Here is a 57092-nt window from a genome sequence, read left to right on the forward strand (position 1 = left end):
CCCCCCCCCCCCCCCCCCCCCCCCCCCCCCCCCCCCCCCCCCCCCCCCCCCCCCCCCCCCCCCGACGGTGAGCGTCCGCGCGCCTACCCCAGCGCCGCCGCGGCGGCCCGCCCGGCCGTGCGGCCCGAGAACAGGCAGCCGCCCAGAAAGGTGCCCTCCAGCGCCCGGTAGCCGTGCACCCCGCCGCCGCCGAACCCGGCGACCTCGCCCGCGGCGTACACCCCCGGCAGCGGCGTGCCGTCCGCGCGCAGCACCCGGGCGTCCAGGTCGGTGTGCAGGCCGCCCAGGGACTTGCGGGTGAGGACGTGCAGGCGCACCGCGATCAGCGGGCCCGCCTTGGGGTCCAGGATCTGGTGCGGGGACGCCACCCGGGCCAGGCGGTCGCCCCGGTAGTTGCGCGCCCCGTGGATCGCCGTCACCTGGAGGTCCTTGGTGAAGGTGTTGACCATCTCCCGGTCGCGGGCCACCACCTCGCGGGTGACGGTGTCGGCGTCGAGCACGTCGTCGCCCGCGATCGCCTTCATCTTGCGGATCAGCTCGGGCAGCCGGTCGGCCACGGCGAAGTCCGCGCCGTTGCGCTTGAAGGCCTCCACCGGCCCCGGCGCTCCCGGCAGTACCCGCTTGAGGACGAGCCCGACGTCCTTCCCGGTCAGGTCGGGGTTCTGCTCCGACCCCGACAGGGCGAACTCCTTCTCGATGATCCTCTGCGAGAGCACGAACCACGTGTACTCGTGGCCGCCGCGCATGATGTGCTCCAGGGTGCCCAGGGTGTCGAACCCCGGGAAGTAGGGCGCGGGCAGCCGCTTGCCGGTCGCGTCCAGCCACAGCGAGGAGGGCCCCGGCAGGATGCGGATGCCGTGCCGGGACCAGACGGGGTCCCAGTTCTGGATGCCCTCGGTGTAGTGCCACATGCGGTCGGGGTTGACGACCCGCCCGCCCGCCTCCTCGGTGATGGCCAGCATGCGCCCGTCCACGTGCTCGGGCACGCCCGAGAGCATGTGTCTCGGCGGGGTGCCCAGGCGCTCGGGCCAGTTGCGGCGCACCAGGTCGTGGTTGGCGCCGATCCCGCCGGAGGTGACGATCACCGCCTGGGCGGAGAGTTCGAAGTCGCCGACCGCCTCGCGTCCGCTGGCCTCGCCCCGCCTGACGTCGCTGGGGGCCAGGACCGCGCCGCGCACGCCGGTGACCGTCCCGCCCGTGACCACCAGCTCGTCCACCCGGTGGCGGAAGCGCAGCGAGACCAGGCCGCGCTCGGCCGCCGCGCGGACCCGCCGCTCGAAGGGCGCGACCACACCCGGGCCGGTGCCCCAGGTGATGTGGAACCGGGGCACGGAGTTGCCGTGGCCGTCGGCCAGGTAGCCGCCGCGCTCGGCCCAGCCCACGAGGGGGAAGAACCGTATCCCCTGCTGGTGGAGCCAGGAGCGCTTCTCCCCGGCGGCGAAGTCCACGTAGGCCTCGGCCCACCGGCGGGGCCAGGCGTCCTCGGGGCGGTCGAACCCGGCGGTGCCCGTCCAGTCCTGCATGGCCAGCTCCACGGAGTCCCTGACGCCCATGCGCCGCTGCTCGGGGGAGTCCACGAGGAACAGCCCGCCGAAGGACCAGAACGCCTGCCCGCCCAGGGACTGCTCGGGCTCCTGGTCCAGCAGGACCACGCGTTTGCCCGCGTCGGCCAGCTCCGCCGCCGCGGTCAGGCCCGCCAGCCCGGCGCCGACGACGATGACGTCGGCGCGGTCGTCTCCGCTACCACCCATGCTGTTCCCCTCAGGTCGGCCGTGCCCGGGGCACGGCGTGCGCGATGGTGACGACTGTGCCGCTGCCGGAGCGGCGCGGCAAGGGCAACGTGTGCCGTGCGCCACAGGATTTGTCAGCAGGTGACAAACCCTCCCGGCTCGGCCACAATCGTGCGACCCGCGCCCGCCGGACCCCCTCCGGCCCCGTTCGCGCTGGTCACAACGTGTCGATGACTGAGGACCCCACGTGTACTTCCATCCTCCGACCCTCGACCCCGGGCCGCTCGCCACCCTCATCGGGCTCGCGACCCTGCTCCTCCTCCTCGCCCAGCCCCTGCTCCTGTGGCCCCTGACCCGCCGCCTGGGAGAACCCGCCGTACCCGGCCGCCCTTCGCCCCTGACGCGCCTCCAGCTGTCCCAGGCGGCGCCCATGGAGGTCACCATGCTCGACGCCGACGGCGACCCCGTCCGGCGGCCCGGGCGCTGACCGGGACGGGCCACGCGCCACGGGCTCCGGCGGTACCGCGCCCGCGCGGCGCCGCCGGAGCCCGCCGCGTTCAGGCCCCGAAGCGCACCAGCGACCGGCCGCCCTGACCCCGGGCCATGCGCTCGAAGGCCTCGGGCACGCCTTCGAGCGGGATCTCGTCGGTGACCATCGCCGCCAGCCTCAGCTCCCCCGAGCGCACCCGCTCGGCGATGACCGGGATGTCGCGCGCCGGGTCGCTGGAGCCGTACACGCACCCGCGCAGCGTGCGCGCCTGGTGGAACAGCTCCAGAGCGTTGAAGGACACCTCGTCGTCCAGCCTGCCCACGCCCACCACCGTGACCGTGCCGCCGCGCCGGGACACGTCCCAGGCCGAGCGCACCACCTTCGCCGACCCCACCACCTCGAAGGCGTGGTCGGCGCCGCGCCCGCCCGTCAGCGCGCGCACGGCCCTGACCAGCGAGTCGTCGGCGAGCAGGAACTCGGTGGCGCCCAGCGAGCGGGCCAGCTCCTCCTTGGCGGGGGAGACGTCCACCGCGACCACCGGGTCGGCCCCGGCCAGGCGCGCGGCCTGGAGCACCGACAGGCCCACCCCGCCCAGGCCCAGCACCACGGCGGACTGGCCCTCGCGCACGCCCGCGGAGTTGTTGACCGCGCCCCAGCCGGTGAGCACCGCGCAGCCCAGCACGGCGGCCACCGCCGGGTCGATCCCGTCGGGCAGCGGCACGACGGCGGAGGCGGGCACCACGGTGGCCTCGGCGAAGGCGCCGCAGCCCAGGCCGGGGTAGACGGGCGTGCCGTCGGCGAGCTCGGCGTAGGGCCGCACGGTGCGGTCCAGCGCGTGCTCACACAGGTGGGGCTCGCCCTGGCGGCAGAACCAGCACTCGCGGCACGAGGGGGCCCAGTTCAGGATCACCTGCTGGCCGGGCACCACCTCGGTGACGTCCTCGCCGACGGCGTCGACGGTCCCGGCGCCCTCGTGGCCCAGCACGGCGGGCCACTTCTGGGCCAGGGTGCCGTTGGACAGGGACAGGTCGGAGTGGCACACCCCGGCCGCGGCCAGGCGCACCCGCACCTGGCCGCGGCCGGGGTCGGGCAGGACCAGGTCGCGAATCTGGGGAGGGGCGCCGCGCTCGGAGAAGACGGCGGCCCTGACGGTCGTACTCATGGGAGGACTCCAATCACGGATTGCCGCGACAGTAGCAATACCGACCGGTCGGTCAAGGGTCGGGGGCGTGCGGACCCGTGTTCTCCCGGATGGTCCCGTTCCTTCCCGCCTTGGGGGTCCTTTGCCGTTCTCGACCGACATTTTGCCTGGCAGCGGTAATGATGGGGGCAGAGGAGGGGGTCATGGTCAATCCGGTCTGGGTGGGAACCCTCATGTTCGGCAGGGTGCCCGTCGGCGTGCGCCTCTACAGCGCGCGCGAGCGCAGGGGACCCGTGCTGCACCAGTTCGAGCGGGGCACGGCCGACCGCATCCGCTACGTCCGCGTCAACGAGCGCACCGGTGAGGAGGTCGCCAGCGAGGACGTCGTGCGCGGGGCCCGCACGGGGGTCGAGGACGAGTACGTGGTCCTGGAACCGGAGGAGCTGGAGGAGATCCTCCCGCACGGCTCACGCACCATGGAGCTGACCGGCTTCCTGTCCCAGGGCGCCGTCGACGCGCTGTGGTACGCCGCCACCTACTACGTCGCCCCCAGGTCCGCGGCCGACGCCAGGGCCTACCAGCTGCTGTACACGGCCCTGGAGCAGACCCGCCGCACGGGCGTGGCCACCATCGTCCTGCGCGACCGCGAGTACCCCGTCCTGATCGAGCCGAACCGGGGCGTGCTGTCGGCCTCCACCCTGTGGTGGCCCGACGAGGTCCGCGAACCCGACGACGTGATGCCGCCCGTGGCCCACGCCGCGCTGGCCAAGAACGAGCTCGAACTGGCCCGGGAGCTGGTCAGGTCCCTGTCGACCGAGTGGGATCCCCAGGACTACGCCGACAGCTACGGCCAGCGACTGACCGAGCTGGTGCGCGCCAAGGCCGGGGGCAGGACGTTCACCCACCGGCCCGAGCGGGCCGCGCCCCCCGAGCACGCGGACGGCCTCGGGGAGGCCCTGCGCCAGAGCCTGCCGGCCCAGCGCACCCAGGGCACGCGTTCGCGCGGCCCTCGCGCGTCCACCGGGGCGGAGGGGACCAGGAGGGCGCGCGAGCCCCGGGGGGCCGGAGCGCGCGGTACCCGGGTCGAGCGGCGGGGCGAGGGCCGTGCCACCAAGCGGGAACTGCTCCAACGGGCCTCGGAGCTGGACGTGCCGGGCCGGTCGAAGATGAACCGGGAACAGCTGGAGGAGGCCGTGGGGTCGAGCGGTTCCGACGCCCGCCGCTGAGGACCGCTCCGGACCGGACCCCTCGTGTCACACCAGCGACGTCTCCGGCCGGTCCGTCGTCGGGTGCGCGTTGCACTCGTGCCGCAGAGGGGTATGTCCCCTTTCGTCCGTGCGGACCGCGGTGCCGTGAACCCACGCGCCACCGGGGCCGCCCAGTGTCCCGCGCGGTGTACGGGGGGTCCCATGGTTCGACCGGTCGGTCCGGCAGCGGTTCCGCGGCACTACCTCATGTGCCGTCCCACCTACTTCGCGGTCGAGTACGCGATCAACCCCTGGATGGACCCGGCGGCGGGCGTCGACCGCGCACGCGCCATCCGTCAGTGGGAGGGGCTGCGCGACCTCTACCTCTCCCTGGGCCACCGCGTCAGCGAGATCGCCCCCGTCGACGGCCTGCCCGACATGGTCTTCGCCGCCAACGGGGCCCTGGTCGTGGACGGCAGGGTCTACGGGGCGCGCTTCGCCAGCGCCGAGCGAACCCCCGAGGGCCCGGCCTACCTCGACTGGTTCCGCCAGGCGGGCTACACCGAGACCCGCGAGCCCAAGCACGTCAACGAGGGCGAGGGCGACTTCCTCACCCTGGACGAGGTGGTCCTGGCCGCCACGGGCTTCAGGACCGAGGCCGCCGCGCACCAGGAGGCCGAGCGCTTCCTGGGCCGCCCCGTCGTCACCCTCCAGCTGACCGACCCCCGCTTCTACCACCTGGACACCGCGCTGTTCACCCTCTCCGGGGACCGGATCGCCTACTACCCCGGGGCCTTCTCGGCCGGAAGCCAGCGGGTGCTGCGCTCGCTCTTCCCCGACGCGCTCCTGGCCACCGAGGAGGACGCCGCCGTGCTCGGCCTCAACGCCGTGTGCGACGGCCGCAACGTCGTCATCGCCGCCGAGGCCACCGCCCTGGCCGACCGCCTGCGAGCCCTGGGCTACGCCGTCCACCCCGTGGAGCTGGACGAGCTGCGCCGGGCCGGGGGAGGCGCCAAGTGCTGCACCCTGGTCCTGCGCGACGCCGCCTACTGAGGGCGCACCGGACCCGAAGCACGCGCGCCCGCCGCCGCCCGAACCCGCCGCCGTACGGCCGACGCGGAGCCGGACCGGTGTGGGAAATACCACCGGGGGACGGCCCCGACGGGCCGACGCCACAGGTCACGCACGCGCGCCCGCCGCGGACCGTGCGCGGGGGCTCGTACGGGGGACCACCGCCCCTGGCCGGACGCCCCCGCCGCCATAAAGTCTGGGTACTTGACTTCCTCCCTCTCCTCGAAGGAGGGGGATCCCGACCGAACCTAACAGCCTGGTGCCGCTCGCGCGGCGACCCTCACGGGCCCGGTTTCCTGTTTCGACGCCGACTGCGGAAGGGAGGACCCTTGCCGACTCACACCAGCTCCCCAGGCATCACCCGAGACTGCTTCCCGGGCTGCGACTCGACCAGCCGCAAGGACGTTCTTGGCCGCGTTGAGATCCCGATCATGCCGGGTGCGACAGGAAGGGCACGTCCACGACCGGGTGCCCAACGAAAGCCGATCCAGCAGGTACCCGCACGCAGAACAGGTCTTGGAGGAGGGAAACCACCGATCCACCACCACCAGCGTGCGGCCCGCACGCGCGGCCTTGTACTCCAGCTGACGGCGGAACTCTCCAAGGCCGGCGTCCAGAACCGACCGGTTCAGCCCGGCCTTTTGACGGACCCGCTGACCGGGTCGCTCGGCGGTGCCGCGTGCGGAGGCGGTCAGGCCCCGCACGTGCAGGTCCTCGATGGCGATCAGGTCGTGCTCGCGCACCAAACGCGTGGTGGTCTTGTGCAGGAAGTCAGCGCGGGCGTGGCGGACCTTGCGGTAGGCGGCCGCGACTTTGCGCTTGGCCTTGCGGCGGTTGGCCGAGCCGCGCTGGGTGCGGGCCATGCGCCGCTGGTAGCGCTTGAGGTTGCGGGCCTTGCGCTCCACGTGGCGGGGGTTGGCGATCTTCTCGCCCGTGGACAGGGTCGCGAAGTCCTTCACCCCCAGATCCACAGCCACCTCAGAACCGGTGTCCGGTGCCGGGTCAGGATCGTCGGTGTCCACGGCGAGAGTGGCGTACCAGCGCCCGTCCGCCTCACGCGAAACGATGACCGTGGTCGGGTCCAGCGACGCGAGGTCGACGTCGTTGAAGGACCACGCCACCTCAAGCGGTGCCTGCTGTTTAGCCAGGAACAGCTGTGCATCCTTGATGCGAGACGCCGACCGGGTGTAGTGCGCCGACTGTCGGCCCTGCCGGTTCTTGAACCGGGGGTACTTGGCCCGCCCGGCGAAGAAGTTCGCGAACGCGCTGTGCTGGTGGCGCAGGGTCTGCTGCAACGGCACCGAGGACACCTCGGACAGGAACGCCAGGTCTTCGGTCTTCTTCCACTGGGTCAGCGCCTGGTCGGTCTATTTGTAGGAGGTGTTCTCGCCGTGCTGGTGGTAGGCGGTGTGGCGGTCGGCGAGGGTCTTGTTCCATACCAGGCGCACGCATCCGAACGTGCGGGCCAGTTGGGCCTGCTGTTCGGGGTCCGGGTAGGCCCGGCACTTGTACGCCGTCCGCATACGGCAAAAATTACACCAAGGGAGATCATGGGTAAGGCAGAACGGAAATGTGGTGGTCGTGTGCCCTGGGCTCCTCCCCGCCCTGAAGGACGGGGCATCCTCCGGGAGACATGGTGAAGAGCACACAGCGCAGACTCCCGCGTCGGCTCAGGGAAGAGCAGATGATCGACGCCGCCGTCACCGCGTTCTCGCGCGGCGGCTACCACACCGTGAGCGTCGAGGACATCGCCGAGGCGGCCGGTACCTCCAAGCCCACCGTGTACCAGTACCTGGGCTCCAAGGAGAGGATCTTCACCGCCTGTGTGCGCCGCGAGACCGACCGGCTCATCGAGGCCGTGCGCGCCGCCGCGCACGATCCGCACGCCCCGGCGGAGGACGACCCCCTGCGCCGGGGCATGCAGGCCTTCTTCGTCTTCGTCACCGGCAACCGCGCGAGCTGGACCGTGCTGTACCGGCACGCGGACCTGCGGGGCGAGCCCTTCGCGGGGGAGTCCGTGCGGCTCAGGGACCGCGTCACGGCCGAGGTGGCCGACCTCATCACCGCGTGCACGCGCGAGGGCTACGGTGACCTCGCCCCCAAGGACGCCCAGCTGCTGGCGCGCATCGCGGTCAGCACCGCCGACGCCTTCGCCGACTGGTTCCTGGAGCACCCCGAGGAGAGCCCCGAGACCATGGCCCGGCACGTCACCGACCTGACCTGGGCCCACCTGCGCGCCCGCCGCGAGGGCGCCGGGGTCTGACCCCCGGTGCTCCGCGCGGCGGAGCGCCGGTCCGGTCGGCGCCACCGGCCGCGCGGTCGCCTCCGCCGCGGCGCGCGGGCTCAGCCCCTGTGGTTCAGCGCCAGGACGCTGACCAGGTCGTAGGCCACGTGCGAGGCGGCGGTCGCGGTGATCTGGGCGTGGTCGTAGGCCGGGGCGACCTCCACCACGTCGGCGCCCACCAGGTTGCAGGAGGCCAGCCCGCGCAGGATCTCCAGCAGTTCGCGGCTGGTTAGGCCGCCCGCCTCCGGGGTGCCGGTGCCGGGCGCGTGTGCCGGGTCGAGCACGTCGATGTCCACCGACACGTACAGCGGGCGGTCGCCGATGCGCTGGCGCAGCGCGTCGGCGACCTCGTCCACGCCCCTGCGCATGACGTCGGCGGAGGTGACGATGCCGAAGCCGAAGCGGCGGTCCTCCTCCAGGTCCTTCTTGCCGTACAGCGGGCCGCGGGTGCCCACGTGGCACAGGGCCTCGGTGTCCAGGATCCCCTCCTCCACGGCGCGGCGGAACGGGGTGCCGTGGGTGTAGGGCTCGCCGAAGTAGGTGTCCCAGGTGTCCAGGTGGGCGTCGAAGTGCAGCAGGGCGATCGGCCCGTGCTGGCGGTACAGCGAGCGCAGCAGCGGCAGCGCGATGGTGTGGTCGCCGCCCAGGGTGACCAGGCGGGTGCCCGCCCGCACGAACTCGGAGGCGCCCTGGTCCAGGGTCTCCACCGCGTCGCCGATCGAGAAGGGGTTGACCGCGATGTCGCCGCCGTCGACCACCTGCGCGGAGGCGAACGGGGACACGTCCAGGCCCGGGTTGTAGGGGCGCAGCAGACGGCTGGCCTCGCGGATGGCCGAGGGGCCGAAGCGCGCGCCGGGGCGGTAGGACACGCCGGTGTCGAAGGGGACGCCGACCACGGCGATGTCGGCGTGCTCGACCTGGTCGATGCGGGGCAGCCGGGCGAAGGTGGCCGGTCCGGCGAAGCGCGGTACGAGGCTGGAGTCGGTGGGGCCGATCGGTGCGTTCACGGGTGTCCTTCTCGTCGTCGGTGCGGTGTTCGGTCCTGCCGTGCGGCAGCCGCGCGGGTGCTCCCGGTGCGGGCGGAGGAGCGCAGGGGAACGAAAGCGACCATGTTTGGGCAGATCACACGAACCCCGGACAGGTTAGACAGCCGACGCGGCGTCCTCCAGTGGACGAACCATCCACAGACATGCGTTGTACTGGATGAGGTATCCAGAACATGCGGTCAGCGCACCCCCGTGCGGAGGCCCTCGGAGCGAGAGCGCCTTCCCCCCCTTCCGACCCGCCGGTCGGGGGACGCGGGCCGGGTCGCGGAGGGGGCAGGGATGGCGGAGCAGAGCCGGGCACAGGTCCACACGGTGCCGTTGAGCACCGTCGTGGGCCGCCGCGACCTGGGGCTGGTCACCCTCGTGGCCGCCGGGGACCCGGGGATCGGCTGGGCGGTGGCCAGCGAGCTGGCCGACCCGGCCGCCTACCTGCGCGGCGGCGAACTGCTGCTCACCGCGGGCGTCAACCTGCCCGCCACCCCCGCCGATCTGCGCGGCTACGTCGACTCCCTGGTCGGCGCGGGGGTCAGCGCCGTCGGCTTCGGCGTCACCCCGGTGCACGACACCGTCCCCGCCGGGCTCGTCGAGCAGTGCCGCGCGCGGGGGCTGCCCCTGGTGGAGGTGCCCCGTCCCACGCCCTTCGCCGCCGTCAGCCAGGCGGTGGGCGCCCAGCTCCAGGAACTGCACCTGCGCGACCTGCGCCGCCTGGGCGAGGCGCACCAGGCCCTGGCCCTGGCCGTCACCGCCGACGCCCCCGTGGACCGGGTCCTGCGCGTCCTGGCCGAGGCCCTCGGCGGCTGGGCGGTCCTGGTCCGCCCGTCGCCCGCCGTGCCGGGCGGCGCCCACCGCACCGCGGGCGCCCCGGCCGAGCTGCACCCCGAACTGCACGGGCTCGCGGACCGGCTCACCCGGCCCCGCGGCCCGCGCAGCGCCAAGGCCCGGGCACGGGGGGACGAGGTCTTCCTGCACACCGTCGGCACCCCGCCGCAGGAGCACGGCGTGGTCCTGGTCGGCCGCCCCGAGCCGCTGGGCGTCACCGACCGGGCCGTCCTGCGCACCGCCACCGCCCTGCTGGAGTTGCTCGCCCGCACCTCCCAGGGCGCCCCGCCCGCCCCGGGCCGCCTGATCACCGGCCTGCTCCTGGACGGCGGGCTCACCGACGCGGCCGTGCCGCTGCTGGCCGAGCTCACCGCTCCGACGGGCGCCTGCGCGGGGTCAGCGATACCCGCGGCCTCCGCGACGACCGGCGCACCGGAGACACCCGCCACTCCGACCGCACCGGCCACCCGCGCCGGATCAGCGGCGCCCGGCGCCTACCGGGTCCTGCGTGCCCGGCCCGCCGGACGGGGACGCCACACCGCCCCCGCCGCGCTGTCCCTGGGCACCCGGCTGCTGGACGCGGGTCCCGGCGAGGACCTGCGCGCCGTCCTCGCCGACCGTGGCGACACCGCGCACCGGACCCACCTGGACCTGCTGCGCGACCACGGCTGGATCGGAGCCCTGAGCGGGCCGGTGGACCCGGCGGAGCTGGCCGCGGCGGACCGCCGGGCCGCCGCCCTGCTCACCCGCGCCCGCGCGGTCGGCGGGCCGCTGCTGGAGGAGCCCGCCGACCCCTTCGACGTTCTCCTGGGGCCGGGGGGAGGCGACGACCTGGCCCGCCGCGTCCTGGGGCCGCTGGCCGAGGACACCGACTCCGCGCGGCTGCTGCGCCGCACCCTGCGCGTCTGGCTCACCCGGCACGGCAACTGGGACCGGGCCGCCGCCGACCTGGGCGCCCACCGCAACAGCGTCCGCTACCGGATCGGACGGGTCGAGCGCGACCTGGGCGTGGACCTGGCCGACGCCGAGCAGCGCATGCGGCTGTGGTTCGCGCTCACCCGCTGGCAGCACTGACCCGGGCTCCGCGGTCCCGGATCCCGGGCTCGGTACCACCCCGGCCGACACGCCCCGCGCGGGGCGCGGGAGCGTGCGCGTCCGGGTGTCGTGTGACGCGGGCATGTGTCCGGGAAAGTGTCGTTGCGGCATTACCGGCCGTTTTAGGAAATTCCGCTGTTCCGTTCGCTCCCGGACCCCTTTTCGAAGACGCGTCCACCGCCTTTCGGCGACCGCGGACGCGGGCGCCGCGCCGGATACGCGCGGAGCCCCAGGGGTTTCCGGCATCCGCCAGGCAACGGGATCCCCGTCCGCTGCGGGGGTCGCGATGGGGCATAATCCGGTGATGAAACGGAAGCGGAGGTGAGGGCGGCCTCCGAAACATGTGTGTATTTCCGTTCCCTCAACCCTGTCGAAGCCGAACCGGGAAAATTGATGAACGCCGTTGCGAACGCGAGCTCAGGGGACCGCATGTCTTTTTCGTCGCTGGACACGGCCCTGCCGGCCGGGGCCGACGCCCGCGAGCACGCCCGCCTGCTCCGGCGCGTGCACGAGGCCTCGCTCGCCGGGCGTCCGGCGCCCGCCTCCCTGCGACCGGTCATCGAGGACTCCTGGTCCCGCACCCGACGCTTCGGGATCGACCCCGACAGCGCCCCGCCGCCCCGCATGGTCCGCCTGGACGAACTCCAACGGCACCGGGACGCCTCCCCGATCGCCGAGGTCCTGCCGCTGATCCGCCGCTCCCTCGTCTCGGTCGCCGACGAGGCCGACCACATCATGCTGGTCACCGACGCCTCCGGGCAGATCCTGTGGCGCGACGGCTCCCACCGCATCCGCTCCCTCGGCGACCGCGTCGGACTCGTCGAGGGCGCCTTCTGGAACGAGGGCAGCACCGGCACCAACGCCATCGGCACCGCCCTGGTCGTGGGGCGGCCCGTGCAGGTCTACTCCGCCGAGCACTTCGTACGCAACTTGCACGCCCTCACCTGCGCCTGCGCCCCCATCCACGACCCCCGCGACGGCCGCCTGCTCGGCGCCGTCGACGTCACCGGCCCCGTCTCCACCATCCACCCCTCCACCCTCGCCCTGGTCAGCGCGGTGGCCCAGCTGGCCGAGGCCCATTTGCAGAGCATCCACCACACCCACCTGGAGCGGCTGCGCTCGGTGGCCGCGCCCCTGCTGGCCGGGATGAGCGAGCGCGCGCTGGTGGTGGACGAGGCCGGGTGGACCGCCGCCGCCGTCCACATGGAACCGGTCCGCAGGGTGCTGCTGCCCAAGCACCGCGAGAGCGGCACCGCCTGGCTGCCCGCCCTGGGGGAGTGCGCCCTGGAACCCCTGCCCGGCGGCTGGCTGCTGCGCCCCCGCCCCGCGGCGGAGACCGCGCCCTCCACGGTCACCCTGGACCTGACCCGGCCCTCGCCCAGGATGGTGGTCGCCGGGCCCAGCGGGGAGTGGGCGCACCGGCTCACCCCGCGCCACGCGGAGCTGCTGCTGCTGTTGGCCGTGCACCGGGGCGGGCGCACCGGCGCGCAGCTGTCCCAGGACGTGTTCGGCGCGGGCGGGCACGTGGTGACGGTGCGCGCCGAGCTCTCGCGCGTGCGCCGCCACCTGGGCGGCATCATCCAGAGCCGTCCCTACCGGTTCAGCGGAGAGGTGCGGGTCCGGGTGTCCCGGCCCGCCTCCCCGGTGGACCTGCTGCCCGGGTCGGTGGCACCCGGGGTGCGCGCACTGCGGGACGCGCTCCGCGACGGGGACTGCCCCATGGCTCTGCGCGACGAAACCGCAACCTAGTGCAACCGTTGCCGTGTCGTCCGGCGTGCGATGGACTGTGCGTGCGCGGCCCAGAGTCGGTGGCCGCCGCGGGGCAAGAGAGGGCCCGGCGGCGGACCGCGGACGAAACGCGTGGCGCGTCCACGGCCTTGGGACCTTGAGGGGGGTTCCGGGGGAGAGTAGCGGAGAGGCGCCACCGGGCTCGGATGGCCGACCACGGGGATTCGGGGGAACCCCCCGGGGCCATCGCGCCGACGGTACGCCCCACGCGGGAGCTCGGCTTCCCGGGGTGTGCCGATGCGAGGGGGCGGGTTCAGGGGGACCCGCCCCCTCGCCACGCCCGTCACCGTGAGCCCCCGCCCCGCCGGGCGGACGGGTTCCTTTCCCCCGGTGCCGTCCTCCGCGAGTCCCCGCGCCGCGCCGTGACCCGCGCCGCGAATCCCCATCCCGCTGGCATCCGGCTGATGGCCGGGGAAAGAGCGGCCCATGTTCTCGCCTCCCCCCGTGAACCCCGCGGCGCATGGGTAGTTCACCGAGGAGGACGGGGCGAGGGGAGCGGGTGTGACCGGTGTGGCGAACAGCACGTGGGGGACCCGTGCCGCGCCCGTGCCTCGACGCTGGGCTAGACTCGGTGCATTTACCGGGTCGTGTCCACTCACGACCCAGCCCATCCGACCACCCCACCCGCGACTCCGGGCACCGCGCCCGCTGACGGGGACGGGGTGTGAACCGCGGGGACGGCGAGGACGTCGAACCCGGGAGCGCCGAGAGTTCCCGGGCGGCCCCCGCCCTGCCCCACAGAACGTCCTTCCTTCGGAGGTGGACCGTGTCCGCTGACCACCGAGAGCAGCAGCCCAGCCAACAGGGTTCGCGTATCGACCCGCACGTCGGCCGCTACGCACGCCGAGCACAGGGCATGGTCGCATCGGAGGTCCGCGCACTCTTCGCCGTCGCTTCGCGTCCCGAGGTGGTCTCCCTCGCCGGGGGCATGCCCAACGTCGCGGCGCTGCCCCTGGAGCAGATCGGCGAACTGGTCAAGGACGTCGTCTCCGAGGAGGGCACGGCCGCCCTCCAGTACGGCTCCGCCCAGGGCGACCCCGTGCTGCGCGAACAGCTCTGCGACTACATGTCGCTGGAGGGCATCACCGCCAGCCCCGACGACGTCATCGTCACCGTCGGCTCCCAGCAGGCCCTGGACCTGATCACCCGCGTCTTCGTCGATCCGGGCGACATCGTGCTGACCGAGGCCCCCACCTACGTCACCGCGATCAACACCTTCGCCGCCTTCCAGGCCGACATCCGCCACGTGGGCATGGACGAGCAGGGCGTGATCCCCGAGGAGCTGGAGGAGGCGCTCGTCCGCGCCGAGCTGGACGGGCGGCCGGTGAAGTTCTTCTACACCGTCCCCAACTTCCAGAACCCCGCCGGGATCACCATGACGGCCGAGCGGCGCGTGCGGGTGACCGAGACCTGCGAGCGCCACGACGTGCTCATCGTCGAGGACAACCCCTACGGTCTGCTGCGCTACGACGGCGACCCCGAGCCCACCCTCTACTCCCAGAGCGAGGGCAACGTCGTCTACCTGGGGTCGCTGTCCAAGACCTTCTCGCCCGGCCTGCGCATCGGCTGGGCGCTGGCCCCCGCCGCGGTGCGCGCCAAGCTCGTCCTGGCCGCCGAGTCGGCGATGCTCAGCCACTCCACCTTCAACCAGCTGGTGGTACGCCGCTACCTCAACACCTTCCCCTGGCGCGAGCAGATCAAGTCGTTCAACACCATGTACGGCGAACGCCGCGACGCGATGCTCAACGCGCTGACCGCGATGATGCCCGCGGGCTGCACCTGGACCCGCCCCCAGGGCGGATTCTTCGTCTGGGCCACCCTGCCCGAGGGCATCGACTCCAAGGCCATGCTTCCCCGGGCCGTCACCGAACGGGTCGCCTACGTGCCCGGCACCGGCTTCTACGCCGACGGCCGCGGCCGGGCCAACATGCGCCTGAGCTTCTGCTACCCCACACCCGAGCAGATCCGCGAGGGCGTGCGCCGTCTCGTCGGAGCCATCGAGGGTGAGATCGACCTGCGTGATACGTTCGGCACCACCCTGGCCCCGAGCACCGAGGGCGTACAGGCCCCCGCTCCGGACCTGCCCTGACACCCCATGAGGGCACCCCATCATGACAGCAGCACAGAAGGAGGTCCGCGCCGTGGCAGACCTTGACCGGGTCCTCGTCCTGGCCGGGGGCCTGTCCCCCGAACACGAGGTGAGCGTTCACTCCGGGCGCGGCGTCGCCGAGGCGCTGCGCCGACTGGGCGTGGAGGTCCAGGTCGCCGACGTGGACTCCACCCTGTTGGACCGCCTCGTCCAGGACCCGCCGCAGGTGGTCTTCCCCGTCCTGCACGGGGCCGCGGGGGAGGACGGCGCCATCCGGGAGGTCCTGGAACTGGTCGGGGTGCCCTACGTGGGCGCCCGGCCGGGGGGCTGCCGCCTGGCCTACTCCAAGCCCGCCGCCAAGGCGCTGCTGGCCGCCAGGGGCGTGCGGGTGCCGCGCGGCGCCGCCCTGCCCAAGTCGACCTTCCACGACCTGGGCGCTCCGGCGCTGATGGACCGGCTCGCCGACCGGCTGGGCCTGCCGCTGTTCGTCAAGCCCGACCGGGGCGGCTCCGCGTTCGGCGCGGCCCCGGTCGGCTCGGTGCAGGAGCTGTCGGCCGCCCTGGTGTCCTGCTTCGCCTACAGCGACTCGGCCCTGGTCGAGGAGCAGGTGCAGGGAACCGAGCTGGCCGTGGGCGTCCTCGACACCGGCGACGGGCCGGTGGCGCTGCCGCCGGTGGAGATCGTGCCCGACGGCGGGGTGTACGACTACGCCGCCCGCTACACCGCCGGGCGCACCGAGTTCTTCTGCCCGGCGCGCCTGGACCCCGCCACCGTCGCCGAGGCCACGGAGGTGGCGCTGACCGCGCACCGCGTCCTGGGGTTGCGGGACCTGTCCCGCACCGACGTCATCGTGGGGGCCGACGGCCGTGTCACCTTCCTGGAGACCAACGTGGCCCCGGGCCTGACCGAGACCTCCACCTTCCCGATGGGGGCGGCCGCCGCCGGGCTGGACTTCGGGGTCGCGTGCCGGGAGCTGGCCCACCAGGCGCTGCTGCGCGGCTGACCTTCCCGACGGGTCCAGGCCGCGGGCCGGGCGCCGCCGATCCCGGCGGCCCCGGCCCGCGGCCGTTCGGGAAGGCCCCGAGCCTCAGTCGCCGGGAGCGTCCAGGGCCCGCTCCAGGACGTCGCGCACGGTGGCGCTCAGCAGCCCCACCTTGTACCCGGTCGCGGGCAGCGGGGAGCACAGGTCGGCCAGGCCCTCCAGAGCCCCGGCCACGCCCTCGTCCAGAGCCTGGCCCGCACACGCGCCCACCAGGGCGGCCTCCACCTCGGGCAGCCGCAACGGGGTGCGCGCCACCCCGCCCACGGCCACGGCAGCCGAGGTCACCGGCCCCAAGCCCCCGTCCGCCAGGGCCAGGCGCACCACCGCCTCCACCAGCGGCCACTCCGCGCGAGAGCGCCCGGTGGCACGGCGGTAGGCGGACCGCTCGCCCGGAACCGGGACCGGCAGCGCCACCGACACCAGCACCCGGCCCGGCTCCAGCACGTGGTCGCGGGTCGGGTCGGCGGCGTCGTAGAGGTCGGCCACCGCCATCTCGGTCCGCCCGTTGCCCGCCACCAGCACCGACGCGTCGTGGGCCAGCAGCGCCACCGCCAGCGAGGACGGGTGCGGAGCCGCGCACGGGCCCTGGTCCACGACCACCCCGTACAGGTGGTCGCCCCCGCGCGCCGGGCAGGAGTCCCCGCCCGTCTGGAAGCAGTCGAAGGCCGGGTTGCGCAGGTACCAGCACCGGTTGCGCTGGAGCAGGTTGCCGCCCAGCGTCGCGGCGTTGCGCACCTGCGGCGTGGCCAGCGCCCGCGCCGTGGCCGCCAGCGCCGGATAGGCCGCGGCCAGCGCGGGGTCCGCGGACAGCTCGGCGACGCCGGTCAGCGCGCCCACCCGGGCCGAGCCGTCGGGGCGCCACTCCACCCCGCGCAGCTCCTCCACCCCGGTCAGGTCGACCACGGGCGCCGGTTCCAGGACCCCCGAGGCCAGGCACGCCGTCAGGTCGGTGCCCCCGGCGCGCGGGCGGGCGCCCGTGCCCTCCAGCCCGGTCAGGGCCTCCTCCAGCCCCGTGGGGCGTGTGGTCGCGGTCAACGCAGTCCCTCCAGCAGTCGGTCCGGGCGGATGGGCAGGTCCAGGGGGCGCCAGCCGGTGGCGTCGTGCACGGCGTTGGCCACGGACGCGGCCACGCCCACCAGCGAGATCTCGCCCAGGCCGACCCCCGCGCCCGCGGCGTGCTCGAAGCCCTCCTGGTGGAAGTGCACCTCGGTCTCGGGGACGTCGCCCAGCCCTGGGAGCCGGTAGTCCTCCAGGTTGTCGGTGAGCACCACTCCGGTGGCCGGGTCGTGGCGGCGCTCCTCGAAGAGCGCGTACCCCACGCCCTGCACCACGGCACCCTCGGCCTGGTTGCGGGCCAGCCGCTCGGCGTACACGCGGCCCACGGCCAGCCCCGCCCAGCAGCGGGTGGGGCGCACCCGGCCCAGCAGGGTGTCCACCTCCACCTCCATCACGTGCACGGCGCCGCTCATGCCCCGGCCCACGGCCAGGTCGTCCATGTTCGGGGTGAGCGCGCCCCGGCGGTCCCGGCCGCGCTCACCGACCACCCGCACCCCCTCGGCCGCGGTCAGCGCGTCCTTGAGGGCGTGCTCGGGGATCGGCCCCGTGGCGGGGACCCGCGGCTCGCGTTCGCGCAGCTCGGCGCGTAGCCGGTCGGCGGCGTCGGCCGCGGCGGGCCCCATCGAGGTGGTGGTGCGGCTGCCGAAGGAACCGGTGCCGTGCACCGAGGAGCTGTCACCGATCTCCACGCGCACGTCGGCGGCGGACATCCCCAGCCGCTCGGCGACCACCTCGCCCAGGACCGTGCGGATACCGGTGCCGATGTCCTGGGTGGCCGAGCGCACGACCACCGCGCCGTCGCGGACCGACAGCTCGACCTTCGCGCTCGGGCCCATGAGGTAGAGCCAGTTGGAGGCGGCGACGCCGACCCCGCGCCGGAACCGGCCGGTGCGGGACCCGCGCGGGCGCTCGCGCCACAGTTCCAGGGCGGCGGCCCGCTCGTACAGGGCCCGGCGCTTGGGGTTGCCGTCCCAGCGGCGGCGCAGGGACAGGGGGTCCTCGCCCAGCCGGTGGGCCATCGTGTCCACGGCCTGCTCCATGGCCCAGGACATCGGGGCGCCGCCGGGGGCACGCATGGGCAGGCCCGGCGGGCGGTGGGTGACCACGTCGAAGTCGCGGGCCCGGCGCGGTGAGCGCCCGTACATCAGCAGTCCGAAGACGGCCGTGGTGGAGCCCACCGAGACGCCGCCGTCGCCGTGGGAGTCCACGGTCATCGCCGCCAGGTCTCCGGAGTCGTCGGCGAGCAGCGCCACCCGGGTGCGGGTTCCGGGGCGGTTCCCGGCGTCGGTGAGCTCCTCGGCGCGGTCGAAGGACACGCGCACCGGGGCGTGGGCGAGCCGGGACAGCTCGACCGCGGCGACCATGTCGACCGACAGCTTGGCCTTGGCGCCGAAGCCGCCGCCGACGTACTCGCTGAGCACGTGCACCTTCTCCGGCGGCAGCTTCCAGCGCTCGGCGGCCTTCTGGGCGACCTTGGCCACCGCCTGGGTGGACGTCCGCAGGGTCAGCGAGCCGTCGCGGTCCCAGGAGGCCACGCACACGTGGGGCTCCAGCGGGCTGTGCATCTGCACGGCGGTGGTGTACTCCTGGGCGACCAGGCGCGGGTCCCGGCGTTCGGCGGCCGTGCGCAGGCGCCGCACCGCGGTGGCGCCGCGCCAGCCGACGCTGGAGGGACCGCGCGTGTTGCCGTCCCAGCGGGCCGGGAGACTGGGGCCCTCTCCGTAGGAGGGGGCGGCCTGGCGTTCGGCGCGCGTGGTGTACACCTGCGGGGTGTCCTTCGCGCGCGCCTTCTCGATGTCGAGCACGGCGGGCAGGGGGTCGTAGTCCACCCGCACGGCCCGTGCGGCGGCGCGGGCCAGGGCCGCGGTGGGCGCGGACACCGCGGCGACGGGCTGGCCGACGTAGCGCACCGTGCGCTCCTCGCCCAGCAGGTCGACGAACACCGGGTGCGGGTCCAGGGGCTGTCCGGGCCCGGGACGGCGGGCGGCCGCGTTCCGCGCCCCGCCGGGGTCGACGGCGCGCACCCGCGCGTGGGCGTGGGAGGAGCGCACGATCACCCCCTCCCAGGTGCCCTCGGGGGCCAGGTCGGCGCTGAAGCGGGCCCGGCCGGTGACCTTGGCCAGGGCGTCCGCGCGCGGCGGCGCCTGCTCGGGCTCGGTGTCGAACTCGCCCGCGCAGGCGGCGTCCACGGCGGCGAAGATCCCCTCGTAGGCGCCGCAGCGGCACAGGTGCCCGGCCAGGGCGTCGGCCACGCGGTCGCGGCCGGGGCGGACGTCGCCGTGCTCGGCGCGCCAGGAGTCGACGAAGGCGGAGGCCTCCACCACGAACCCGGGCGTGCAGTAGCCGCACTGGAGCCCGTCGTGGGCGGCGAAGGCGCGCTGGACGGGGTGGTCGCCGCCCAGGCCCTCCACGGTGGTGACCTCGCGGTCTTCCAACAGGTCGGCGGGCAGCAGGCACGAGGCGGTGGGTGCTCCCTCCACCAGGACGGTGCAGGCGCCGCAGACCCCGGTGCCGCAGGCGATCTTGGTGCCGGTCAGGCCGAGGCGGTCGCGGATGTGCTCGGCCGCCGTGGTGTCGGGGGAGTCGGGGGCGGGGGAGGAGACGCCGTTGACTCGAACGTTCATGGGGTGGCTTCCCTCGATACGAAGTTGACATTGTCAACTTATGGGCGCCGCCGACCGATGTCAACGAGGTACCGCGTCCCGTGCGGCCGCGCCCTTCGCCACGGAGGGCTCCGCGGCTGCTCCGGGGACGCGCGGCCCCGACCGGGCCCCAGAAAAAAAAGGGGGAGGCCGGGCCGCCCCCTCGGCGGCCCGGCCTCCCCTCAGCGGATCCGGCTCAAAGCCCCAGCGCGTGCATGGAGAAGTGGAACGCGAACACGGCCGAGAGCACCCACATCAGCCAGCCCACGTCGCGCACGCGCCCCTGGGCCGACCTGACCAGCGTGTAGGAGATGATCCCGATGCCGATACCACTGGCGATGTCGAAGGTGAACGGCATCATCGCGATGGTCAGGAAGGCCGGGATCGCCACGGCGATGTCCGACCAGTCGATCTCCCTGATGTGCATCATCATCATGGCGCCCACCAGCACCATCGCCACGGCCGCGGCCTGAGCCGGGACCACGCCGAACACCGGGGCCAGGAAGATCGCCGTGAGGAAGAGCAGCCCCGTGACCACGCTCGCCAGACCGGTCCGGGCGCCCTCGCTCACCCCCGCCGTGGACTCCACGAACACCAGCGTCGCGGAGGAGCTGGTCAGGCCCCCGGCCACGGCGCCCGCGCCGTCGGTCACCAGGATCTGGTTGACCCGGGGCATGTGCCCGCTGGCGTCGGCGATGTCGGCCTTGGTGCCGATGGCCAGGATGGTGCCCAGGGCGTCGAAGAACCCGGCCAGCACCAGGGTGAACAGGATGACGCCCGCCGTGGTCGCACCGGCCGAGGTCCAGGCGCCGAACATGTCCACCTGGAGCAGCAGGCCGAAGTCGGGCGCCGCGAACGGGTTGCCGGGCAGCTCGGGGCTGGCCCCGCCCCAGGCCTGCGCGTCCAGGCCCGCCGCGTAGTGCACGACGATCGCCAGGACCGTGGCGCCGACGATGCCGTAGAAGATCGCGCCGGGCACCCCGCGCACCAGCAGGAGGCTGGCCAGCACCAGACCGCACACGAAGACCAGGATCGGCCACCCGTCGAGGTGGCCGCCGCCCCCGGCCGCGCCGATCTGGAGCAGGCCGCCGCCCTCCCCGGCGCTGACGAAGCCCGCGTTGTCCAGTCCGATGAGGGCCACGAACAGGCCGATGCCCACGCCGATGGCCATCTTGAGGTTGTGCGGCAGCGCGTTCATCACCGCGGTCCGCACGCCGGTCACGACCATGAGGATGATGGCGACGCCCTGCCACACGACCAGGCCCATCACCTCGGGCCAGGCCATCACGGGCGCGGCCTGGTAGGCCACGACCGCCATCACCCCCAGGGCGGCGGCGCAGGCGATCGGCGCCCGGCCGACCACCCCCATCATGATGGTGACCAGCCCGGCGGACAGGGCGGTCATGGTGGTCAGCTGTCCCGCGGACAGCACGTCGCCGTTCGCGTCGGAGACGCCGCTGAGGATGATCGGGTTCAGGACGATGATGTAGGCCATCGCCATGAAGGTGGTCAGCCCGCCGCGGACCTCGCGCCCGAAGGTGGAGCCGCGCTCGCTGACGAAGAAGAAGCGGTCGAGCCAGGATCGAGCCGTGGGCTTCCGGGCCCCCGAGTGCGGGCCGGAGTCCTTGAGTTGGGTCATGTCCCCTCCTGGAGGGAGATGAGCATGGCAGCCATCGCCATGTGTGGGGGGGGTGGATACTCTCAGTGTTCACATGAGGGTGTGTGCAGGACGGCGCTGTCCTGCCGGTACGCACCCGCCCCGGTGTCGGGGCGCCGACGAACCCGGGGCGGGCGGTTCATGGGGGGCGGCGCGGCGGGGGACCCCGCCGCCGCACCGCCCGTCGCGGTTACAGCTCGATGCCCACGATGTCCTCCGGGCGCACCGGCGCGTGGGTCAGGGCCCTGCCCGTGGCCGCGCGCACCGCGGCGACGACGGCCGGGGTCGAGGACAGCGTCGGCGGCTCACCCGCGCCGCGCAGCCCGTAGGGCGCGTGCGGGTCGGGGCGCTCCAGCACGTCGATCCGCATCGGCGGCGTGTCCAGGATGGTGGGGATGAGGTAGTCGGTGAACGAGGGGTTGCGGATCTCCCCGTCCTTGACCTGCACCTCCTCCATCAACGCCAGGCCCAGACCCTGCGTGGAGCCGCCCTGGATCTGCCCGGCCAGCTGCTGGGGGTGCAGCACCCGGCCCACGTCCTGCACCGCGTCGAGCGCGACCACCTTCACCAGGCCCAGTTCCACGTCCACGTCCACCACGGCCCGGTGCACGCACATCCCGAACTGGGTGTGCGAGGAGCCCTGGCCCAGCCTGGGGTCGAGCATCTCGGTGGGCCGGTGGTGGTACTCGCGGGTGTGCTCGACCACCGTGCCGCCGCGCGCCGACTCCCCCAGCAGGTCGGCCAGGGACACCAGCGCGCCGACCGTGGCCGACACCAGCTTGCCGCCGTCCAGGGACAGGTCGGTGTCGGGCAGCGCCTCGGGCACGATCCCGCGCTCGCGGGCCAGCGCGAACACCTCGGCGCGCACCGACGCGCACGCGGTCATGACCGCGCCGCCGGTCATGTACGACTGCCGCGAGGCCGAGGAGGAGCCCGCCGAGCCGACCTGGGTGTCGGCGGGGGCGATGACCACCTTCTCCACGCCCAGTTCGGTCCGGGCGATCTGCCCCTTGACCGTCACCAGGCCCTGGCCGACCTCGGCCGCAGCCGTGTGCACCAGCACCACCGGCTCGCCGCCCACGACCTCCAGCCGCACCCGCGCGGTGGAGTAGTCGTCGAACCCCTCCGAGAAGCACAGGTTCTTCAGCCCCAGGCCGTAGCCCACACCGCGCACCACGCCCTCGCCGCGCGTGGTGCCCGCCACCCCGCCCGGCAGGGTGCGCTGGTCGGCGGGGTCGGCCAGCGCGTCGCGCTCGGGCGGCATCGGCAGGTCGCGGCAGCGCTCCAGCATCTCCGCCATCGGCAGCGGCATGTCGATCTCCTGGCCCGTGATGATCCGCGAGCCCTGCGACATGGCGTTCCTGATCCGCAGGTCCACTGGGTGCATTCCCAGCTCCTCGGCGAGCCGGTCCATCTGCGACTCGTAGGCGAAGCAGGCCTGCACCGCGCCGAACCCGCGCATCGCGCCGCACGGCGGGTTGTTGGTGTACACCCCGTAGGCGTCCACCAGCACGTTCTCCACCTCGTAGGGGCCGATGCCCAGGGAGGAGGCCACGCCCACCACCGCGGGGGTCGCCGACGCGTACGCGCCGCCGTCCACGATGATCTCCGCCGTGGCGTAGAGCAGCGTGCCGTCCGCGCGCGCCCCGTGCTCGTAGCGCATTCTGGCCGGGTGCCGGTGCACGTGCCCGTAGAAGGACTCCTCGCGGTTGTACACGAACTTGACCGGTCTGCCGGTGCGCAGCGCCAGCAGGGCCGCGTGGATCTGCATCGACAGGTCCTCGCGGGCACCGAAGGCACCGCCCACCCCGGCCAGGGTCAGTCGCACCTTGTCCTCGGGCAGCCCCAGCGCCGGGGCGATCTGGCGCTGGTCCACGTGCAGCCACTGCGTGGCCACGTACAGGTCCACCCCGCCGTCCTCGGCCGGGACGGCCATGCCCGACTCCGGGCCCAGGAAGGCCTGGTCCTGCATGCCGACCTCGTACTCGGAGGACACCACCGCGTGGGCCTCGGCGCGCAGCCGCTCCAGTACCTCGCCCTCGCGCCCGTCCGAGCCCGCCGCGGCGGCGAACGCGCCCGTGCGCACCGGCTGGTAGCGCAGCCGGTTGCCGCGCGGGTTGTACTCGGGGTGGTCGGGGACCGTGCCCGGTTCGTGCACCGGCGGGCAGTCGGGGTCCAGTGCGGCCCGCCGGGAGTCGCTGACCGGCTCCAGCACCGCGTAGTCCACCCGGACGCGCTCCATCGCCCGCCGCGCGGTCTCGGGGTGGTCGGCGGCCACGATCGCCACCGCCTCGCCCTTGTAGCGCACCTTGCCGAAGGCCAGCACCGGCTGGTCCTGGTACTCCAGCCCGTAGCGCTTGTGCCCGGGCACGTCCTCGTGGGTGAGCACCGCGTGCACCCCGGGCACCTTCAGCGCCTCGGTGACGTCGATGCCGCGGATCTCGGCGTGCGGGTGGGGGCTGCGCAGGGTCGCCCCCCACAGCATGTCCTCCATCCACATGTCCGAGGAGTAGGCGAACTCGCCGGTGACCTTCAGGGTCCCGTCGGGGCGGCGCGGGCTGGAGCCCACCCCGTCCCTGGTCGTGCTCGTCAGGTCCGTCACGGTACGGGTCGTCGCCGCCATCAGCGGCTCACCTCCTGCGTCAGGGCGCGGTGCGCCGCACGGCCGCGCGCGGCGGCGGTCTCGGCGGACAGGGTGCGCAGCTCACCGCGGTCGACGACGGTGCTCCCGCCGACCCAGAGCCGCTCCAGGGGCGGGGTGGGGCCGAAGACCGCCGCCACCACCGGGTCCCCGATCACGTCGTAGCCGAACCCGTCCACCCGCCACAGCGCGATGTCGGCCAGCTTGCCCACCGCCAGGGAGCCCAGTTCGGCGTCGCGGCCCAGCACCCGGGCGCCGCCCAGGGTGGCCATCTCCAGCGCCTGGCGGGCGCTGAGCGCCTTGGGGCCCCTGCGGGCGCGGGCCATCAACAGCGCCTGGTGCATCTCACCGGCCAGCGGCGTCAGCTCGCTGGAGGCCGGGCCGTCCACGCCCAGGCCCACCGGCACGCCCGCCTCCAACAGCTCGGGAACCCGGCAGATCCCCGCGCCCAGACGGGCGTTGGAGGTGGGGCAGTGCGCCACCCCGGTGCCCGTGGCCGCGATCCGCCCGATCGCCGCGTCCGACAGGTGCACGGCGTGCGCGAACCACACGTCCGCGCCCAGCCAGCCGAGCTTCTCGGCGTACTCCACGGGGGTGCACCCGAACTCGGCCAGGCACTGCTCCTCCTCGTCGAGCGTCTCGGCCAGGTGGGTGTGCAGCCGCACCCCCCGGTCCCGGGCCAGCGCCGCGCTCTCCACCATCAGCTCGCGCGAGACCGAGAACGGCGAGCACGGGGCCACCGCCACCCGCGTCATCGCCTCGGGCGCGGTGTCGTGGTAGATGTCGATGGCCTCGGCGGTGCCCGCCAGGGCGCGCTCCAGCGACTCCACCACGGCGTCCGGCGGCAGCCCGCCCTGGCTCCTGCCCCGGTCCATCGACCCGCGGGCCAGGTCCAGGCGCACGCCCACCTCGCGGGCGGCCTCCACCTCGGCGGCCACGATGTCCCCGCGTCCCGAGGGGTGGATGTAGTGGTGGTCGGAGGCGGTCGTGCACCCCGACAGCGCCAGGTGGGCCAGACCGGCGGAGGTCGTCCCCGACACCACGTCGGCGTCCAGGCGGCCCCAGATCTCGTAGGAGCCCACCAGCCACTCGAAGAGCGTGCCGTCGGCGAACAGCCCCTGCGTCGCCCACTGGTAGAGGTGGTTGTGCGTGTTGACCAGGCCCGGCGTGACCAGGCACCCGCGCCCGTCCACGCGTTCGAGGCCCTCGGCCCCGGGTGCCGGTCCCGCGCCCACCGCGGCGATGCGCCCTCCGCGCACCACCACGTGGCCGTCGGCGTACTCCGCGCCGTCCACGGTCACCACGTGGGCGCCCTCGACGACGAACCCGTTCCCGTCCACCGCGCTCACGAGCCGCTCCCGACCCGCCGCGAGGCGGCCAGGCGCACCGCGTCGAGGATCTTCTCGTACCCGGTGCACCGGCACAGGTTGCCCGCCAGCGCCTCACGGATCTCGGCGTCCTCCGGCGCGGGCAGCCCCGCGCCCACCGTGCGCTCCAGCAGGTCGTCGGTCTGCACCAGCAGGCCCGGCGTGCAGAAACCGCACTGGACCGCGCCCGCCTCCACGAAGGCCTCCTGCACCGTGCCCAGCTCGCGCTCGGAGCCCTCGCCCCCGCCCTCGGTCAGGCCCTCCACGGTGCGCACCTCGCGTCCCTGCGCCTGCCCGGCGGCGATCATGCACGAGCACGCCGTCACGCCGTCGAAGTAGACCGTGCACGAGCCGCACTCGCCCTGCTCGCAGGCGTTCTTGCTGCCCGGCAACCCCAGCCGCTCGCGCAGCACGTACAGCAGGCTCTCGCCCGCCCACACGTCGTCGGCGGTGACGTCCTCGCCGTTGACCCTGAAACTCACGCGCATCGCGTGGCTCCCTTCCGGTAGTCGGTGACCGACCAGCTCAGTGCGCGGCGCGCCATCACCGAGAGCGCGTGCCTGCGGTACTCGGCGCTGCCCCGCTGGTCGTCGATGGGGCGGGCGGCCGCGGCCACCAGTTCGCCGAATTTGCGCACGACCGGTTCCGCGAGCGGGCGGCCGTCCTCCCAGTCGAACTCCGCCGCCAGGAACTCCTCGGCGGCCTCCGCGCGCAGCGGCGTGGGACCGGCCGAGCCCACGCCCGTCCCCACGGCCTGGCGCCCGGTGTCCAGGGCCAGCGAGAAGGAGGTCACCGCGATGACCATCGCGTTGCGCGTGCCGATCTTGGCGAACTGCTGGGGGCCCGTCGGCTCGGGCAGCAGCACCGCCGTGATCAGCTCGTCGGCCTGGCGCGCGGTCGTGCGCAGCGACAGGTAGAACTCGCGGGCGGGCACCCGGCGCCTGCCCCGCACCGACGCCAGCTCGACCACCGCGTCGGTGGCCAGCAGCGGCGGGTGGGACTCCCCGGCGGGCGAGGCGCCGCCCAGGTTGCCGCCCACGGTGCCGCGGTTGCGGATCTGCGGGGAGGCCACCGAACGCGATGCCCTGGCCAGCGCCGGGGCCCGCTCCGACAGATGCTCGATCACCGTGGTGTAGGGCACGCCCGCGCCCAGACGGGTGTGCTCCCCGTCCGGCCCGAACTCGGCCAGTTCGGGGATCCGGGTCAGGTCGATCAGGGCGGGCGGCCGCCTCTTGTCGAAGTTGAGCTCCACCATCACGTCGGTGCCGCCCATGATGGGCACCGCCTCGGGCAGGGCGCTCTTCGCCTCAAGGGCCTCCTCCAGTGTGGAGGGGCTCAGGAACTCCATGCTCGGTCCTCTTGTCGCCATGGTCGTGCCGCCGCTCACTCGCGGCCTGGCGCGGTTTGTCGGTCGCGTCGTCCCTGGTGGGTCTCGTCGATGTTGTGAAGTACACCACTGGTAGCGCGGTCACTACCAGCAAGTGATGACATGAAGTGTTCGCGGAACGAACGGTTATCGTTGGGCGTTTCCTACAAGTGGCGTCACCGGAGTAAGGTTCGCCGCCGTACCACCCGGGGGCGCCCGCCGCCCACACGAGCGACAGAGGGACGTTCATGCGGATCAGCGAGCTGCTCGCGGTCACACGGCTGCACCTGAGATTCCTGTCGGGGGCCGAGCACGCGCACCGCACCCTGCGGTGGGCCTACACCACCGACCTGCTCGAACCCGCCCGCTACCTGCGCGGCGGCGAGTTCGTCCTCACCGGCATGATGTGGCGTACCCGCCCCGAGGACTCGCGCACCTTCGTGGCCTCCGTCGCCGGGGCCGGGGCGGTCGCCGTCGGCGCCGGGACCGCCCTGGGCGAGGTCCCCGCCGACCTGGTGGAGGCCTGCCGCGCCCACGACCTGCCCCTGGTGGAGGTGCCCCCGGAGACCTCCTTCGGCGCGGTCACCGAGGAGGTGCTGCGCTCCCTGACCCAGCACCGCTTCACCACCATCGCCGAGACCCGCGACCGCCACCGCCGCCTCATGGCCGATGTCGCCGCCGGGGCCGACTTCCCCCGGGCCTTCGCCGAGGCCGCCGGGCAGACCGGACGGGCCGCCTGGGTCCTGTCCTGCACCGGTCGCCACATCGCCGCCTCGGGTGAGCCCCTGCCCGAGGACGAGCGCGAGTGGATCGCCGCCCGTGCCCTGACCGCCCCGACCCTGCCGCACACCGTCCGCACGCCCCAGCGGGAGGACCGTGCCCTCACGCTCCTGCCCGTCCAGGCCCGCGAGTCCCACCCCCTGGCCACCTGGCTGGTGGTCTGCGAGGGCGACCACGGCTCCTGGACCGAGGAGGAGCACGAGTCGGTGGCCGAACTCGTCTCCATCGCCGGGCTCGCCCGCAGCCGCGCCGAGGAGCGCGCCCTGACCGACGCCCGCCACCTGGAGGGGCTGCCCCGGTTGCTGGCGGCCCAGCGCTTCGACGAGGTCACCGAACTCCTGCGCGGCACCGACCCGGCCAGCGGCCAGGGCGGCCACGTCGTGGTCAGCGCCGTCATGCTGCCCGAGCCCCGGGTGCCCGACCTGGCCCGGCGCGTGCTCGCCGAACTGGTCGCCGACCGCCCCGGCGCCGTCGTCACCGGAGACGAGGACTCCCTGGCCGTCGTCCCGGTGGCCGGGACCGGCGCCCGCGCCAGCGCCGAGGACGTCCGCGCCGCGCTGCTGCACCGCGCCCGCGTCCTGGAGGGCGGCCTGCTCGACCACCGGCTCGCCATCGGCCTCAGCTCGGCCGTGCGGGGCGTGCCCGACCTGCGCGGCGCCGCCGTGGAGGCCCGCCACGCCCGCCGCCTGGCCGAGCTGCGCGGCGGCCGGTCCCGGGTGATCGCCGGGGCCGAGATCGACTCCCACGAGCTGCTGCTGGCCTCGGTCCCCGAGGAGGTGCAGTCCTCCTACCGCGAGCGGCTGCTGGGCCCGCTGCTGGCCTACGACCGCGACCACCGCTCGGAGCTGGTGCAGACGCTGGAGCAGTTCCTGGCCCACTCGGGTTCCTGGCAGCGCTGCGCCGCCACCATGCACGTGCACGTCAACACGCTGCGGTACCGGATCGGCCGGGTGGAGGAGCTGACCGGGCGGGACCTGAGCAGCCTGGAGCACCGGGTGGACCTGTTCCTGGCGCTCAAGCTCCGGGACTGAAGCCCCGCCGGGGGAGGGGCTGCGGGGTGGGGGAGGGGTGCCGGGGGAGGGGAGCGGCCCGCACCGGGCGGCCCGCGTCAGGGGGGCGTGCCGGAGCGCGGGTGTCACAGGCCAGCGCTAGGGTGCTGGCGATGAGTACCGACCTCCTTCTCCCCGAGACCACCGGCGCCGACCTTTCCGGCGCCGACCTGCGCGAACTGCTGGCCCGGCCCCTGGACGCGCCGCGCGTGTTCACCCGCTGCGACCTGACCGAGGCGGACCTGCGCGACGCCGACCTGGTCGACGCCGTCTTCCGCGACTGCCGCCTGGACGGGGCCCGCCTGGAGCGGGCCGTCCTGGAGGGCGCGGTCTTCACCGGCGGCAGCGCCTCGGGGGCGGTGTTCTCGCACGCCGAGTGCACCGAGACCAGGTTCGAGCGGGTGGACCTGGCCAACACCCGCTGGCAGGGCGCCCTGCTCACCGACACCGCCTTCAGCGGCTGCCGGATGACCGGGGCCGGGCTGAACTCGCTGCGCGGGATCGGTTACACCTTCGCGCACTGCAACCTCATGCTGGCCCGCTGCAAGGGCCTGGTGCTGCGCGGTCAGACCCTGGAGGGGATGCGCATGGACGAGGCCGACCTGGCCAGCGCGGACCTGCGCGAGACGGTGTGGACGGAGTCGCGGCTGCGCGGCGCCAACCTGGTCAACGTCAAGCTGGCGGGGGCCGACCTGCGCGGCGCCGACCTGGGGGAGCCCGCCCTGGAGCAGGCCGGGTACCTGCGGGGGGCGAGCATCAGCCCCGCGCAGGCGGGCACCATCCTGGCCGCCCTGGGCATCACCGTCGTGGACTAGGCGCCGCTTTTATAAATCTACGTCGTAAAGGTGCTTGTTTCTTACAATTGTTTCAATGAGGGGAGTAAAAACAGAAACGACAATCAGAGATTGCAGTACAACCGACGCAGAGCCAGCGCCACCTGGAGACGCAGCCGCCCCGACACCTCGCGTACCGGCCAGCCCAGCAGGCGTTCGGCCCGCCCCACGCTCTCCTGGAGGGTGGAGTGGTGCACACCCGCCCGGACCGCCGCGGCCCGCAGGCTGGGGGAGGAGGCCACCGCGTCCAGGACCACCAGCAGCGGCGCTGCCTCGCGTGCCACCCGCTCCAGGGCCGCGACGTCCGGCACCGGTTCGCTTCCGGGCCGCACGGTGTCGGCCAGGAGCAGCAGCCCGCCCAGCTCCTCGGCGAACACCACGCACGGGCCCGGGTCGGCGCCGGTTCCCCGCGCGGTGAAGCGCAGCGCCCGGCGGGCGTCGTGCCAGGAGGAGGGCAGGGCCAGCGCCTCCACGGCCGGTCCCACCCCCGCCCGCCGCTCGCCGGGGGGCTCGGCGGCGGCCAGGACGCGGACGCCGCCGCCGTGGTCGGCCACCGCGCGGGCCGGGGAACCCGGGTTGATCCCCAAGCGGCGGGCGGCCCGGGCGCGCTGCTCCTCGGGCAGGTCGGGGTCGACCAGGGCCCGGGCCAGGGCGGCGCGTCCGCCCGCCGCGGGCGGGGTACGTTCGAGCCGGGTGCGGGCGGCGGCCGCCGCGCGTTCGAGGACCATCGCCTCCACCGGGCCGGGTTCGGCGGTGCGTTCCAGCCACAGCACGCCGCCGCAGACCCGGACCGAGCACCAGGAGGGGTCAGGGTCGGCGGCGGTGCGTCGGACCTCTCCGGCGGGGTCGATCCGTAGCGCGAGGCCGCGTCCGGGGTGGGTGAACCCGGCGGGGACGCCGGTCAGGACGGCGGCGCCGCGGACGACGGGTTCGATTCCGGCTCCGGTGAGTTCGTCGAAGTAGGCGATCACCTTGACGGCGGCGCCCGCTTCGGGGTCCAGTGCCGAGATCCTGCCCAGGAGCTCTCTCATACCTTCATGGTGCCCGGGTTCAGGCCTGGACGATGCGGCGCAGCCAGGGCAGGCGCGGGGCGTTGGCGTTGCGGCTGAGGGCGGCCTGGGGGGCCAGGATGTCGAAGCCGTGGAAGCCGCCGGGCCACACGTGGAGTTCGGCTGATCCGCCCGCCTGCCAGATGCGGGAGGCGTAGTCGACGACCTCGTCGCGGAAGGTCTCGGCGGAGCCCACGTCCAGGAAGGCGGGGGGTAGGCCGGACAGGTCGGTGGCGCGGGCGGGGGCGGCGTAGGGGGAGACGTCGGGGCCGCCCGCGGCCTGGCCGAGCAGGGCGTTCCAGCCGGTGGCGTTGGAGGTGCGGTCCCACATGCCCACCCCGGCCATCTGGTGGGCCGAGACCGAGTCGTTGCGGTCGTCGAGCATGGGGCACAGGAGCAGTTGTCCCTGGAGGGCGGGGCCGCCGCGGTCGCGGGCGAGCAGGGCGGTGGCGGCGGCCAGTCCGCCGCCCGCGCTGCCTCCGCCGATGACGATGCGGGTGGGGTCCAGGCCGAGGTCGGCGGCGTTGTCGGTGATCCAGGTCAGGCCCGCGTAGCAGTCCTCGACGGGGGCGGGGTGGGGGTGTTCGGGGGCGAGGCGGTAGTCGACCGAGATGAGGGCGAGGTCGAGTTCGTGGGCGGTTTCGAGGAGGCCGGGGATCTCGGGGCCGCGGTGGGTGCCCGCGATCATGCCGCCGCCGTGGATCCAGTAGAGGGCGCCGACGGGTGTGGTGGTGTGGGTGGGGTGCCAGTGGAGGAGGGGGATTGGGGTGTGGCCGGGCGCGTGGTGTGCGGTTTCGGTGTAGGCGGGGTGGAGGGTGGTGTCGGCGGGGAGGCGTTGGGCTTGTCGTTGGCGTAGGGCGGGGATCATGTCCGGGGTGATGGAGGGGGTGATCTGGTCGCCGAGGAGGGTCAGGGCGGCGGCGAGTTCGGGGTCGAGCGCGGGGCGGGGCGGGGTGGTCATGGTGGCCTCCGGTGTGGTGTGTCGTGCGTCACCATTGTCGGGGGTGGGTGTGTGCGCGGGGCAGTGCCGTGTGGCGGGTGTGTGCCGCCATACGGCGGGGTGCGCTCTGGTGGTGCCCCGGTCCGACTCCGGCCGTGCCCGGGTCCGAGGGGTTCTCGTCGCCGGGGACGGCCGGGGGTGTGGTGGTGGTTATGCGCCCAGGGCCTCGGCGATGGTCACCGGTACCCGGGGGAGGGTGTGGTCGCCGTCCTCGACGGCCCAGACGCATTCCTGGAGGACGCGGACGAGGGTCCAGGCGCGTGCGCGGTCGCGGGGGATGTGGGCGGCCTCGGAGACCAGGTCCAGGCGGCGGCGGGTCTCCTTGCGGGGGTCGCCGGTGGCGAGGGCTTCGTCCCAGCGGTTGTGCAGGGTGGGGAAGAGGTCGAAGCCGGGGTCTCCGGCGAGGGGTTTGGGGTCGATGGCGAGCCAGGGTTCGCGGTCGGTGCCGGGCAGTGGGGCGAGCACGTTCTGGAAGTGCAGGTCCCAGTGCAGGAGTCGGTCTCCGGCTTCGGGGGCCATCTCGCGGGCGCGGGCGGTGAGCGCGCTGATGCGGTCGCGTTCGTGTGCGGTGCGCAGGCGGGGAGCGAGGAGGTGGGCCCGGGTGACCATGGCGCGGGTGGTGTCGGCCAGGGTGCGCATGCCCTGTGGTGCCCGGTGGGAGGTGAGGCGGGCCAGGAGGGTGCCGATGGTGGTGAGGGCCTCGTCGATGGGGACGGGGTCGAGTGTGCGTGTGGGGTCGAGGGGTTCGAGGAGCATGGCGCCGGTGTCGGGGTCGTGTTGGAGGAGGCGTACGGCGCCGTCGCCGTTCCAGGTGCGCAGGGCGTGGGGTTCGCCTTCGCTCTCGGCGTCCACGGGTTGGATCTTGAGCATGGCGGGGGTGGCGTCGGTGCGTCGTACGGGGACGACGAGGGCGACCATGCCGTGCATGGGTGTCGCGGTGGGCTGGAGGTTCCAGTGTCGGAGTTGGCGTTGGGTGAGTGTGGGCAGCGCTTGGGTCCACTCGGGTCCGAAGAAGCGGTCCAGGAGGGGTGCGAGGGCCTCGGGGACGCGGATCGGGGGAGTGTCGTCGTGCATGTGGTGTGTCCTTCGTCGTTGTGGGTTGGCTGGTGACGAAGGGCACCTGGGGGACCGCGGGTCTAACGCATACCGAACACCTCGTCGTTGTGGGTCTGGGGTTCGACGGTAGCGGGTGGGCGGGTGTGGCGTGTCTGGTGTGGGGTGTGTCGCCGGGTGGTCGTCGGCCGCGACGCCGTTCGGGGTGGCCGGGGGCTGTTCGTGCCGGGGCTCGTGTTCCTAGCGCGTTGGGGGTCGCGAGGGTCTGCGGGACAGGGCCTGGACCATGGCGTTGAGTGCTGGTTTGGGCGTGTAGGAGTCGTCGAAGGGCAGTGCGGCGGTGTAGCCGGGGAACCACTCGGGGATCCAGGAGTGCTCGTCGCTGACCCCCCACACGGACACGCGTACGCAGCGGGGTACGTCCAGGCAGGCCTCGATGACCTGTGCGTACTCGCGGGCCTGGTCTTGGAGGGCGGCCTCGGGGACGGGTTCGGGGATGCGTACGTCCAGTTCGCTGATGCTGACCTCCAGGCCCAGGTCGGTGAAGCGGCGCATCTGTTCGGCGAGGTCGTCGGGGACGTGGCCGTGGATGAAGTGGCTCTGGAAGCCGATGCCGTGCAGGGGGACGCCGCGTTCCAGCAGGGTGGTGACCAGTTGGTACAGGGCGTCGGTCTTGGGGCCGCCGCCCTCGATGCCGAACTCGTTGATGTAGAGGCGGGCCTGGGGGTCGATCTCGTGGGCCATGGTCAGGGCCTGGGCGATGTAGTCCTCGCCCAGGACCTGGTACCACAGGTTCTGCCGTAGGCGGGGGCCGCTGTCCTCGAAGGGTTCGTTGATGATGTCCCAGGAGGTGACGCGTCCTTGGTAGCGGCCCATGAGGGCCTGCATGTGCTCGCGTATGACCTGGCGCAGTTCGTCGGGGGTCCAGGTGCCCTGGGCGAGCCAGGCGGGTTGTTGGTTGTGCCAGAGCAGGGTGTGGCCGTGGACGGTGAGGCCGTTGCGTTCGGCGAAGCCGACCACGGTGTCGGGGCCGCTCCAGTCGAAGGTGTGGCGTTGGGGTTGGACGTACTCCCATTTCATGGTGTTCTCGGCGGTGAGGGAGGTGTAGTGGTCGGTGACCACCGACTGGTACTCGCGGTCGTGTACGAGGGGGTTGACGGCTACGGCGACGCCCAGGTCGATGTCGCTCTGGCGGGCCAGTTGGGGGAGTTGGCCCGCGCTGGCGGACTCTGGTTGGGCGGGCAGGTTGAGGGCCAGGATCGCGGTGACCAGGAAGATGACCGCGCACAGGGCGGCCGCGGTCAGCAGGGCTCCGCGTCCGCGGGTGAGCGAGCGCCAGGGGGAGGAGGCCGTGCTGCGCATCTGGTCGGTTCCCACCTTCTACCGGGTGCCCGTGGTGACGGGGAAGGCCGACAGGGAGCGTACGACGGTGGTGGGGCGGCGGGTGGGGTGGGCGGTGGGTCGCAGGTGCGGGAGGCGTTCGGCCAGGGCGCGCAGGGCGATGCGGGCCTCCAGTCGGGCCAGGGGTGCGCCCAGGCAGTAGTGGACGCCGCTGGAGAAGGACAGGTGGTCGGCGGCGTCGGGGCGGGTGATGTCGAAGCGGTCGGGGTCGGTGAAGCGGTCGGGGTCGCGGTTGGCGGATCCGATCAGGCACATGGCGTAGCCGCCGCGGTGTAGGGGTTGGCCCTGGACGGTGGTGTCGGTGTGGACCCAGCGGCTGGTCATCTGTACGGGTGAGTCGAAGCGCAGGATCTCCTCCACGGCGCCTGGGGCCAGGGTGGGGTCGGCGACCAGGCGTTCCCACTGTTGGCGGTGGCGCAGCAGGGCCATCACCCCGTTCCCGATCAGGTTCACGGTGGTCTCGAATCCGGCGACCAGCAGCAGGCGGCACATCGCGCGCAGTTCGGTCGCGGTGAGGTGGCCGTCGTCGGCCTGGGTGACCAGGGTGGAGACGACGTCATCGCGGGGGTCGGCGCGGCGCTGTCGCATGAGCCGGGTGAACAGCAGGTCCAATTGTGCCGTGGCCTGGTGGATGCGGCGCAGGTGACTCGCCGAGCGGGCGCCGTCCAGGGCGCTGCCGATGGCCTGGCCGATGCGGACGAACTCGGCGTCCTCGGAGGCGGGGACGCCGAGCAGGCGGCTGATGACGGCGATGGGCAGGGGTTGGGCGAAGTCGCGCATGAGGTCGAAGTGGCCTTGGGCGGTGGCCCTGTCCAGGAGTTCGTGGGTGATCTTGGTGATCTCGGTTGCGTACGCGCTCATGCGGCGGGGGCTGAAGGCGGGGCGGGCGAGTTGGCGCAGGCGGGTGTGTTCGGGTGGGTCCTGCATGAGGAAGGACAGGTCCAGGACGTTGAACTGTGGGGGTGGGGTGGTGTCGTCGGGGGGTTGGACGCCGAACTCGCGTCCGCGTAGCAGGGCGCTGACGGCTTGGTAGGTGTTGGCGGTGCGGAAGCCGAGTTTGCTGGTGGTGAAGGGGCCTTGGGTGCGCAGGCGTTGGTAGTTGGGGTAGGGGTTGTCGCGCCAGGGGTAGTGCAGGAGTCTGCTGGGGTGGTCGCCGGTCTGGGCGGCGGTCCAGGAGGCCGCGTGGGCCAGGCGCAGGTGGGCGTCGATGCGCAGGGCGTCGGGGATCTGCATGGTGTGTTCTCCTGTCGCGTTCTTTTTCGACCCTAGGCGGGTGGGGGGTGGCTGGTCATGCGGGTTGGTGACTTGGCCGTGTGCGGTCAGGGGGGAACTTTGCGGGGTGGTGCGTCGTTGGGGTGCGGCGTTGGTGTGTGTCAGGTCAGGGGCGGGTCCTGGGGGGTCGGTGGGGTGTGGGGGCTGACGGGGGCACACGCCGGGGTTTGTGGGGGGAGGCTGGGGGGTGTGCCCGCCGATAGGTTGGGGGCAGGCGTCTTTCCGGCGGGTGCGCGGGCACCGGGGGAGGCGGTGGTCATCCTCTGGCACCCGGGGGTGGCGGAACGTCGTGTGTGGAGGCTGTAGTGTCCCTTAGGCTCGATCCCAGTGACCCGGAACGTATCGGCCGGTATCGGCTGATCGGCCGTTTGGGCTCTGGCGGCATGGGCCAGGTGTTCTTCGGCCGTTCGGCCGGGGGGCGGGCCGTGGCCGTCAAGCGCATTCATCCGCACATGGCCGCCGACGCCTCCTTCCGGGAGCGTTTCGCCCGTGAGGTCAACGCCGCCCGTCAGGTCAGTGGTGCGTTCACGGCGCCGGTGATCGACGCGGGTCCCGATGACGAGGTGCCCTGGCTGGTCACCTCCTATGTGCCCTCCCTGCCGTTGGATACGGCGGTGCACGACCACGGTCGGTTGCCGGAGGAGAGTGTGCGGGTGCTGGCGGCGGGTCTGGCCGAGGCGTTGGCCGACATCCACCGGGTGGGTCTGATCCACCGTGACCTCAAGCCCGGGAACGTGTTGTTGGCCGAGGACGGGCCGCGGGTGATCGACTTCGGTATCGCCCGTGCCACTGACGGTACGGCGGCGACGCAGTCGGTGATCGGCACGCCGGGGTTCATGAGTCCGGAGCAGGTGCAGGGGGAGGCGCTGACTCCGGCCAGTGACCTGTTCGCCTACGGTGCGGTGCTGGCTTATGCCGCGGCGGGCACGGGTCCCTTCGGTGAGGGCAGTATGCCCACCATGGTCATGCGCATCATCAGTCGTGAGCCGGATCTGTCGGGTGTGCCCGAGTCCTTGCGTCATCTGGTGGCCGCGTGTTTGTCCAAGGACCCTCGTGGTCGTCCGGGTCCGGGGGAGATCCTGGACTATCTGGGTGATGTGGCCACGGGTCCGACCTGGTTGCCTGCGGCGGTGATGCGGGGGGTGCAGGAGCAGGTGGCCAAGGTCAACGGGGCGTTGGCGGCCGCGGCCGGGGACGCGCGCGCCACCGGTCAGCACCAGCGCACGGAGGTGTTGGGTCAGGGTGGTGCCGCCGCTGTGGGTGGTGCGGCGGGAGCCGCGGCCGGGGCGGGTGTGTTCGGTGATGAGGCGGCCACCCGGGTCACGCCGCAGGTGCCGGGGCACGAGGGTGGTGCGACCTCGGTGTTGGGTGAGCAGCAGCAGGGGTATGGGGCCACGGCCCGTTTCCCGGGGGCGCAGCAGGTTCCGCCGACCGCCCAGTACGGTCAGGGCGCCACGGCTTACGGCCAGGAGGGGGCCGCCCACGGTCAGGGCGGCGCCCCTTACGGGCGGGAGGACACCTCGGGTTACCGCCAGCCGGATCGGCCCAGCCAGGAGGACGCCTACGCCGACCTGTACGGCGGGCGGCGTGAGCCGGCCGCGGACGCGCGCCGTCAGCAGCAGGAGCAGTTGCGTCAGCAGGAGGAGCAGCGCCAGCGCCGGATGGAGGAGCAGCAGCGCCAGCAGGAGCAGCGGCTGGAGCACCGTCGCCGTCAGGAGGCCGAGCGCGCCCACCGTGAGCGTGTGCGGGCCGAGCAGGAGGCCGCGCGCCGTGCCCAGAGCCAGGCGCGCCACGCCGACCAGCCGGGCCTGTGGGGTTTCGTCAAGCTGTTGCCGTTGTTGATCATTCCGCTGATCCAGGTTCCGCTGGGGTACGGGGCGGCGTTGGCGTGGGCGTGGTTCACCACCGAGACGCAGGTGTGGACGGGTGCGCCCTACGCTTTTGAGCCGTTGCGGTGGGAGTCCTTCTGGCACGCGATGATGCTGGGGTACTTCATCCTCAACAACCTGGTGTCGTTGGAGTACCTGGTGAGGTCGCTGCGTACGTCCTTCGTCACCGGTGCGGTGTTGGCGTTGGGGGCGGTAGCGGCGACCAACGGTCTGCTGTACAGCTTCGGTTTTTGGGGCTGAGCCCCGCCGGGGTGCGGGTGGGGTCTCAGGTGGGTGAGGGGGCCGGGGCGTGGCGGATCTCGGTGACCCGGTGGTGCAGGGGGCGGCTGGGGGTGAGCGCGGAGCAGGTGGCCGGGCATGCGGGTCCCTGCTCGGTGGCCACCGAGACCGTGTACAGGCCGCCGTCGTGGCCCAGGGTGACGCGGACCCCGTCTGGGCTGCGCTGTTCGTCCAGGTGGGTGATCGCGTCCACGCCTGTCGCGCCCAGGCGGGTGCGCAGTGCGGCCTCGGCGGCCTGGACGGCGCTGGAGTCGCTGCACCGGCCCCGGTAGTTGTGGGGCAGGACGAGGCCGCGTTCGAAGGCGTCGACGGTGCGCACGGCCGATGCGGGGTCCAGACGGCCGAAGTAGAGGCCGTGGGGGAGTGCGACCAGGTTGGCGGCGAAGCGGTCGCCGCCCACGTGCGTGGTCTCCCACACCTGGGCTCGGCCGCCGGTGAGGGCGGCGGCCACGGGGCGGCCCAGGACCGCGCAGCAGGGGTCCTTCTTGGCGTGGGTGCACACCAGGTACAGGGTGTGGTCGACGGGGGTGCCGAAGGTGGGTGGGTGGGGGCGTTCGGCGGCGGTGAGGTCGTACTCCAGCAGCTGGGCCAGGTGGGTGACGTCGATGCGGCGGACCCAGGGGTGGGTGCGGCTCACGTGGGCGAGGTAGGCCCGTCGGGTGGTGGGCTGGGTGCGTGTGTGGTCGCCGGGGCGTTTGATGAGCTGGGGTTTGATGTCGTGGCCCGTGATGTGTTGGGCCAGGCGTGAGACGGTGGCGGGGTCCAGGCCGGGGCTGGTGAAGGCGGGGTTGCGCCAGGGGCCGTTGTGTTCGATGAGTAGCCAGCCGGTGGTGCGTCCGGCTGTTCCGGCGATCTGTTCTCCGGTGTAGCGGGCCAGGGCCGAGCAGCCCCGGCTGCCGTCGGGGGCGGTGGGAAGCCGCACGGGTGGTGTCCAATCGGGGTGGGTGGCGGGTACGCGAAGGGGCGCCGACCGGGGTTGGGTCGTGCGCCGAGGGTGTCGCGAAGGTTAGGTTAGCCTATCCATCCCGTGATGGTGTGGGGTCCGTGCGGGCAGTGTGGAGCGGGGGTCGGCGACCGCGTTCACTTCGACTCTCCACTGTTGACAGCCGGACGAGGCCTGTCCCAGGATGAGGCGCCGAGGGCGGGTCCCGCGGTCCGGGTTCCGTCCTGATCCGGATCGCGGGCCCGTCCTCGGCTCACGTGGTGGGCGCTACACCCGGGGCAGGCCGGTGTAGTTCTGGGCGAGCTGGGTGGCGGCCGCGCGCGAGGAGGTCAGGAACTCCAGGTGTGCGAGCTGGAGGCGGTGGTCGAAGGCGTCGCCGTGGGTGTGCAGCAGGGTGGTCATCCAGGAGGAGAAGTGCTGGGCCCGCCAGACCCGGCGCAGCGCGGTGTCGGAGTAGGCCTGGAGGGGGCCGCTCTCGCCGCGGGTGTACCAGGCGCGCAGGCCCTGGGCGAGCAGGGCCACGTCGTGCAGCGCCAGGTTCAGGCCCTTGGCTCCGGTGGGCGGGACGATGTGTGCGGCGTCCCCGGCCAGGTAGAGGCGTCCGTGGCTCATGGGTTCGGTGACGAAGCTGCGCATGGGGGTCAGGCTCTTGGCGGTGAGCGGGCCGCGCCGCAGTTCCCAACCGGGGACGGCCATGCGCTGGGCCAGTTCGTCCCACACCCGGTCCTGGGGCCAGTCGTCGGGGTCGGTGTCGCTCGGTACCTGGAGGTAGAGGCGGCTCACCTGGGGTGAGCGCATGCTGTGCAGTGCGAACCCGCGTTCGTGGCGGGCGTAGACGAGTTCCTCGCAGGAGGGGGCCACGTCGGCGAGCACGCCCAGCCAGCCGAAGGGGTAGAGGCGGTCGAAGGTGGAGACGGCCTCGGGGGGCAGGCTGCGTCTGCCGATGCCGTGGAAGCCGTCACAGGCCGCCACGTAGTCGCACTCCAGTACCTGTTCGTGCTCGCCCTGGACGAAGCGGATGCGGGGGCGGTCGGTCTCGAGGGCCTCCACGGCGCTGGCGCGGGCGCCGAAGAGGATCTGTCCGTCGTCGGCCAGACGGCGGGCGATGAGGTCCTTGACGATCTCGGTCTGGGCCCAGATCTGGACGTCGCGTCCGCACAGGTCGGCGAAGTCCACGCGGTGTGAGCGTCCCGAGAAGCGCAGTTCGATGCCGTGGTGGGTGGTGCCCTCGCGGTCCATGCGCTCGCCCAGGCCTGCCTCGCGCAGCAGGTGGGCCACGCCGTGTTCGACCACGCCGGCGCGTTGGCGGGCCTGGACGTAGTCGCGCTCGCGCGACTCCAGGACGACCGACTCGATGCCCGCCAGGTGCAGCAGGTGGGAGAGCAGGAGCCCGGAGGGTCCCGCTCCGATGATGCCGACGCGTGTGCGCATCCGGCCGTCCCCTCGTCCAGTGGGCACGTGCGCCCAGACATCCCGGTTGTTCGGATAACGAACGAACATTCACATGAAGAACATTTGGCAGCCTAGCGAGGCCCGCGCGGCCCTGGCAACGCGGCTCCCCGAACCCGCTGAGCAGGTCTGGCCCTGCCCTGACCCGCCCGCGGCGGGCCGCGGGTGCGCCTTGACCGGGTGAGGCACAGCACTTATGTTCGCTCGAAGAACACGTGTTCGCTGAACGTACGCCGGTGGGCTCCCGTGTCCTCACCCCTCACCATCCCGATCCAGCGGGCCCAAAGGGACGGTCCGCCCGAGCCCGCCACGGCGCACCAGGGGGCCCGCGCACCGGCCACCTCCCCCCAGCGGCGCCCATGAGTTCCCGCCCGTCGAAGGAGACCACCGTGCCCCTGTTCGCCTCCCCGGACTTCACCCGCGCCGTCTTCACCGGAGCCTGGACCCCGGCCCGGGGTGGCGAGGCCCCCGTCGTCTCACCCTCCACCGGCGCCGTCCTGGGACACACCGGCATCGCCGACGCCCACGACGTGGCCCAGGCCGCCGCCCGGGCGAAGCGCGCCCAGCGCGACTGGGCGGCGACCTCCTTCGAGGAGCGCGCCGCCGTCCTGCGCCGCGCCGGGGACCTGGTGCGGGCCCACGCCCAGGAGATCACGGGCTGGCTGCGCCGCGAGGGCGGCGCGGCGGCCGGGATGGCGGCCTTCCAGGTGAAGGTGGCGGCGGGGGAGTGCTTCGAGGCCGCGGCCCTGGCCTCCCAGCCCCACGGGGAGATCCTGCGCACCGGCAAGCCCCGGCTGAGCTTCTCCCGCCAGGTCCCGGTCGGCGTGGTGGGGGTGATCGCGCCGTTCAACGTGCCCCTGATCCTGGGCATCCGCTCGGTCGCCCCGGCCCTGGCGGTGGGCAACGCGGTCATCCTCAAGCCGGACCCGCGCACGGCCGTGTGCGGCGGCGCGGTCCTGGCCGAGGTGATGCGTCGCGCGGGTGTGCCCGAGGGCGTGTTCCAGGTGCTGCCCGGCGGGGCGGCGGCGGGTGAGGCGCTGGTCGCCGACCCGCACGTGCGCGTCATCTCCTTCACCGGCTCCACCGCGGCCGGGCGCAGGGTGGGGGAGGCGGCCGGGCGCCACCTCAAGCGCGCCCACCTGGAACTGGGCGGCAACTCACCGCTGGTGGTGCTGGACGACGTGGACGTGGAGGCGGCCTCCTCGATCGGCGCGTGGGGGTCCTTCCTGCACCAGGGGCAGATCTGCATGAGCACCGGCCGCCACCTGGTGCACGAGGCCGTCGCCGACGCCTACGTCGAGCGCCTGGCCGAGCGCGCCGAGGCGTTGACGGTGGGCGACGCCGAGAGCGAGGAGGCCATGCTGGGCCCGGTGATCGACTCAGGCCAGCGCGACAAGATCCACGCCCTGGTCACGGGCAGTGTGGAGGCGGGCGCGGCGCTGCGCGCGGGCGGCACCTACGAGGGGCTGTTCTACCGGCCCACCGTCCTGGACCGGGTGGATGCCGCCACCCCGGCCTACGCCCAGGAGGTGTTCGGCCCGGTCGCCCCGGTGGTGCGCTTCTCCTCGATCGAGGAGCTGGTGGAGCTGGCCAACTCCACCGAGTACGGATTGTCCCTGGGCGTGCTCACGAGCAACCCCATGCGGGGGATGGAGATCGCCGACCGGGTGCCCAGCGGCATCGTGCACATCAACGACCAGACCGTGGACGATGAGGCGGTGGCCCCCTTCGGCGGGGTGGGCGACTCGGGTACGGGTTCGCGGTTCGGGGGGACCCGCGCCAACCTGGAGGCGTTCACCGAGACCCAGTGGGTGACCATGCAGGCCGACCCGGCCCGCCACCCCTTCTAGGCGCCCGCGGGCGCGGGGGAGAAGGGGTCCCGCGCCCGCGCGCAACCGGGGCGGGGTCAGGCGGAGATGCCGCCGTCGCTCGTCAGCAGCTGGCCGTTGACCCACCGCCCCCGGGGCGAGCACAGGAACTCCACCAGGTCCGCGGTGTCCTGGGGTGTGCCCAGGCGCCCCAACGGGGTGTGCCGCACGCACTCGTCCTTGGTCCGCTCCGACATCCAGCCGGTGTCGACGGGGCCGGGGTTGACGACGTTGGCGCTCACCCCCAGGTGGGCCAGCTCGCGCGCGCAGGAGAGCACGATGCGGTCCAGGGCGCCCTTGCTCGCGCCGTAGGGCAGGTTGCCCACGGTGTCGTCGCTGGTCATGGCCACGATCCGGCCGGTGCCGTGTTCGCCCGCAAAACGCAGGCCGAACTCGCGGGCCAGCTGCCAGGTGGCGCGCGCGTTGACCGCGAAGTGCCGGTCGAAGCTGTCCACGGTGGTCTCCAACAGCCCGGAGTCGACCGACTCGCAGTGGCACATGACGAGTGCGCTCACCGGGCCCAACCGCTCCTGGGCAGTGTCGAAGACGTGTGCGGCGGTGGCGGTGTCGGCCAGGTCCGCCTCGATCGCCACGGCGCGGGCGCCGTGCCCGGCCAGGGCGTCCAGGGTGGAGCGGGTCGCGTCCGGTTCGGCGCCCCAGCTCATGCGGGCGTCGTAGGCGCTCCAGTGGGTGAAGGCCACGTCCCACCCCGAGGCGGCCAGGCGGCGGGCGACGGCGGAGCCGATGCCGACGGTGCGGCCCACCCCGGTGACCAGGGCGACGGGACGGGGTGAGTCGGAGGGTGGTGTGTGCGTCATGGGGACGATGATCGTGCGGCCTTCGCGCGGCGCGCCAGTGGTTTTCCCCGGAAGGGTCGGGCGCGGGTGCGTTCTCACCCGGTCAGGTCGGGGATCACGCGCGGACCCTCCCGTCGCACGTGGTCGCGAAAGAGCGCCACCGCCGGGGGTTCGTAGCCGCCGCCCGAACCCTGCTGGGGCCAGACCACCCCGATGGGGCGGCGCGCGTCCACGCCCTGGATCCCCAGCTCCACCGTCCCGCTCAGCGGCCCCTTGGGGCGCGCCGGGAGCACCGACACCCCCAGCCCCGCCGCCACCAGCCCGCGCGCGGTGGCGATGTCGTCGGCCTCGAAGGCCACCCGGGGTGTGAGCCCCGCTCGCTCCACGATGCGGTCGGTGAGGTGGCGCACGCCCCGCCCCGGTTTGAGCAGGATGAACTCCTCACGCGCCGCCGCGGTCACCGCCACCCCCGGCGGCGCCGCGGCCCCCTCCTCGCCCTCTGCCCCGCCGCCTGGCCCCCGCCGGGTGTCCGCGCGCCCCGCCCGCGCTGTCCCGCCCGGTGCCTGGCGTCCCTGATGTTCCTGTGCCAGCGCGTGCCCCTCGGGCACCACCAGGCGCAGCACCTGGGTGTGCAGCGTCGCCGCCGCCCACCCCTGCCCCGAGGGCAGCGGCGAGGTCAGTGCCAGGTCCGCGCCGCCCGCGGTGAGCCTGTGCAGCGACTGCGACCACGGCTCCTGGGTGAGGGAGAAGCGCACCCCCGGGTGCTGGGTGCGAAAGCCCCGCAGCAGAGCCGGGACCACCTCCACCCCCAGTGTGGGCAGGAACGTCAGCGCCACCCGCCCCTCCTCCGCTCCGGTCAGTTCCGCCAGGCCCTGGCGCAGGTCCGCCAGGGCCCGCTCCACGTGCGGCAGCAGCAGTCTTCCGGCGCGGGTCAGGCGCACCCCGCGCCCGGTGCGCTCCACCAGCGCTATCCCCAGCTCCTCCTGCGCCCGGGCCAGCGCCCGGCTCAGGGTCGGCTGGGGCATGCCCAGCGCCTCGGCGGCCTGGGTGATGTGCTCGGTCGCGGCGACGGCCGCCACCATCCGCAACCGGGGTGCCAGCACCTGTGCCAGGGCGTCCGCGTCGAGGCCGTCGCCGTGCTCGGTCCGTTCCATGCGTTCCAGTATGGATCAACGGCAAAGCATGCATTGGACGTATGAAACCGGTCTTTCTAGCGTGGACGGTATGACCCTGACCAGCGACTCGCCGCCCGATCACGACACCCGTCCCCGTGCGGGCTCCGGCGCCTACCGGCGCACGGTCATCGCGCTGGTGGCCGCCGCCGTGGCGACCTTCGCCCAGCTGTGGTCGGTCCAGCCGATCCTGCCCGCGATCGCCGACGGTTTCGGCGCGTCGGCCTCCCAGGCCGCGCTCGCGGTCTCGCTGGCCACCGGCGGCCTGGCCGGGTTCACCCTCATCTGGAGCGGGGCGGCCGACCGTTTCGGGCGCGCCCGCGTCATCGGCGTCTCCCTGCTGGCCGCGACCCTGTTGGGCTGCGTGATCCCCTTCGCCGCCGACCTGTGGCCGCTGCTGGTGCTGCGCGCTCTCCAGGGCGCGGCCCTGGGCGGGGTGCCCGCCGCGGCCGTGGCCTACCTGTCGGAGGAGATCCACCCCGCCGACGCCCCGCGCGCCACGGGCCTGTACATCGCGGGCAACCCGCTGGGCGGGATGGGCGGGCGCCTGCTGGCCGGGTTCGCCGCGGACCTGGGCGGCTGGCAGTGGGGGATCGCCGCCAACACCCTGCTGGCCCTGGTGGCCCTGGTCGTGTTCGCGCTGGTCCTGCCCCGTGGGCCGCGCGCCCCCCGGCCCGCCGCCCCGGGCGGGGCCGACACCGCGGCGTCCCCGCCGGGCGAGCCGGGCGAGCCGGGCGAGCCGGGTGGGGCCGGGATGGGCGCTCGCCTGCGCGCCGCGGTGGCCACGCCCGGCCTGGTCGCCCTCTACACCCAGGCGCTGCTGCTCATGGGTGCCTTCATGACGGTCTACAACCTGTTGGGTTTTCGCCTGATGGCCGAACCCTTCGGGCTCTCCCAGGCCGCCGCCTCGCTGCTCTTCGTGTCCTACACCGCCGGGATGCTGGGTTCGGCGGTGGCGGGGGGCGCCACCGCGCGCTGGGGCGGGTACGCGGTGCTCACCACCGCCACCGCGGCGATGGCCGCCGGGCTGGGCGGGATGTTCGCCACGGCCCTGCCGGGTCTGCTGGCCGCCCTGCTGGTGATGACCTTCGGCTTCTTCTGCGCGCACGCCACCGCCTCGGCCTGGGTGGGCACCCGCGCGGTGCGGGGCCGGGCCCAGGCCATGGCGGTCTACACCCTGGCCTACTACCTGGGGTCGAGCCTGTTCGGCTGGTTGGGCGGTCTGGTCTACGACACCGTGGGCTGGGGCGGCGCGGTGGTCTTCGCGCTGGGGTTGTGCGCGGCGGCCGCTGTGGCGGGCCTGCGCCTGCGCCGCCTGCGGTAGGGCTTGGAGGGCGCGGCCTCCCCGCCCGTGCCGCGCGCCGACGCCGTGCGCGACACGGGCAGGGGAGGCGGGCGGCGTGCTTGTCCCCGGGCCCGTACGGGGAGAGGGTGGGGAGGGAGCGAGCCGCCGTGGTAGTTTAAATTTAAACTACATTGGCAGGTGCCCGGCGAACTCGACGGAGGGTGAGGGACATGGACGTGCGCCCCGCGGGAATCCACCACGTGACCGCGATCGCCAGCGATCCGCAGGCCAACGCCGACTTCTACCTGCGCGCCCTGGGCATGCGCATGGTCAAGCGCACGGTCAACTTCGACTCGCCCCAGACCTACCACCTCTACTACGGCGACCGCACGGGCAGTCCCGGCACCATCATGACCTTCTTCCCCTGGCCCGGCGCGCCCCGCGGGCGGGTGGGCGCGGGCCAGGCCACCACCACGACCTTCTCCGTCCCCGAGGGCTCCCTGGGCTGGTGGGCCCGGCACCTGGCCGCCCTGGGCGTGGAGGCCACCCGCCCCGCCGAGCGCGGGGAGGAGGACGTGTTGAGCCTGCGCGACCCCGACGGCCTGGTCATCGAACTGGCCGCCAGCGCCGACCACCACGACACCGACCCCTGGGACGGGGCAGCGGTGCCGCCTGAGCACGCCATCCGCGGCATCCGCGCCGTCACCCTCACCGAGCAGGACGTGGAGGGCACCGTCCAGATGCTGGGCGACCAGCTCGGCTTCCACCTGGCCGGTGAGAGCGGGGACCGCACGCGCTTTCACACCAACGCCTCCGGCCGGGGCGTGGGCACCATCGTCGACGTGGTGGCCGCCCCCCGTGCGCCGCGCGGCCTGGTCGCCGCCGGAACCGTGCACCACGTGGCCTACCGTGCCCCCGACGGCCCCGTCCAGGAGGCCTGGCGCCAGCGGCTGGAGGAGGACGGCGTGGGCGTGACCGAGGTCCGCGACCGCTGCTACTTCACCTCCATCTACTTCCGCGAGCCCGGCGGCGTGCTGCTGGAGATCGCCACCGACGGCCCCGGGTTCGACTACGACGAGCCGCTGCTGGAACTGGGCCGCTCGCTCAGGCTCCCGCCGTGGCTGGAGCCCGACCGCGAGCAGATCGCCGCCCACCTGCCCGCCCTGGAGGCCGACCGGTGAGCGGCGTCGACGACTTCGTCCACGTCTTCACCCCCGCCGCCGCGCCGGGCGCGCCCACCCTGGTGCTGCTGCACGGCACCGGCGCCGACGAGCACGACCTGCTGCCGCTGGGGCGGGCCCTGGCGCCGGGCGCGGCCCTGCTCTCACCGCGCGGCAAGGTGGACGAAAGCGGGATGAACCGCTGGTTCCGCCGTCTGCGCGAGGGCGTCTTCGACGTCGAGGACCTCATCGAGCGCACCGCCGAACTCGCCGCCTTCGTCGCCGAGGCCACCCGCGTCTACGACCTGGACCCCGAGCGGATCGTGGTCAGCGGGTTCTCCAACGGGGCCAACACCGGTGCCGCCCTGCTGCTGCTCCACCCTCACCTGGTGCGGGGCGCCGCCCTGTTCGCGGCCGGGGCGCCGCTCCAGGGGCGCGAACCCGACCCGGTGGACCTGTCGGGGGTGCGGGTGTTCCTGGGCTCGGGCGCGGCCGACCCCATCACCACCGTGGACCAGGCGCGCCTGCTGGCCGACCAGCTCCGCGAGCGTGGGGCGCGGGTGCGGGCCGAGGAGCACCCCGGGGGGCACCAGGTGGCGCCCCGTGTGCTGGACCAGGCCCGCGCCTGGTTCGAGCACGCCCGGTTCTGACCCGGGCCCGCAAGGCCGCGGCGGCGTTCCCTGACCCCGGGCGCCGCCGCTTCGTATGTCATGGGCCGTGTGCTCCTGTTTATGTGAAAAGCAGAGCGCGACACTCACCGACATGGATACCATCGGCGATGAAATGCGCACCCAAAGTGACATGGAGTGGTTTTCGTGTGCTTGATGCAACGTGCCCTGGCTGGTACCGCCGCCGGTGTCGTCCTTGCCGCCGTCCTGCTGGCTAGCGCCGCCCCGGCTGCCGCGGACTCCGTGGCCACCGGGTCCTCCCGCCCCCTGCACTTCTTCAGTGACGAGGGCTTCCTCGACGACATCATCGACAACATCACCATCACCGTCTGAGTAGCGGCCCCGCAGGCCTTGTCGCCGCCTTCGCCGGACGTCCACGACGTCGTCCTTCCCCCGGGTGGGCGTCCGAGGAGCAGGGTCGAGCGGGCACCGTGACGCACGGCGGGTTCACCCCTTCCTCGCGTGAACCCGCCCGTGGCGCCTGCGCGCCCCCGTGGCCGTGCGCGCGGGCGCGCAGCCACCGCTGGTCCGACGGTGAGGGACACCCTGGGACAAAACACACCATGGGGCGAAGAGTAGGCTGCGTGCGTCAGTCATCCCCGCCACGAAAAGAACCCATGATCACCTCTTCCCCCGGGCGCGCGCGGTAGATGGACCCCGAGATCCTCGGCCTGCTCCTGCTGGTCGGCGTCGCAGCGGGCTGGGTCGACGCCGTCGTCGGCGGAGGCGGCCTCCTGCTGCTGCCCGCCCTGCTGGTCGCCGCGCCCACCACACCCCTGGCCACCCTGCTGGGCACCAACAAACTCGGCGCCGTCTTCGGCACCACCTCCGCCGCCCTGGCCTACGCCCGCAAGGTCAGGATCGACCGCCGCGTGGTCGTGCCCACCGCGGCCCTGGCCCTGCTGGGCTCGGGGCTGGGCGCGGCCATGGCCGCCGCGCTCACCGCCGACGTGCTCAAACCCGTCATCATGGTGGTTCTGGCCGGGGTCGCCCTCATGGTCTACTTCCGCCCCGCCATGGGTGTGGAGTCCGCTCGGCGCCTGCGCACCCGCAACCGCGTCCTGGCGGTCGTGGCCATCGCGGGCCTGGCCGTGAGCTTCTACGACGGCCTCATCGGCCCCGGCACCGGTGTCTTCCTCATCATCGCCTTCACCGCCGTGGTCGGTATGGACTTCGTCGAGGCCTCGGCCTCGGCCAAGATCGTCAATGTGTGCACCAACCTGGGGGCGCTGGTCGTCTTCGGCCTGGGCGGCCACATCGACTGGCTGCTGGGCCTGGGGTTGGCGGTGTGCACCATCATCGGCGCCCAGATCGGCGCGCGCATGGCCCTGCGGCGGGGCTCGGGGTTCGTGCGCGCGGTCCTGCTCGTGGTCGTCATCGCCCTGCTCGTACGCATGGGCTGGGACATCTTCACCTAGCCCCGGGCCCGGGAAAACCACCTGCCCGCCGCAGCGTTCGCCGGTAGAGTCCGGCGCGTCCGAGGAAGTCCGAGGAAGAAGGTGGGAGCGCTGCGGATCCACGAGTACGCCGACCTGGACGCCGTCGCCCTGGCCGACCTGGTCCGCACCGGCCTGGTCAGCGCCGCCGAGGTAGAGCAGACGGCGCGCGCGGCGCTGGAGCGCGCCCACGGCGACCTCAACGCCCTCACCGGCCCCCTGTTCGACCCTGTGCCCGCCTACGCTCCCGACGGGCCGCTGTCAGGGGTCCCCCTGGTGGTCAAGGACAGTGGCCCCTTCGTCCAAGGAAGGGCGTTCTGCCTGGGCAGCCGCGCGCTGGTGGGGGCCGTGGCCGCCACCGACCACACCCTCATGAGACGCCTGCGCGCCGCCGGACTCGCCGTGCTGGGACAGAGCACCGTCCCGGAACTGGCACTGAGCCTGGCCACCGAGTCCCGGCGCTACGGCATCACCCGCAACCCGTGGGACCCCGAGCGCGGTGTCGGCGGCTCCAGCGGCGGAGCGGCCGCCCTCGTGGCCGCCGGGGCGGTTCCGCTGGCCCACGGCACCGACGGAGGAGGGTCGCTGCGCGTGCCCGCCTCCGCCTGCGGGGTGGTCGGCCTCAAACCCAGCCGCGGCCGCGTCCCCTGCGGTCCGCTCACGGGCGAGGCGGGATTCGGCATGGTCAGCGAGTTCGTGCTCACCCGCACCGTCCGCGACGCCGCCCACCTGCTCGACGCGGTCAGCGCCCCGGCGGTGGGGGAGAAGTACGCGCTGCCCCCGCCTCGGCGCCCCTACGCCCAGGCGGTGCGCGCCGACCCCGGTCGTCTGCGTGTGGCCTTCACCACCACCCCCTGGGCTCCCACCACCGTGGACGACCAGGTTCGCGAGGCGGTCCTGACCAGTGCGCACCTGCTGGAGTGGATCGGCCACACCGTTCAGGAGGCCGGTCCGGACCTGGACCACGAGGACGCGGTCGAGGCGATGACGCTGCTGGCGGTGTCCACGGGTGCGACCCTGCTGTCGGGGACTCCTCCGCCCGACCCCGGCGCCCTACAGGTCCTCTCGCGCCGGGTGTTGTCCGAGACCCGGCGGCGCAGCGCGATGGACGTCATGGCGGGCATGCAGGCCCAGCACCGCCTGACCCGGGCCCTGGGGACCTTCATGGAGGGGTACGACGTACTCGTGACCCCCACCCTGGGGCGGTTGCCCGCACCCCACGGCACCCTGGACGCCAACGACGAGGACCACACCCTGCGGTCCTGGCTGGAGCAGGCCGCGCGGTACGCGCCCTTCAGCGCGCCGGCCAACGCCGCGGGGTTGCCCGCGCTGAGCCTGCCCTTGGCCCAGAGCCGAGAGGGACTGCCCATCGGGGTGCAGTTCACGGCCGCCCCGGGGCGCGAGGACGTGCTGCTGTGCCTGGGGGCCCAGCTCGAACAGGCCGCTCCCTGGAAGGAGCGGTGGCCTCCGTGGCACGTGTGAGGGTGTGCGCGGCCCGGTGACGCTCACACCGCGGGCTCGGTCCGCCCGGTCAGCGCGTCCGTCACGTCCTGGACGATGCGGTGCGCGGCGTGGTGGTTGGCCGCGCCCCACACGTCGTGGTCCATCCGGTACACCCGTGCGTCCCGCACCGCCTGGAGATTGGCCCACACCCCCTGGGAGAAGGTGCGGGGCGCGTCGGGGTAGCCCGATCCGGCCAAGGCGAACACCGCGTCGCCGTCGGCGCGCTCCAAGTGCTCATAGCCCAGGGCGATGAAGTCGGTCTCGCCCTGGGCCCGGCGCTGGCCCTCGGGGCGGGCCAGGCCCAGGTCCTGGACGACCTGCCCGGGGAAGGAGGCGGGCGTCTCCAGGCGTATCTCGCTCTGGCTCTGCAACCGCACGAGCGAGACCTCGGTGGTGGCCGGGTCCACTCCGGCCGCGGTGATCTGCTCGCGCGCCCCTGCCAGGGCCTCCTCGTACTCGGCCATGGCCTGCTCGGCCTGCTCGGAGGCGTCCAGCACGGCGGCGACCTGGTGCAGGTGGCCCTGCCAGGAGCCGGTGCCCTCCCACTCCAGCAGCACCGTCGGCGCGATGGCCTCCAGGCTCGGGAGCATCTGCGCCTGGGCGCCGGACTGGGTGTGGACGCCGATGATCAGGTCCGGTGCGGCGTTGGCCAGCGCCTCGAGTTGGATGTCGCCCTCGGTGGGGGAGTTGGTCACCAGGGTCAGCGCGTCGCCGTCGGCGCCCGGGGGCAGGAAGGGCGCCAGGCCCTGTTCGGGTGCGCCGGGGGCGCCCATGGTCGCGGCCACGTCGTGTCCCAGCAGGGTCGCGGCGGCCAGAGTCGGTCGCCACAGGACGGCGACGCGCTGGGGTGTGGCGGGGATCTCCACCTGCCCGTTGGCGGCCTGCACGGTGCGCGTCGGGCCGTCCTGGCGCGGCTGGGGGGAGGGTGGCGCAGCGGCGCAGCCGGACAGGGTCAGCGCCGCCAGGGCGGTTAGTGTGGCCAGGGCACGCGCAGGACGCGACAACTCGGGCATAACAGGCACCCTTCCGTGCGAACGGGATGAAGGTAAGGCTAACCTGTCCGGGGCGGCACGCAGTTCACCGGTGCCACCCCAAGGCTGCACCCCACCAGGTCAGCCCCGCCCACCACCCACGCGACAACGAACGGGGAAGCCGTGGCCCTGCGCGCCCCCACCCTCACGCGCCCCACCCTCACCAGGCGCATCATCCGCCCCGTCGGGCTGGTCGCCGCCCTGGGCCTGCTCACCCTGTGCGCCCTGCTCAGCGTCACCGTCGGCACCAAACCCATCCCCGCCGCCGACGTGTGGGCCGCACTGACCGCCTACGACGGCTCCTACGACCACGACGTCATCCGCAGCCTGCGCGTGCCCCGCACCATCATCGGCGTCTTCGTCGGCGCCGCCCTGGGCCTGGCCGGAGCCCTCATGCAGGCCCTGACCCGCAACCCCCTGGCCGAACCCGGCATCCTCGGCGTCAACTCCGGCGCCGCCGCGGCCGTGGTCATCGCCGTCATCGCCTTCGGCGCCACCGGCACCGGCTACGTCTGGCCCGCCTTCGTCGGCGCCGCCCTGGCCGCCGTCGCCGTCTACGCCCTGGGCTCACGCGGCCGCTCAAGCGCCACCCCCGTACGCCTGGCCCTGGCCGGAACCGCCGTCGCCGTCGTCCTGCAGGGCCTCATCCACGGCGTGTTCGTCCTCAACGAGTTCGTCTTCGACCGCATCCGCTTCTGGCAGGTCGGCTCCCTGGTCGGACGCGACCTCGACGTCTTCTGGCAGGTCGCGCCCTTCCTCGTCGCGGGCATCGTCCTCACCCTGTGCCTGGGCCCCTCCCTCAACGCCGTCGCCCTGGGCGACGACCTCGCTGCCACCCTGGGCGCCAACATCCCCCTCATCCGCGCCGCCACCGCCGTGGGCGTCATCCTGCTGTGCGGCGCCGCCACCGCCGCCGCGGGCCCCATCTGGTTCGTCGGCCTGATCATCCCCCACGCCGCACGCCTGGTCACCGGCCCCGACCAGCGCTGGCTGCTGCCCTACTCCGCGGTCCTGGGCGCCGTGCTGCTCACCGCCGCCGACACCCTGGGCCGCGTCATCGTGCCAGGCGCCGAACTGGAGGTCGGCATCATCACCGCCTTCGTCGGCGCCCCCCTGTTCATCGCCCTGGTCCGCAGCACGAGAATGGCCCACCTGTGAGCCGCACCCTGACACCGCACCGCCCGAAGGCGAGCTCGCGCACCACACCCCGCGGCTCCTTCGCCCTGCGCCTGTTCGGCGAACGCCTGTCCCTGCTGGTGCGCCCGCGCACCCTCGTGGTCGCCGCGGTCCTGACCGCCCTGTGCATCGCCACCCTGGTCGTCTCGGTGGCCGTGGGCGACTACGAGATCGGGCTCGGCGCCGTGCCCGCCGCGATCTGGGGCTACGGCGAACGCCTGGACGTGTTCTTCGTCCAGGGCGTGCGCCTGCCCCGCGCCCTGACCGCCATCGGCGTGGGCGCCGCCCTGGGCATCGCCGGAGCCGTCTTCCAGAGCCTGTCGCGCAACGCCCTGGGCAGCCCCGACATCATCGGCTTCACCGGTGGCGCCGCCACCGGGGCCGTCGCCGTCATCCTGCTCTTCGGCGCCGGACGCCTGGGGGTGTCCCTGGGCGCCATCGCCGGGGGCATGCTCACCGCCGCCGCCGTCTACCTGCTCTCCACCAAGAACGGCGTCCAGGGCTACCGACTGGTCCTGGTCGGCATCGGCATGGCCGCCATGCTCGGCGCCGTCCGCGACTACCTGCTCACCCGCGCCGAACTCACCGAGGCCCTCAGCGCCCAGATCTGGATGATCGGCAGCCTCAACGGCCGCGGCTGGGCCGAGGTCGCGGCCGTGTGGATCTGCCTGGCCCTGCTGGGACCGGTCCTGCTCGCCCTGGGCCAGCGCCTGCGCTTCATGGAACTGGGCGATGACACCGCGCGCGGCCTGGGCGTGCCCACCCGCTCCACCCAGCTGATCGCCCTGGCCGCCGCCAGCGCCCTGACCGGCGCCGCCATCGCGGTCTCGGGCCCCATCGGCTTCGTCGCCCTGGCCGCACCCCAGCTGGCCCGGCGCCTGATGCGCACCGGCGGCACCACCCTGGCCGGATCCGCGCTCATGGGCGCCGCCCTGCTGGTGGTGGCCGACCTGGTCGCGCTGCGCGCCCTGGCCCCCACCCAGCTGCCCGTCGGCGTGGTCACCGCCGTCATCGGCGGCAGCTACCTGATCTGGCTGCTCTACACCGAATGGCGCGGCGGACGTGCCTGACCGAGACCGAGGAAGAACGATGCCCAACCCCGACCACTCCGCCTCCCGCCTCAACGGACGCGACCTCACCCTGGCCTACGACCAGCGCGTCATCTCCCAGGACCTGGCCGTCACCATCCCCGACAACTCCTTCACGGTGATCGTGGGACCCAACGCCTGCGGCAAGTCCACCCTGCTGCGGGCCCTGTCACGCACCCTCAAGCCCGCCCACGGCCACGTGCACCTGGACGGCAAGGCCATCAGCTCCTACCCCGCCAAGGAGGTCGCCCGCCGCCTGGGGCTGCTGCCGCAGACCTCCATCGCCCCCGACGGCATCGGCGTGGCCGACCTGGTGGCCCGCGGCCGCTTCCCCCACCAGGGGTTCCTGCGCCAGTGGTCCAAGCAGGACGAGGCGGTCGTGGCCGAGGCCATGGCCTCCACCGGGGTGACCGAACTGGCCGAGCGGTCGGTGGACGAGCTCTCGGGCGGGCAGCGCCAACGCGTGTGGCTGGCCATGGTCCTGGCCCAGCAGACCCCCCTGCTGCTGCTGGACGAGCCCACCACCTACCTCGACATCGCCCACCAGATGGACATGCTCGACCTGTGCGCGCAACTGCACGCCGAACGCGACTACACCCTGGTCGCGGTCCTGCACGACCTCAACCACGCCTGCCGCTACGCCACCCACCTGATCGTGATGAAGGAGGGCGCCATCGTCGCCGAGGGCGACCCCTCCACCGTGGTGACCGCCTCCCTGGTCGAGGAGGTCTTCGGCCTGCCCGTGCGCATCATCGCCGACCCCGAGACCGACACCCCGATGATCGTCCCCGTCGACCGCCGCGGCGCCCCCCGCTGACCCCCGCCCCCACCGCCAGCGGCCCGGCGGGGCGGCCGACGGCTCGGCCAAGGGGACCAGAAACGGGGGAGGGGCGGGTCCCGCGCGGCACCGCCCCCACAGGGCACACCCCGGGCCCCCGACAGGCGAGGGGCCCGGCTCGCACGCGACCCGGGCCGGACCCCACCGCCCCACCTGGGGCGCTCCCTCTCAGGCCCCCGACAGCTCCAGGCGCAACACCAGAGCCACCAGCTCCACCAACACCTCCTTGACCGACTCCCGGTCCCGGGCGTCGCACAACAGCAACGGCACCCGCTCCTCCAGGTCCAGCGCCACCCGCACGTCGTCCGCCCGGTGCGTGCGCTGCCCGTCGAAGCAGTTCACCGCCACCACGAACGGCACCCCGCGCGACTCGAAGAAGTCGATCGCGTCGAAGGAGTCCGCCAACCGCCGGGTGTCGGCCAGCACCACCGCCCCCAAGGCGCCCTCGGTCAGCTCCTCCCACATGAACGAGAACCGCCGCTGGCCCGGCGTACCGAACAGGTACACCACCGTCGACCCGTCCAACGTGATCCGGCCGAAGTCCAAAGCCACCGTCGTGGTCGCCTTGGCCTCCACCCCGTCCAGATCGTCCACGCCCACACTCTCGGAGGTCATGACCTCCTCGGTGTGCAGCGACTCCACCTCGCTCACCGCCGAGACCAGGGTGGTCTTACCCGCCCCGAAGCCTCCCGCGACCACGATCTTGAGGGTGTCGGGAACCGGTCCCGCACCCTCGGCGTCCATCACGACCAACGACTCATCCACTCCACCTCGACACCACCTTGCCCCTCACAGCTGACGGATGCGCTCCAGCACCGAGCGCAGCGTCCCGGCGTCGGGCCGGTGCCGCTCCCAGTCGGAGGTGCGCACCACCACACGGCCCTGGTCCAACAGGTCCGCCAGCAAGATCCGCGCCACCCCCAGCGGAAACCCCGACCGCGAGGCCACCTCGGCCACCGACACCGGCCCCGCGCACAGCGACAGGATCAGCTCCAGCTCCGGGTCCACCTCCCCGGCGGGAGCCGGGGCGACCGCGACCACCTGCGAGGTCATCGAAAAGTCCGTACGCGAGGGACGCGTGCGCCCACCCGTCAACGAGTACGGCCGGATCAGACTCGACTCGAACGACCACTCCCGTCCCGACTCCCGACCGGGCGGCTCAACGTCCACGCCCTCACCTCCTCGCGCTCCCGCGCCGCGGCAGTGCCGACAGGTGCGGACCCACCTGGCGCACCAGACGGTTCACCTCGAACGCCGCCTGGCCCATGTCGCACGTGGACTCGGCCACCAGCGCCAGCGACGCGCCCTGGCCCGCCGCCAGGACGAAGAAGAACACGTTGTCCATCTCCACCACCGTCTGACGCACCTCCGCCGCGCCCAGTTGCCCCCGCGCGCCCCGGGCCAGGCTCGCGAAACCGGACGCGATCGCGGCCAGCCGCTCACCCTGCTCGCGTTCCAGGTCGGCCGAGCACGACAGCAGCAACCCGTCCGCCGACAGCAACAGCGCGTGCCGCGCCCCCGCCACCCGCCGCACCAGGTCGCCCAGCAGCCAGTCCAGCGTCCTGGCCGGGGACTGCTCCTCCACCGCGTCGGCCGTCCGGCCTCCCGCCGCAGCGTCCGCCGTCATCGACATCACCCTTCCGAGCTCTCACCGGGGCGCACATCGCGCACGCCGTCTCCATCCCCGTCCAGGGGCTGCGCGCGCCCGCGCAGGCTCCCGGACTGGAAAGCACTCATCATCGACCGGATCTCGGTCAGCGGCCGCTCAGCCGCCGCCTCCCGGCCCCCGGACGCACCGGGCGCGGCCGGGGCGGGCGCGGGCTGGAGGCTCTTGCGCCGCCGCCTGGGCAGACCCTTGTAGGTCTGGCCCCCGTCCTCGTCCACAGCCTCGCCCGCGGCTCCGGCCGCGGTCTCGACCAGGGGCTCCCGCGCCACCTGCCGCTCCCGCTCGGGCGTTCGCGGCCCGGCCTCTCCCCGCGCAGCCAAGGCCCCGCCCGCCAGGACCAGCCGCTGCGACCGCGCGGCACCCGCTGTGGTGGCCGCCGCGGGCGCGGGCAGTCGCGCAGCGCCCGGCTGCGCGGCGTCCTCGTCCTCGGCCGCCAGCGCGTCCCCGGGAACGGCCACGACCGCGCACGTCCCACGCCCCTGCCCGGCGCTCAGCGTCACCTCCAGGCCGTGGCGCGCGGCGATGGTGGCCACCACGAACAGCCCCAGCTGGGAGTCCTCGCGCATCCGGGCCAGGTCGAAGCGCGGCGGGTCGCGCAGCAGCGCGTTGGCCGCCTCCAACTGCTCCCGCGTCATCCCCAGCCCCCGGTCGCTCACCTCCAGCACGCACCCGCCCGCCTCCCCGGCCCGGCCGCGCACCGTCACCTCCGTGCCCGGGGGCGAGAACGACGTCGCGTTCTCCAACAGCTCCGCCAGCAGGCGCACGGTGTCCGCGCCCACCTCGCCGCGCAGCGCCACCCCCGGCACGGCCAGCACCCGTACCCGCACGTAGTCCTCGATCTCGCTGGCCGCGGCCCGCACCGCCTCGTGCACACGCACCGGCGCCAGCCCCCGCCGCACCGGGGCGTCCCCGCTGAGCAGCATCAGGTTCTCGGCGTTGCGCCGCATCTGCGTGCTGAAGTGGTCGATGCGAAAGAGCGACTCCAACACCTTGGGATCGGTCTCGGAGCGCTCCAGCGCGTCCAGCAGCCCCAGTTGCCGGTGCACCAGCGCCTGGGTGCGCCGGGCGATGTTGCGGAACATGTTGCGCACGCCCGCGCGCACCTGCGCCTCCTCCACCGCCGCCGCCACGGCCGCGCGCTGGGCGTCGTTGAAGGCCTCGGCCACCTGTCCGATCTCGTCGGTGCTCTCCACCTGCAGCCGCGGCACCTCGGCGTCCACGTCCACGCTGCCGCCCGCGCGCAGCCGGGCGGTGACCTCGGGCAGACGCACCCGGGCGTGCTCCAGGGTGACCGTGCGCAGGTCCTGTAGACGCCTGCCCAGGCGCTGGGTGGCGCCCACCGCGACCGCGGAGGAGACCAGGGCGGCCACCAGGGCGGGCACGCTCATCAGCAGGACGCTGGTGCGCAGTTCGGCCGACTGGGAGCGGCTGAAGGCGATGACCCGGTCGATCTGGCCCTGTTCGACGTCGCGCATGCGCGCGTCCACGGCCTCGGCGGCGCCCTGCCAGGCGGTGGCGTTGACCGGGACGGTGGCCCCGCCCCGCACCGGCATGGAGATGATGCTCTCCTGGAGCTGGTAGATGCGCTGCAACTCGGTGTAGGACTCCAGCTCGATGTACTCCTGACTGTCCTCCTCGCTCATCTCGACCACGACCCGGTCCCAGGTGTAGTGCTGGGCGCCGGCCGCGGCGGCGAACTGCGCGTGGGCCTGGACGGGGAAGGCGTTGGTGGCCACCGCGTGGGCCAGGACGGTGTCCTGCTGGTTGAGGAGCTCGCGGGTGCGCATCAGCGAGGTCAGGGAGCGCAGGTGCGGGGCCTGGGCGGGGTCGGCGCGCTCGACGTGGCCGTCCCACACGCGCAGGCCCTGTTCGATGACCTCGTCGTAGACGGTGGAG

The 57092-nt window shown here is 73.6% G+C and carries 45 protein-coding genes and 1 pseudogene (1 of these 46 running past the window's edge); 21 read left to right on the top strand and 25 right to left on the bottom strand.

Annotation, left to right across the window (positions count from 1 at the left end; all coding sequences use genetic code 11):
• Positions 1-83: 83 nt before the first annotated feature.
• A complete protein-coding gene (locus ACSIH6_RS04440; protein WP_435106865.1) occupies positions 84-1751 on the bottom strand; it encodes an FAD-binding dehydrogenase in 1668 nt (555 codons plus the stop codon).
• 226 nt (positions 1752-1977) lie between these two features.
• Here ACSIH6_RS04440 and ACSIH6_RS04445 point away from each other — a divergent pair, with 226 nt between their 5' ends.
• Entirely contained in the window at positions 1978-2217 is a 240-nt protein-coding gene (locus tag ACSIH6_RS04445) for a hypothetical protein (RefSeq protein ID WP_435106867.1), read from the top strand.
• Between the two features lie 70 nt (positions 2218-2287).
• Here the strand turns inward: ACSIH6_RS04445 and ACSIH6_RS04450 are convergent, their stop codons facing one another.
• On the bottom strand, positions 2288-3382 hold the full coding sequence (locus tag ACSIH6_RS04450; protein ID WP_435106869.1) for an alcohol dehydrogenase catalytic domain-containing protein: 1095 nt from the start codon (positions 3380-3382) through the stop codon (positions 2288-2290).
• Positions 3383-3564: 182 nt separating this feature from the next.
• Here ACSIH6_RS04450 and ku point away from each other — a divergent pair, with 182 nt between their 5' ends.
• The gene (gene ku / locus ACSIH6_RS04455) at positions 3565-4587 is read left to right on the top strand and encodes a non-homologous end joining protein Ku (RefSeq protein WP_435106871.1); all 1023 of its coding nucleotides are present in this window, start codon (positions 3565-3567) and stop codon (positions 4585-4587) included.
• 183 nt (positions 4588-4770) lie between these two features.
• A complete protein-coding gene (ddaH, locus tag ACSIH6_RS04460) occupies positions 4771-5601 on the top strand; it encodes a dimethylargininase (RefSeq protein WP_435106873.1) in 831 nt (276 codons plus the stop codon).
• 266 nt (positions 5602-5867) lie between these two features.
• Here the strand turns inward: ddaH and ACSIH6_RS04465 are convergent.
• Positions 5868-7142, bottom strand: a pseudogene (locus ACSIH6_RS04465) (RNA-guided endonuclease InsQ/TnpB family protein).
• A 113-nt stretch (positions 7143-7255) separates the two neighbouring features.
• Here ACSIH6_RS04465 and ACSIH6_RS04470 point away from each other — a divergent pair.
• Positions 7256-7882: a TetR/AcrR family transcriptional regulator gene (locus ACSIH6_RS04470; RefSeq protein WP_435107061.1), complete on the top strand. Its 627-nt coding sequence runs from the start codon at positions 7256-7258 to the stop codon at positions 7880-7882.
• An 80-nt stretch (positions 7883-7962) separates the two neighbouring features.
• On the opposite strand, the gene speB is transcribed toward ACSIH6_RS04470, so the two are convergent.
• Positions 7963-8910, bottom strand: coding sequence for an agmatinase (speB, locus tag ACSIH6_RS04475; RefSeq protein ID WP_435106875.1), 948 nt, complete (start codon positions 8908-8910; stop codon positions 7963-7965).
• A gap of 318 nt (positions 8911-9228) precedes the next feature.
• On the opposite strand from speB, the gene ACSIH6_RS04480 reads away from it, so the two are divergent.
• The 4 genes from ACSIH6_RS04480 (at position 9229) to ACSIH6_RS04495 (ending at position 15743) form a co-directional block, all read left to right on the top strand.
• Complete coding sequence (locus ACSIH6_RS04480) at positions 9229-10842, top strand: PucR family transcriptional regulator (RefSeq protein ID WP_435106877.1); 1614 nt, start codon at positions 9229-9231, stop codon at positions 10840-10842.
• Positions 10843-11292: 450 nt separating this feature from the next.
• Positions 11293-12612 (top strand): GAF domain-containing protein, encoded by a 1320-nt coding sequence (locus tag ACSIH6_RS04485; protein ID WP_435106879.1) that lies wholly within the window; start codon positions 11293-11295, stop codon positions 12610-12612.
• A gap of 895 nt (positions 12613-13507) precedes the next feature.
• Positions 13508-14740, top strand: coding sequence for an aminotransferase-like domain-containing protein (locus tag ACSIH6_RS04490; RefSeq protein WP_435107062.1), 1233 nt, complete (start codon positions 13508-13510; stop codon positions 14738-14740).
• Between the two features lie 52 nt (positions 14741-14792).
• Positions 14793-15743 (top strand): D-alanine--D-alanine ligase family protein, encoded by a 951-nt coding sequence (locus ACSIH6_RS04495; RefSeq protein WP_435106881.1) that lies wholly within the window; start codon positions 14793-14795, stop codon positions 15741-15743.
• 84 nt (positions 15744-15827) lie between these two features.
• Here ACSIH6_RS04495 and ACSIH6_RS04500 read toward each other — a convergent pair whose 3' ends face one another.
• The 7 genes from ACSIH6_RS04500 to ACSIH6_RS04530 form a co-directional block, all read right to left on the bottom strand.
• Positions 15828-16817: an FAD binding domain-containing protein gene (locus ACSIH6_RS04500; RefSeq protein ID WP_435106883.1), complete on the bottom strand. Its 990-nt coding sequence runs from the start codon at positions 16815-16817 to the stop codon at positions 15828-15830.
• Positions 16814-19462 (bottom strand): molybdopterin-dependent oxidoreductase, encoded by a 2649-nt coding sequence (locus tag ACSIH6_RS04505; RefSeq protein ID WP_435106885.1) that lies wholly within the window; start codon positions 19460-19462, stop codon positions 16814-16816. Before ACSIH6_RS04505 ends, ACSIH6_RS04500 begins: the two co-directional genes overlap by 4 nt.
• Positions 19463-19676: 214 nt before the next feature.
• Positions 19677-21119 (bottom strand): NCS2 family permease, encoded by a 1443-nt coding sequence (locus ACSIH6_RS04510; RefSeq protein ID WP_435106887.1) that lies wholly within the window; start codon positions 21117-21119, stop codon positions 19677-19679.
• A gap of 208 nt (positions 21120-21327) precedes the next feature.
• Positions 21328-23760, bottom strand: coding sequence for a xanthine dehydrogenase family protein molybdopterin-binding subunit (locus ACSIH6_RS04515; protein WP_435106889.1), 2433 nt, complete (start codon positions 23758-23760; stop codon positions 21328-21330).
• The gene (locus ACSIH6_RS04520) at positions 23760-25127 is read right to left on the bottom strand and encodes an 8-oxoguanine deaminase (RefSeq protein WP_435106891.1); all 1368 of its coding nucleotides are present in this window, start codon (positions 25125-25127) and stop codon (positions 23760-23762) included. The genes ACSIH6_RS04515 and ACSIH6_RS04520 overlap by 1 nt, the downstream gene beginning before the upstream one ends.
• Positions 25124-25633, bottom strand: a complete 510-nt coding sequence (locus tag ACSIH6_RS04525; RefSeq protein ID WP_150251339.1) for a (2Fe-2S)-binding protein — start codon at positions 25631-25633, stop codon at positions 25124-25126. The genes ACSIH6_RS04520 and ACSIH6_RS04525 overlap by 4 nt, the downstream gene beginning before the upstream one ends.
• Entirely contained in the window at positions 25624-26493 is an 870-nt protein-coding gene (locus ACSIH6_RS04530; protein ID WP_435106893.1) for an FAD binding domain-containing protein, read from the bottom strand. Before ACSIH6_RS04530 ends, ACSIH6_RS04525 begins: the two co-directional genes overlap by 10 nt.
• A gap of 266 nt (positions 26494-26759) precedes the next feature.
• Here ACSIH6_RS04530 and ACSIH6_RS04535 point away from each other — a divergent pair, with 266 nt between their 5' ends.
• The gene (locus ACSIH6_RS04535; RefSeq protein WP_435106895.1) at positions 26760-28322 is read left to right on the top strand and encodes a PucR family transcriptional regulator; all 1563 of its coding nucleotides are present in this window, start codon (positions 26760-26762) and stop codon (positions 28320-28322) included.
• A 131-nt stretch (positions 28323-28453) separates the two neighbouring features.
• Entirely contained in the window at positions 28454-29155 is a 702-nt protein-coding gene (locus tag ACSIH6_RS04540; protein WP_435106897.1) for a pentapeptide repeat-containing protein, read from the top strand.
• Positions 29156-29238: 83 nt separating this feature from the next.
• On the opposite strand, the gene ACSIH6_RS04545 is transcribed toward ACSIH6_RS04540, so the two are convergent.
• The 5 genes from ACSIH6_RS04545 to ACSIH6_RS04565 form a co-directional block, all read right to left on the bottom strand.
• Entirely contained in the window at positions 29239-30204 is a 966-nt protein-coding gene (locus ACSIH6_RS04545; RefSeq protein WP_435106899.1) for a helix-turn-helix domain-containing protein, read from the bottom strand.
• 19 nt (positions 30205-30223) lie between these two features.
• Positions 30224-31183 carry an alpha/beta hydrolase fold domain-containing protein gene (locus ACSIH6_RS04550; protein WP_435106901.1) on the bottom strand — a complete coding sequence of 320 codons (960 nt, stop codon included), beginning with the start codon at positions 31181-31183 and terminating at the stop codon, positions 30224-30226.
• A 189-nt stretch (positions 31184-31372) separates the two neighbouring features.
• Entirely contained in the window at positions 31373-32296 is a 924-nt protein-coding gene (locus ACSIH6_RS04555) for an aminoglycoside phosphotransferase family protein (RefSeq protein ID WP_435106903.1), read from the bottom strand.
• A gap of 219 nt (positions 32297-32515) precedes the next feature.
• The gene (locus ACSIH6_RS04560; protein ID WP_435106905.1) at positions 32516-33637 is read right to left on the bottom strand and encodes an endo-1,4-beta-xylanase; all 1122 of its coding nucleotides are present in this window, start codon (positions 33635-33637) and stop codon (positions 32516-32518) included.
• 18 nt (positions 33638-33655) lie between these two features.
• Positions 33656-34909: a cytochrome P450 gene (locus ACSIH6_RS04565; RefSeq protein WP_435106907.1), complete on the bottom strand. Its 1254-nt coding sequence runs from the start codon at positions 34907-34909 to the stop codon at positions 33656-33658.
• Positions 34910-35253: 344 nt separating this feature from the next.
• On the opposite strand from ACSIH6_RS04565, the gene ACSIH6_RS04570 reads away from it, so the two are divergent.
• Positions 35254-37077: a serine/threonine protein kinase gene (locus tag ACSIH6_RS04570; protein ID WP_435106909.1), complete on the top strand. Its 1824-nt coding sequence runs from the start codon at positions 35254-35256 to the stop codon at positions 37075-37077.
• Between the two features lie 25 nt (positions 37078-37102).
• Here the strand turns inward: ACSIH6_RS04570 and ACSIH6_RS04575 are convergent, their stop codons facing one another.
• On the bottom strand, positions 37103-38038 hold the full coding sequence (locus tag ACSIH6_RS04575) for a ferredoxin family protein (RefSeq protein WP_435106911.1): 936 nt from the start codon (positions 38036-38038) through the stop codon (positions 37103-37105).
• 288 nt (positions 38039-38326) lie between these two features.
• A complete protein-coding gene (locus ACSIH6_RS04580; RefSeq protein WP_435106913.1) occupies positions 38327-39490 on the bottom strand; it encodes a 4-hydroxybenzoate 3-monooxygenase in 1164 nt (387 codons plus the stop codon).
• Positions 39491-39867: 377 nt separating this feature from the next.
• Between ACSIH6_RS04580 and ACSIH6_RS04585 the strand changes: the two genes are divergently transcribed.
• Positions 39868-41358 (top strand): benzaldehyde dehydrogenase, encoded by a 1491-nt coding sequence (locus ACSIH6_RS04585; RefSeq protein ID WP_435106915.1) that lies wholly within the window; start codon positions 39868-39870, stop codon positions 41356-41358.
• 56 nt (positions 41359-41414) lie between these two features.
• Here the strand turns inward: ACSIH6_RS04585 and ACSIH6_RS04590 are convergent, their stop codons facing one another.
• Positions 41415-42194 carry an SDR family oxidoreductase gene (locus tag ACSIH6_RS04590; protein ID WP_435106917.1) on the bottom strand — a complete coding sequence of 260 codons (780 nt, stop codon included), beginning with the start codon at positions 42192-42194 and terminating at the stop codon, positions 41415-41417.
• Positions 42195-42268: 74 nt separating this feature from the next.
• Positions 42269-43327: a LysR family transcriptional regulator gene (locus ACSIH6_RS04595; protein ID WP_435106919.1), complete on the bottom strand. Its 1059-nt coding sequence runs from the start codon at positions 43325-43327 to the stop codon at positions 42269-42271.
• A 70-nt stretch (positions 43328-43397) separates the two neighbouring features.
• On the opposite strand from ACSIH6_RS04595, the gene ACSIH6_RS04600 reads away from it, so the two are divergent.
• From ACSIH6_RS04600 to ACSIH6_RS04625, 6 genes are all read left to right on the top strand, one after another.
• Positions 43398-44669, top strand: a complete 1272-nt coding sequence (locus ACSIH6_RS04600; RefSeq protein ID WP_435106921.1) for an MFS transporter — start codon at positions 43398-43400, stop codon at positions 44667-44669.
• A gap of 191 nt (positions 44670-44860) precedes the next feature.
• A complete protein-coding gene (locus ACSIH6_RS04605; RefSeq protein WP_435106923.1) occupies positions 44861-45811 on the top strand; it encodes a ring-cleaving dioxygenase in 951 nt (316 codons plus the stop codon).
• The gene (locus ACSIH6_RS04610; RefSeq protein ID WP_435106925.1) at positions 45808-46440 is read left to right on the top strand and encodes an alpha/beta hydrolase; all 633 of its coding nucleotides are present in this window, start codon (positions 45808-45810) and stop codon (positions 46438-46440) included. Before ACSIH6_RS04605 ends, ACSIH6_RS04610 begins: the two co-directional genes overlap by 4 nt.
• 174 nt (positions 46441-46614) lie before the next feature.
• On the top strand, positions 46615-46791 hold the full coding sequence (locus ACSIH6_RS04615; protein WP_435106927.1) for a hypothetical protein: 177 nt from the start codon (positions 46615-46617) through the stop codon (positions 46789-46791).
• A gap of 317 nt (positions 46792-47108) precedes the next feature.
• Positions 47109-47876, top strand: coding sequence for a sulfite exporter TauE/SafE family protein (locus tag ACSIH6_RS04620; protein WP_435106929.1), 768 nt, complete (start codon positions 47109-47111; stop codon positions 47874-47876).
• Between the two features lie 81 nt (positions 47877-47957).
• Positions 47958-49376, top strand: a complete 1419-nt coding sequence (locus ACSIH6_RS04625; RefSeq protein ID WP_435106931.1) for an amidase — start codon at positions 47958-47960, stop codon at positions 49374-49376.
• 23 nt (positions 49377-49399) lie between these two features.
• Here ACSIH6_RS04625 and ACSIH6_RS04630 read toward each other — a convergent pair whose 3' ends face one another.
• On the bottom strand, positions 49400-50410 hold the full coding sequence (locus ACSIH6_RS04630) for an ABC transporter substrate-binding protein (protein WP_435106933.1): 1011 nt from the start codon (positions 50408-50410) through the stop codon (positions 49400-49402).
• Positions 50411-50551: 141 nt separating this feature from the next.
• Here ACSIH6_RS04630 and ACSIH6_RS04635 point away from each other — a divergent pair, with 141 nt between their 5' ends.
• Genes ACSIH6_RS04635 through ACSIH6_RS04645 form a run of 3 tightly spaced genes read left to right on the top strand, consistent with a single transcriptional unit; the run spans position 50552 to position 53509 of the window.
• Positions 50552-51586 (top strand): FecCD family ABC transporter permease, encoded by a 1035-nt coding sequence (locus ACSIH6_RS04635; RefSeq protein ID WP_435106935.1) that lies wholly within the window; start codon positions 50552-50554, stop codon positions 51584-51586.
• Complete coding sequence (locus ACSIH6_RS04640) at positions 51583-52674, top strand: FecCD family ABC transporter permease (RefSeq protein WP_435106937.1); 1092 nt, start codon at positions 51583-51585, stop codon at positions 52672-52674. Before ACSIH6_RS04635 ends, ACSIH6_RS04640 begins: the two co-directional genes overlap by 4 nt.
• Positions 52675-52693: 19 nt before the next feature.
• Positions 52694-53509, top strand: coding sequence for an ABC transporter ATP-binding protein (locus ACSIH6_RS04645; protein WP_435106939.1), 816 nt, complete (start codon positions 52694-52696; stop codon positions 53507-53509).
• A gap of 189 nt (positions 53510-53698) precedes the next feature.
• Here ACSIH6_RS04645 and ACSIH6_RS04650 read toward each other — a convergent pair whose 3' ends face one another.
• The 4 genes in view from ACSIH6_RS04650 to ACSIH6_RS04665 are tightly spaced (at most 45 nt apart) and all read right to left on the bottom strand, a layout consistent with a single transcriptional unit that may run on beyond the window.
• On the bottom strand, positions 53699-54274 hold the full coding sequence (locus ACSIH6_RS04650; RefSeq protein ID WP_036552209.1) for a GTP-binding protein: 576 nt from the start codon (positions 54272-54274) through the stop codon (positions 53699-53701).
• A gap of 45 nt (positions 54275-54319) precedes the next feature.
• Positions 54320-54700 (bottom strand): DUF742 domain-containing protein, encoded by a 381-nt coding sequence (locus ACSIH6_RS04655; protein WP_435106941.1) that lies wholly within the window; start codon positions 54698-54700, stop codon positions 54320-54322.
• A 4-nt stretch (positions 54701-54704) separates the two neighbouring features.
• Positions 54705-55163, bottom strand: coding sequence for a roadblock/LC7 domain-containing protein (locus ACSIH6_RS04660; protein ID WP_435106943.1), 459 nt, complete (start codon positions 55161-55163; stop codon positions 54705-54707).
• Positions 55163-57092 carry the 3' portion of a sensor histidine kinase gene (locus ACSIH6_RS04665; RefSeq protein WP_435106945.1) on the bottom strand. It continues 431 nt past the right edge of the window, so 1930 of the gene's 2361 nt are visible here — the last part of the coding sequence; its start codon lies beyond the right edge, outside the window; it ends in the stop codon at positions 55163-55165. The genes ACSIH6_RS04660 and ACSIH6_RS04665 overlap by 1 nt, the downstream gene beginning before the upstream one ends.

This window comes from Nocardiopsis synnemataformans, assembly GCF_965343085.1.
In the GTDB taxonomy this organism is placed as follows: Bacteria; Actinomycetota; Actinomycetes; order Streptosporangiales; family Streptosporangiaceae; genus Nocardiopsis; species Nocardiopsis alborubida.

What these genes read in the sequence shown, in the direction of transcription:
- ACSIH6_RS04440 (WP_435106865.1), bottom strand. Translation starts at nt 1,751, where the DNA reads ATGGGTGGTAGCGGAGACGACCGCGCCGACGTCATCGTCGTCGGCGCC.
- ACSIH6_RS04450 (WP_435106869.1), bottom strand. Translation starts at nt 3,382, where the DNA reads ATGAGTACGACCGTCAGGGCCGCCGTCTTCTCCGAGCGCGGCGCCCCT.
- ACSIH6_RS04490 (WP_435107062.1), top strand. Translation starts at nt 13,508, where the DNA reads ATGGTCGCATCGGAGGTCCGCGCACTCTTCGCCGTCGCTTCGCGTCCC.
- ACSIH6_RS04660 (WP_435106943.1), bottom strand. Translation starts at nt 55,163, where the DNA reads ATGTCGATGACGGCGGACGCTGCGGCGGGAGGCCGGACGGCCGACGCG.
- ACSIH6_RS04650 (WP_036552209.1), bottom strand. Translation starts at nt 54,274, where the DNA reads ATGGACGCCGAGGGTGCGGGACCGGTTCCCGACACCCTCAAGATCGTG.
- ddaH (WP_435106873.1), top strand. Translation starts at nt 4,771, where the DNA reads ATGGTTCGACCGGTCGGTCCGGCAGCGGTTCCGCGGCACTACCTCATG.
- ACSIH6_RS04480 (WP_435106877.1), top strand. Translation starts at nt 9,229, where the DNA reads ATGGCGGAGCAGAGCCGGGCACAGGTCCACACGGTGCCGTTGAGCACC.
- ACSIH6_RS04525 (WP_150251339.1), bottom strand. Translation starts at nt 25,633, where the DNA reads ATGCGCGTGAGTTTCAGGGTCAACGGCGAGGACGTCACCGCCGACGAC.
- ACSIH6_RS04645 (WP_435106939.1), top strand. Translation starts at nt 52,694, where the DNA reads ATGCCCAACCCCGACCACTCCGCCTCCCGCCTCAACGGACGCGACCTC.
- ACSIH6_RS04615 (WP_435106927.1), top strand. Translation starts at nt 46,615, where the DNA reads ATGCAACGTGCCCTGGCTGGTACCGCCGCCGGTGTCGTCCTTGCCGCC.
- ACSIH6_RS04605 (WP_435106923.1), top strand. Translation starts at nt 44,861, where the DNA reads ATGGACGTGCGCCCCGCGGGAATCCACCACGTGACCGCGATCGCCAGC.
- ACSIH6_RS04560 (WP_435106905.1), bottom strand. Translation starts at nt 33,637, where the DNA reads ATGCGCAGCACGGCCTCCTCCCCCTGGCGCTCGCTCACCCGCGGACGC.
- ACSIH6_RS04515 (WP_435106889.1), bottom strand. Translation starts at nt 23,760, where the DNA reads ATGGCGGCGACGACCCGTACCGTGACGGACCTGACGAGCACGACCAGG.
- ACSIH6_RS04550 (WP_435106901.1), bottom strand. Translation starts at nt 31,183, where the DNA reads ATGACCACCCCGCCCCGCCCCGCGCTCGACCCCGAACTCGCCGCCGCC.
- ACSIH6_RS04545 (WP_435106899.1), bottom strand. Translation starts at nt 30,204, where the DNA reads ATGAGAGAGCTCCTGGGCAGGATCTCGGCACTGGACCCCGAAGCGGGC.
- ACSIH6_RS04580 (WP_435106913.1), bottom strand. Translation starts at nt 39,490, where the DNA reads ATGCGCACACGCGTCGGCATCATCGGAGCGGGACCCTCCGGGCTCCTG.
- ACSIH6_RS04595 (WP_435106919.1), bottom strand. Translation starts at nt 43,327, where the DNA reads ATGGAACGGACCGAGCACGGCGACGGCCTCGACGCGGACGCCCTGGCA.
- ACSIH6_RS04600 (WP_435106921.1), top strand. Translation starts at nt 43,398, where the DNA reads ATGACCCTGACCAGCGACTCGCCGCCCGATCACGACACCCGTCCCCGT.
- ACSIH6_RS04590 (WP_435106917.1), bottom strand. Translation starts at nt 42,194, where the DNA reads ATGACGCACACACCACCCTCCGACTCACCCCGTCCCGTCGCCCTGGTC.
- ACSIH6_RS04535 (WP_435106895.1), top strand. Translation starts at nt 26,760, where the DNA reads ATGCGGATCAGCGAGCTGCTCGCGGTCACACGGCTGCACCTGAGATTC.
- ACSIH6_RS04540 (WP_435106897.1), top strand. Translation starts at nt 28,454, where the DNA reads ATGAGTACCGACCTCCTTCTCCCCGAGACCACCGGCGCCGACCTTTCC.
- ACSIH6_RS04555 (WP_435106903.1), bottom strand. Translation starts at nt 32,296, where the DNA reads ATGCACGACGACACTCCCCCGATCCGCGTCCCCGAGGCCCTCGCACCC.
- ACSIH6_RS04505 (WP_435106885.1), bottom strand. Translation starts at nt 19,462, where the DNA reads ATGAACGTTCGAGTCAACGGCGTCTCCTCCCCCGCCCCCGACTCCCCC.
- ACSIH6_RS04530 (WP_435106893.1), bottom strand. Translation starts at nt 26,493, where the DNA reads ATGGAGTTCCTGAGCCCCTCCACACTGGAGGAGGCCCTTGAGGCGAAG.
- ACSIH6_RS04565 (WP_435106907.1), bottom strand. Translation starts at nt 34,909, where the DNA reads ATGCAGATCCCCGACGCCCTGCGCATCGACGCCCACCTGCGCCTGGCC.
- ACSIH6_RS04485 (WP_435106879.1), top strand. Translation starts at nt 11,293, where the DNA reads ATGTCTTTTTCGTCGCTGGACACGGCCCTGCCGGCCGGGGCCGACGCC.
- ACSIH6_RS04510 (WP_435106887.1), bottom strand. Translation starts at nt 21,119, where the DNA reads ATGACCCAACTCAAGGACTCCGGCCCGCACTCGGGGGCCCGGAAGCCC.
- ACSIH6_RS04585 (WP_435106915.1), top strand. Translation starts at nt 39,868, where the DNA reads ATGAGTTCCCGCCCGTCGAAGGAGACCACCGTGCCCCTGTTCGCCTCC.
- ACSIH6_RS04630 (WP_435106933.1), bottom strand. Translation starts at nt 50,410, where the DNA reads ATGCCCGAGTTGTCGCGTCCTGCGCGTGCCCTGGCCACACTAACCGCC.
- ACSIH6_RS04620 (WP_435106929.1), top strand. Translation starts at nt 47,109, where the DNA reads ATGGACCCCGAGATCCTCGGCCTGCTCCTGCTGGTCGGCGTCGCAGCG.
- ku (WP_435106871.1), top strand. Translation starts at nt 3,565, where the DNA reads ATGGTCAATCCGGTCTGGGTGGGAACCCTCATGTTCGGCAGGGTGCCC.